This window comes from Streptomyces inhibens (genome assembly GCF_022221585.1).
In the GTDB taxonomy this organism is placed as follows: Bacteria; Actinomycetota; Actinomycetes; order Streptomycetales; family Streptomycetaceae; genus Streptomyces; species Streptomyces inhibens.
The window spans coordinates 7,633,591-7,691,261 of sequence record NZ_CP084681.1 but is presented as its reverse complement, the minus strand read 5'-3'; the positions used below and the strand labels follow the sequence as shown (position 1 = coordinate 7,691,261).

At 70.8% G+C, this 57,671-nt stretch carries 46 protein-coding genes (2 of these 46 only partly in view); 30 read left to right on the top strand and 16 right to left on the bottom strand.

The annotated features are described in order from the left end of the window. Positions 1-136 carry the 5' portion of a hypothetical protein gene (locus tag KI385_RS34495; RefSeq protein ID WP_238575970.1) on the bottom strand. The gene continues 296 nt to the left of window position 1, outside the view, so only the first 136 of its 432 coding nucleotides appear in the window; it begins with the start codon at positions 134-136; its stop codon lies off the left edge, out of view. A gap of 274 nt (positions 137-410) precedes the next feature. Between KI385_RS34495 and KI385_RS34490 the strand changes: the two genes are divergently transcribed. From KI385_RS34490 to KI385_RS34410, 17 genes are all read left to right on the top strand, one after another. Beyond that, on the top strand, positions 411-1,700 hold the full coding sequence (locus KI385_RS34490) for a GAF domain-containing protein (protein WP_238575969.1): 1,290 nt from the start codon (positions 411-413) through the stop codon (positions 1,698-1,700). Between the two features lie 206 nt (positions 1,701-1,906). Then, positions 1,907-2,767: an LLM class flavin-dependent oxidoreductase gene (locus KI385_RS34485; protein ID WP_238575968.1), complete on the top strand. Its 861-nt coding sequence runs from the start codon at positions 1,907-1,909 to the stop codon at positions 2,765-2,767. A gap of 192 nt (positions 2,768-2,959) precedes the next feature. Next, complete coding sequence (locus KI385_RS34480) at positions 2,960-3,661, top strand: class F sortase (RefSeq protein ID WP_238575967.1); 702 nt, start codon at positions 2,960-2,962, stop codon at positions 3,659-3,661. An 83-nt stretch (positions 3,662-3,744) separates the two neighbouring features. Next, positions 3,745-4,326, top strand: coding sequence for an RNA polymerase sigma factor (locus KI385_RS34475; RefSeq protein ID WP_238575966.1), 582 nt, complete (start codon positions 3,745-3,747; stop codon positions 4,324-4,326). After that, positions 4,323-4,934, top strand: a complete 612-nt coding sequence (locus KI385_RS34470; RefSeq protein WP_238575965.1) for a hypothetical protein — start codon at positions 4,323-4,325, stop codon at positions 4,932-4,934. The genes KI385_RS34475 and KI385_RS34470 overlap by 4 nt, the downstream gene beginning before the upstream one ends. A 201-nt stretch (positions 4,935-5,135) precedes the next feature. Then, a complete protein-coding gene (locus KI385_RS34465; RefSeq protein WP_238575964.1) occupies positions 5,136-5,735 on the top strand; it encodes a GNAT family N-acetyltransferase in 600 nt (199 codons plus the stop codon). A gap of 92 nt (positions 5,736-5,827) precedes the next feature. Next, on the top strand, positions 5,828-5,911 hold the full coding sequence (locus tag KI385_RS44715) for a putative leader peptide (protein WP_350257049.1): 84 nt from the start codon (positions 5,828-5,830) through the stop codon (positions 5,909-5,911). Positions 5,912-6,127: 216 nt separating this feature from the next. Further along, on the top strand, positions 6,128-7,825 hold the full coding sequence (locus KI385_RS34460; RefSeq protein WP_238575963.1) for a nitrite/sulfite reductase: 1,698 nt from the start codon (positions 6,128-6,130) through the stop codon (positions 7,823-7,825). Continuing rightward, positions 7,822-8,013 (top strand): hypothetical protein, encoded by a 192-nt coding sequence (locus tag KI385_RS34455; protein ID WP_238575962.1) that lies wholly within the window; start codon positions 7,822-7,824, stop codon positions 8,011-8,013. Before KI385_RS34460 ends, KI385_RS34455 begins: the two co-directional genes overlap by 4 nt. Further along, positions 8,010-8,711, top strand: coding sequence for a phosphoadenylyl-sulfate reductase (locus KI385_RS34450; protein WP_238575961.1), 702 nt, complete (start codon positions 8,010-8,012; stop codon positions 8,709-8,711). The genes KI385_RS34455 and KI385_RS34450 overlap by 4 nt, the downstream gene beginning before the upstream one ends. A 20-nt stretch (positions 8,712-8,731) precedes the next feature. After that, the gene (cysC, locus tag KI385_RS34445) at positions 8,732-9,265 is read left to right on the top strand and encodes an adenylyl-sulfate kinase (RefSeq protein WP_238575960.1); all 534 of its coding nucleotides are present in this window, start codon (positions 8,732-8,734) and stop codon (positions 9,263-9,265) included. Then, on the top strand, positions 9,262-10,212 hold the full coding sequence (gene cysD / locus KI385_RS34440; protein WP_238575959.1) for a sulfate adenylyltransferase subunit CysD: 951 nt from the start codon (positions 9,262-9,264) through the stop codon (positions 10,210-10,212). Before cysC ends, cysD begins: the two co-directional genes overlap by 4 nt. A gap of 2 nt (positions 10,213-10,214) precedes the next feature. After that, a complete protein-coding gene (locus KI385_RS34435) occupies positions 10,215-11,558 on the top strand; it encodes a sulfate adenylyltransferase subunit 1 (RefSeq protein ID WP_238575958.1) in 1,344 nt (447 codons plus the stop codon). Positions 11,559-11,772: 214 nt separating this feature from the next. Further along, positions 11,773-12,882, top strand: coding sequence for an aliphatic sulfonate ABC transporter substrate-binding protein (locus KI385_RS34425; RefSeq protein ID WP_128507407.1), 1,110 nt, complete (start codon positions 11,773-11,775; stop codon positions 12,880-12,882). Positions 12,883-12,919: 37 nt separating this feature from the next. Then, a complete protein-coding gene (locus KI385_RS34420; protein WP_238575957.1) occupies positions 12,920-13,750 on the top strand; it encodes an ABC transporter ATP-binding protein in 831 nt (276 codons plus the stop codon). After that, complete coding sequence (locus KI385_RS34415) at positions 13,737-14,687, top strand: ABC transporter permease (protein WP_238575956.1); 951 nt, start codon at positions 13,737-13,739, stop codon at positions 14,685-14,687. The genes KI385_RS34420 and KI385_RS34415 overlap by 14 nt, the downstream gene beginning before the upstream one ends. Before the next feature lie 3 nt (positions 14,688-14,690). Then, positions 14,691-15,461: a sirohydrochlorin chelatase gene (locus tag KI385_RS34410; protein WP_238575955.1), complete on the top strand. Its 771-nt coding sequence runs from the start codon at positions 14,691-14,693 to the stop codon at positions 15,459-15,461. A gap of 27 nt (positions 15,462-15,488) precedes the next feature. On the opposite strand, the gene KI385_RS34405 is transcribed toward KI385_RS34410, so the two are convergent. Together KI385_RS34405 and KI385_RS34400 are read right to left on the bottom strand one after the other, a co-directional pair. Further along, positions 15,489-15,722: a DUF3459 domain-containing protein gene (locus KI385_RS34405; RefSeq protein ID WP_342593489.1), complete on the bottom strand. Its 234-nt coding sequence runs from the start codon at positions 15,720-15,722 to the stop codon at positions 15,489-15,491. A 61-nt stretch (positions 15,723-15,783) separates the two neighbouring features. After that, on the bottom strand, positions 15,784-16,554 hold the full coding sequence (locus KI385_RS34400) for an NAD(P)H-dependent oxidoreductase (protein WP_238575954.1): 771 nt from the start codon (positions 16,552-16,554) through the stop codon (positions 15,784-15,786). Between the two features lie 98 nt (positions 16,555-16,652). Here KI385_RS34400 and KI385_RS34395 point away from each other — a divergent pair, with 98 nt between their 5' ends. Beyond that, a complete protein-coding gene (locus KI385_RS34395) occupies positions 16,653-17,663 on the top strand; it encodes an MmyB family transcriptional regulator (protein ID WP_238575953.1) in 1,011 nt (336 codons plus the stop codon). Here KI385_RS34395 and KI385_RS34390 read toward each other — a convergent pair. Then, a complete protein-coding gene (locus KI385_RS34390; RefSeq protein ID WP_238577975.1) occupies positions 17,651-19,249 on the bottom strand; it encodes a CocE/NonD family hydrolase in 1,599 nt (532 codons plus the stop codon). The genes KI385_RS34395 and KI385_RS34390 overlap by 13 nt on opposite strands. A 132-nt stretch (positions 19,250-19,381) precedes the next feature. Between KI385_RS34390 and KI385_RS34385 the strand changes: the two genes are divergently transcribed. Beyond that, on the top strand, positions 19,382-20,143 hold the full coding sequence (locus KI385_RS34385) for a TetR/AcrR family transcriptional regulator C-terminal domain-containing protein (RefSeq protein ID WP_425357009.1): 762 nt from the start codon (positions 19,382-19,384) through the stop codon (positions 20,141-20,143). Here the strand turns inward: KI385_RS34385 and KI385_RS34380 are convergent. Next, positions 20,097-20,543, bottom strand: coding sequence for a hypothetical protein (locus KI385_RS34380; protein ID WP_238575951.1), 447 nt, complete (start codon positions 20,541-20,543; stop codon positions 20,097-20,099). The two genes, KI385_RS34385 and KI385_RS34380, sit on opposite strands and share 47 nt — an antisense overlap. Before the next feature lie 277 nt (positions 20,544-20,820). Further along, the gene (locus tag KI385_RS34375) at positions 20,821-21,099 is read right to left on the bottom strand and encodes a type II toxin-antitoxin system Phd/YefM family antitoxin (protein WP_128507429.1); all 279 of its coding nucleotides are present in this window, start codon (positions 21,097-21,099) and stop codon (positions 20,821-20,823) included. A 97-nt stretch (positions 21,100-21,196) separates the two neighbouring features. Here KI385_RS34375 and KI385_RS34370 point away from each other — a divergent pair, with 97 nt between their 5' ends. The 9 genes from KI385_RS34370 to KI385_RS34330 all read left to right on the top strand — a co-directional run bounded on the left by KI385_RS34370 (position 21,197) and on the right by KI385_RS34330 (position 41,799). Next, positions 21,197-22,063, top strand: coding sequence for a thioesterase domain-containing protein (locus KI385_RS34370; RefSeq protein ID WP_238575950.1), 867 nt, complete (start codon positions 21,197-21,199; stop codon positions 22,061-22,063). A gap of 151 nt (positions 22,064-22,214) precedes the next feature. Next, on the top strand, positions 22,215-22,868 hold the full coding sequence (locus KI385_RS34365) for an ATP-dependent Clp protease proteolytic subunit (protein WP_238575949.1): 654 nt from the start codon (positions 22,215-22,217) through the stop codon (positions 22,866-22,868). Positions 22,869-22,956: 88 nt separating this feature from the next. Then, positions 22,957-23,313: a hypothetical protein gene (locus KI385_RS34360; RefSeq protein WP_342593488.1), complete on the top strand. Its 357-nt coding sequence runs from the start codon at positions 22,957-22,959 to the stop codon at positions 23,311-23,313. Between the two features lie 1,313 nt (positions 23,314-24,626). Beyond that, positions 24,627-30,893 carry a type I polyketide synthase gene (locus tag KI385_RS34355; RefSeq protein ID WP_238575948.1) on the top strand — a complete coding sequence of 2,089 codons (6,267 nt, stop codon included), beginning with the start codon at positions 24,627-24,629 and terminating at the stop codon, positions 30,891-30,893. Continuing rightward, entirely contained in the window at positions 30,886-36,450 is a 5,565-nt protein-coding gene (locus tag KI385_RS34350; RefSeq protein WP_238575947.1) for a type I polyketide synthase, read from the top strand. The genes KI385_RS34355 and KI385_RS34350 overlap by 8 nt, the downstream gene beginning before the upstream one ends. Then, positions 36,447-39,653 carry an amino acid adenylation domain-containing protein gene (locus KI385_RS34345; protein ID WP_238575946.1) on the top strand — a complete coding sequence of 1,069 codons (3,207 nt, stop codon included), beginning with the start codon at positions 36,447-36,449 and terminating at the stop codon, positions 39,651-39,653. The genes KI385_RS34350 and KI385_RS34345 overlap by 4 nt, the downstream gene beginning before the upstream one ends. A gap of 88 nt (positions 39,654-39,741) precedes the next feature. Then, positions 39,742-40,506 carry a thioesterase II family protein gene (locus tag KI385_RS34340; protein WP_238575945.1) on the top strand — a complete coding sequence of 255 codons (765 nt, stop codon included), beginning with the start codon at positions 39,742-39,744 and terminating at the stop codon, positions 40,504-40,506. A gap of 91 nt (positions 40,507-40,597) precedes the next feature. After that, the gene (locus tag KI385_RS34335; protein ID WP_128507445.1) at positions 40,598-40,813 is read left to right on the top strand and encodes an MbtH family protein; all 216 of its coding nucleotides are present in this window, start codon (positions 40,598-40,600) and stop codon (positions 40,811-40,813) included. Next, complete coding sequence (locus tag KI385_RS34330; protein WP_238575944.1) at positions 40,810-41,799, top strand: class I SAM-dependent methyltransferase; 990 nt, start codon at positions 40,810-40,812, stop codon at positions 41,797-41,799. The genes KI385_RS34335 and KI385_RS34330 overlap by 4 nt, the downstream gene beginning before the upstream one ends. A gap of 117 nt (positions 41,800-41,916) precedes the next feature. Here KI385_RS34330 and KI385_RS34325 read toward each other — a convergent pair whose 3' ends face one another. From KI385_RS34325 to KI385_RS34290, 8 genes are all read right to left on the bottom strand, one after another. Beyond that, positions 41,917-43,008: a glycosyltransferase family 2 protein gene (locus KI385_RS34325; RefSeq protein ID WP_238575943.1), complete on the bottom strand. Its 1,092-nt coding sequence runs from the start codon at positions 43,006-43,008 to the stop codon at positions 41,917-41,919. Between the two features lie 107 nt (positions 43,009-43,115). After that, a complete protein-coding gene (locus tag KI385_RS34320; protein WP_238575942.1) occupies positions 43,116-44,708 on the bottom strand; it encodes an MFS transporter in 1,593 nt (530 codons plus the stop codon). After that, entirely contained in the window at positions 44,705-45,289 is a 585-nt protein-coding gene (locus tag KI385_RS34315; RefSeq protein ID WP_238575941.1) for a TetR/AcrR family transcriptional regulator, read from the bottom strand. Before KI385_RS34315 ends, KI385_RS34320 begins: the two co-directional genes overlap by 4 nt. Before the next feature lie 171 nt (positions 45,290-45,460). Then, the gene (locus KI385_RS34310; RefSeq protein WP_238575940.1) at positions 45,461-46,666 is read right to left on the bottom strand and encodes a S8 family peptidase; all 1,206 of its coding nucleotides are present in this window, start codon (positions 46,664-46,666) and stop codon (positions 45,461-45,463) included. A gap of 374 nt (positions 46,667-47,040) precedes the next feature. Next, positions 47,041-48,255 carry a macrolide-inactivating glycosyltransferase gene (mgt, locus tag KI385_RS34305; protein ID WP_238575939.1) on the bottom strand — a complete coding sequence of 405 codons (1,215 nt, stop codon included), beginning with the start codon at positions 48,253-48,255 and terminating at the stop codon, positions 47,041-47,043. Positions 48,256-48,451: 196 nt separating this feature from the next. Next, positions 48,452-49,780 carry an ABC transporter substrate-binding protein gene (locus KI385_RS34300; RefSeq protein ID WP_238575938.1) on the bottom strand — a complete coding sequence of 443 codons (1,329 nt, stop codon included), beginning with the start codon at positions 49,778-49,780 and terminating at the stop codon, positions 48,452-48,454. Then, positions 49,780-50,664, bottom strand: coding sequence for a carbohydrate ABC transporter permease (locus KI385_RS34295; protein WP_238575937.1), 885 nt, complete (start codon positions 50,662-50,664; stop codon positions 49,780-49,782). The genes KI385_RS34300 and KI385_RS34295 overlap by 1 nt, the downstream gene beginning before the upstream one ends. Then, entirely contained in the window at positions 50,661-51,599 is a 939-nt protein-coding gene (locus KI385_RS34290; protein WP_238575936.1) for a carbohydrate ABC transporter permease, read from the bottom strand. Before KI385_RS34290 ends, KI385_RS34295 begins: the two co-directional genes overlap by 4 nt. 474 nt (positions 51,600-52,073) lie before the next feature. Here KI385_RS34290 and KI385_RS34285 point away from each other — a divergent pair, with 474 nt between their 5' ends. Then, positions 52,074-52,964, top strand: coding sequence for an aminoglycoside phosphotransferase family protein (locus tag KI385_RS34285; protein ID WP_238575935.1), 891 nt, complete (start codon positions 52,074-52,076; stop codon positions 52,962-52,964). 203 nt (positions 52,965-53,167) lie between these two features. Here the strand turns inward: KI385_RS34285 and KI385_RS34280 are convergent, their stop codons facing one another. Next, positions 53,168-53,887: an exonuclease domain-containing protein gene (locus KI385_RS34280; RefSeq protein WP_238575934.1), complete on the bottom strand. Its 720-nt coding sequence runs from the start codon at positions 53,885-53,887 to the stop codon at positions 53,168-53,170. Positions 53,888-54,140: 253 nt separating this feature from the next. On the opposite strand from KI385_RS34280, the gene KI385_RS34275 reads away from it, so the two are divergent. After that, positions 54,141-54,977, top strand: a complete 837-nt coding sequence (locus tag KI385_RS34275) for an SDR family NAD(P)-dependent oxidoreductase (RefSeq protein ID WP_238575933.1) — start codon at positions 54,141-54,143, stop codon at positions 54,975-54,977. Here KI385_RS34275 and KI385_RS34270 read toward each other — a convergent pair. Next, positions 54,923-57,671, bottom strand: partial view of an AfsR/SARP family transcriptional regulator gene (locus KI385_RS34270; RefSeq protein ID WP_238575932.1) — the 3' portion only. Its footprint extends 776 nt past the window's final position; 2,749 of the gene's 3,525 nt are visible here — the last part of the coding sequence; its start codon lies beyond the right edge, outside the window; its stop codon occupies positions 54,923-54,925. The two genes, KI385_RS34275 and KI385_RS34270, sit on opposite strands and share 55 nt — an antisense overlap.

Genomic DNA, 57,671 nt, shown 5'->3' with positions numbered 1-57,671 from the left:
GCGGCTGACGCCTGATCAGGACGTCGACCGCGGGCAGCCGGGGCACCCCGTAGTGGTCCGCGAGCCGTGCGGCACGCGCGATTCGTACCCCCTCGCTCGCTCCGATCAGCACCACACGCGGAGCAGCGGCCACCATGGTGAGCCCCCTCCCACACCGTGCCGATGTCGCGCGCGGCGGCCGATGGAATCCCCGGCGACAACCGGCGGGTTCTCCGACGGGTGACCGGCGAGCCCGCGGTGGCGAGACGCCATCGGCCGCACGCACCAGATTCCCCGTACGCGTCATAGGCCACAACGGTTGCAGTCCGTTGCAGTTCATCGCGGTCGATCTGGACAATGGCGCCTCCAGGACGGCCTGGTGACGGCACGATGGGCAGCGACCGGGCGACAGTGGCACAACGGAGAGCAGCGTGAGCGACAGACCGATCGACAGCGCCATCTGGTCGGCCCAGGACATCCGCGCGACCACCCGCCGCCTCGCCACGGCCCACGAGGCCGCGCTGTCGGGCGAGGCGCCGCCCGACCCGCCGCTGGACGCACCGCGCGCGGTCATCGGCGAATCCTGGCGCCGGGTACTGATCTCCGGCGTGGACCCGGACCGCGATCAGCCGCAACACCTGCTGTCCGTGGCGGAGTTGGAGCATCGTCGGCAGAAATCCCAGCTGACGGCGGTGCTGCCGGTGCTCAACGAGGGACTGCTGGCAGCCGCCGACGCCGCACAGCAGATCATGGTCGTCACCGACGCCGAGGGCCGGGTGCTGTGGCGGGAGGGCAGCGCGCCGGTCCGGCGGATGGCCGACCGGCTCGGCTTCGACAAGGGCGCCGACTGGACGGAGGAGGTCGTCGGCACCAACGCCATCGGCACCGCCCTGGTGGCCCGGCGCCCCGTGCTGGTGCACTCCGCCGAGCATTTCGTCCGCAGCCACCACCAGTGGACCTGTGCGGCGGCACCGCTCCACGACCCGCGCGACGGGCGCCTGTTGGGCACCGTGGACGTCAGCGGTCCGGCGCACACCTTCCACCCCACGACGCTCTCGCTGGTGTCCGCGGTCGCCCGGCTCGCGGAGGGCGAGCTGCGTACCCGCCATCACGCATCCCTGGAGCGGCTGCGGTCGAGCGCAGCGCCGGTGCTGGCGCGGATCGGCGGACGGGCGCTGGCCGTCGACCCGAGCGGCTGGACCGTGGGCGTGACGGGGATGACCCCGCCGGATCGGGTGGCGCTGCCCAAGGCGCCCGCGGCCGGGCCGCTGTGGCTGCCGCGGTACGGCATGTGCACCCTGGAGCCGCTGCCCGGCGGCTGGCTGATCCGCGTCGGCCGGCCGGAGCGGGACGTGGGGCCGGGCCGGGTCGTGCTGGATGTCAGCGGGCGCGACGGCTCGACGGTCACCGTCAGCGGGCCGGCCGGCAGCTGGTCGCACGAGCTGACCCCGCGCCATGCCGAGCTGCTGTTCGTGCTCGCCGCGCATCCGCAGGGCCGCACCGCCACCGAACTCGCCCAGGACCTGTTCGGGGACGGCAGCCGTACGGTCACGGTGCGCGCCGAGCTGTCCCGGCTGCGCCGCCATCTCGCGGGCGTACTGGCGCACCGGCCGTACCGCTTCGCCGACGGGGTGGAGGTGGAGCTTCGGCTGCCGTCGCGGCCCGCGCTGCTGCTGCCGCAGTCGTCGGCGCCGGCGGTGGCGGCGGCGCGGCGGGGGTGAGCGCCCTTCGGGGTGCGGGGCGGAAATAAATGCGGTGCGGGCGCCCATCCCGTTCTCGTAGGGTGGCCGCACTCTGAGGACAGCTCTCCAGAAGGACGTCGCAGAACGGGAGCAGCCCGCGCGTACGGCACGCGCGTGGTCAAACGAGTGGGCGACACGACAATCCGCGTTCACGCATGCCCACATGCCCTTCTGGAGGACCCTCCATGTCCGTAGGCCTTGGCCTTCCCATCGGCGACCCCGCACAGCTGCTGAGCTGGGCCCGGCGCGCCGAAGCCGCCCCGTTCACCACCGTCGCCCTGCTAGACCGGCTGGTGTTCGGCAACCCCGAGCCGCTGATCACCCTGGCCACCCTGGCCGGCGCCACCTCCCGGATCCGGCTGCAGACCGAGGTGCTGCTCGCCCCGCTGCACCGCACCACGCTCCTCGCCAAGCAGGCCGCCACGCTCGATCTGCTCTCCGGCTCCCGTTTCACCCTCGGCATCGGCATCGGCGGACGCGTCGACGACTACCTGGCCACCGGTGTCGATGTCCGCACCCGCGGCCGCCGGCTCGATGAGCAGATGGCCACCCTGCGGCACATCTGGTCCGGTGAGCCGCTCTCCGAGGACGTCGGCCCGATCGGCCCCGCCCCCGCCCGGCCCGGTGGGCCCGAGGTGCTGTTCGGCGGCTTCGTGCCCGCCGTGGTGGAGCGCGTCGCCCGCTGGGGCGACGGCTTTCTGGGCGCCGCGCTGCCGCCCCGGCAGATGGACGGGATGTTCCGCCAGGTGGAGACGGCCTGGTCCCGGGTCGGCCGTACGGGCCGGCCGCGGCTGCTGGCCCAGGTCAATGTGGCCCTCGGTCCGGAGGCGACCCTCGACCGCGCCCGCCAGGAGCTGCGCGCGTACTACCAGCCGGCCGACCACACCGAACACGTCGTGAAGGGGCTGCTCACCACCCGGGCGCAGATCCGCGAGGCGGTGGCCGCTTACCGGGCGATCGGCGCGGACGAGGTGATGCTCTACTGCTGGTCCCCGGATCCGGATCAGGTCGAGCGGCTGGCGGATACGGTGTTCACGGCCGAGTAGCCGCCGTTCACGGCCGAATAGCCGCTGTCGGCGGCACCGCGCCCCCGTAAGACCCGTGTGGGGCAGCTGTCCCTGGGGCGGCGGGGCCTGCCACCCGTTCGGGCCTCTGCCGTCGCCGCCGTCCCGGGCCCGGTCTAGCGTGCCCACCGGGGCCCCGTGCACCCCGGGGCGCGCGGCCCCGGGAGGTGAGCGATGAGCCCGACAGGCCAACCGGAGGCGGCGCAGGCATCCGAGGCGTCTCCGGAAGCGCCGGCCCCCGCGCGCCGGCCCCGGTGGGGCGTGCTGGCCCTGGTCGGTCTCGTCGGGTTCGGCATGCTGCGCCAGGGACTGTCCGACGAGGCGGACGGGCCGCCGCAGCCGGGAGCCGCCACCTCGCTCTTCCCCGGTGACCTGCCGCCCGACGGCCCGCCCCCGCCACCGCTGCCCCGCTCCGCCCCCTCCCGGGTGGTGATCCCCTCGCTCGCGGTGTCCGCCCCCGTGCTGCCGCTGGGCCTGGACAAGGACGGCTGGATCGAGGCCCCGCCGGCCGACGACCCCCGTCTCACGGGCTGGTACGAGGACGCGCCGTCCCCGGGCGAGCGCGGCACCGCCGTCCTCGTCGGGCATGTCGACGGTCTCAACGGGCCCGCCGTCTTCTACGGACTGGGCGCCCTGGAGAAGGGCCGGACGATCCGGGTGACCCGCGAGGACGGGCGGACCGCGGTCTTCGAGGTCTACGGCGTCCAGGTCTTCGACAAGCGGAACTTCCCCGCCCGGAAGGTCTACGCCGACACCGGCCGCCCCGAACTGCGCGTCCTGACCTGCGGTGGCACCTACTCTCCAGGCTCCGGCTACACAGGCAACGTGGTGGTCTTCGCCAGGATGACCACCAGTCCGGCGGAATCCGGTCAGTGACCGTTGTGAATGCGTGGTCTGCGTCACATCCGCGGTCATGAAAGGAATCGACCGGCACCGGACACGTACGGGACGTGGAATCCATGCTGAGGCAGGAGCTTGCCCGGGCCCGAGAGGCCCGCTACGAGGCGCTGATGCGCGTGGTGATGGAGCCGCTGCACCGATACCTGTTGCGCCGGGCGGACGCCGGCGCGGTCGACGACATCCTCGCGGAGACGATGCTTGTGCTGTGGCGCCGTCTAGAGGACGTGCCAGGGCTGGGGGCGGATCCGAAGATCGACCCTGACGACGTGCTGCCCTGGTGTTACGGCGTCGCCCGCGGTTGTCTGACCAACGCACACCGGGCGGAGCGGCGTCGGCTCCGGCTGGTGGAACGGCTGACGCGTACGGCACCGCCGCCGATGCCGGTGCCGGGGCCGGGGGAAGCCGACCACGCCGAACTGCACGCCACACTCGGCACGCTCGGCGCCCTGGACCGTGAGGTGGTGCTGCTCTGGGCATGGGAGGGGCTGCCGCCGCGCGCGATCGCCGAGGCGACCGGGCTGACCCCCAACGCCGTCAGCATCCGGTTGCACCGGACGAAGAAGAAACTCGCCTCGCTGCTCGACCGAAAGAACGGCGCCCACGCCGGACATGGCACAGGTGAAGGAAGGAGCAACCGGTGAACGACGACGAACTGCTCGCCCGGCTGAGGGCCATCGACCCGGCTCGGACCTCTCACGCTCCCCCACCCCACCTCGACCGCCTCCTGGAGGCCACCATGACCGCAGACACCAAGGCCCGCTCCACCGAAAACGGCTCGGGCGGACGCCGCCGGCACCTGGTGCTTGCCGCGGCAGCAGCCGCAGTGCTCGCCGTGGGAGGCGGCATCGCCTGGGGAATGGCGCCGACCAGCAATCCGTCGCCCTCGGCATCCTCGCCGTCCCCGGCCGGCCCGCTGACCCTGACCGTCCCGGAGGCGACCACCGCCAAGTGCGCCGCGGTCACGGTCGACACGCTGCGCAGCATGCAGACCGCATTCGAGGGCACGGCGACCTCCGTCAAGGGCAACCAGGTCGAACTCCGCGTGGACCACTGGTATCACGGCGGAGACGCCTCCATCGTCCGGCTCCGGAACGACACGGAGATGGTCCCGCTGCTCAGCGGGGTGGAGTTCAAGGTCGGCCGGCGCTACCTCGTCACCGCCGACGACGGCCGTGTCAGCCTGTGCGGCTACAGCGCCGAGGCCAACCCGCAGCTGCGCGCCCTCTACAACAAGGCGTATCCGCGGTAAGCACACCGGGGCGGGCGGCCGTGCGAGCTCTGGCGGGCCCGCTGAGGGGCGGGCCCGGAGAGGGGCATTCCACACGGTGAGCCGATGTCTCACAATTCGGATGTTCTCCGGTCGCGCCACCAGGGGGCAGGCCCCTGCCCCCTCCCTGCCGCCCCCTGGCCCGGATCCACCCCCCGCGCCCGTGTGTGATGTGCTGACCGCATGAGCATCTCGGTCACCACCTGGTATCTGGAGCAGACCTCTCGTGCCGACCTGTCCGCCGCACAGGAGCCGCCGGCCGAGCAGGGCGTCCGCATCCTCCGGGCCGAGGTGCCTTCGCCGGAATTCAGCCGCTTCCTCTATACGGCGGTCGGCGGGGATGTCACCTGGACCGACCGGCTGACCTGGTCGTACGCGCAGTGGGCGGAGTACCTCGGGCGGCCGGGGGTGGAGACCTGGGTCGCGTACGAGCGCGGCACGCCCGCCGGATTCATCGAGCTGGACGCGTCTCCGGACGGATCCGTGGAGATCGTCTACTTCGGGCTCGTCCCGGGCTTCCGGGGGCGCCGGATCGGCGGGCATCTGCTCGCGTACGGGATCGAGCGCGCCTGGGACCTGGCCGAGCACCGACCGGGACAGGCGCAGACCAAGCGGGTGTGGCTGCACACCTGCACCCAGGACGGTCCGCATGCGATGGCCAACTACCAGCGGCGCGGCTTCCGGCTCTACGACACCACGGTGACCGAGGAGCCCGATGTACCGGCTCCGGGACCCTGGCCCGGCGCGGGTCCGCTGACGCCCCACACACCCGCCGGAAAGTGACCCACGACACATCGTCTCGTCATACGAGACGATGGTGTCCGAATCCTGGATAACGGTGGACTGGCCGGAGAGCGTCGTGCCAGGCTTCCGTCATGTCTCGAGCTGGAATTGCCTTGGTGAGTCGGCGGCACGTCGACCTCGGCCGCATGTCCAGCGCCATTTGTCGGGCGGGCTGAGGCTGTATTCACCAGGGGCCTTCGGCCCCGGGCAGCGCCCAGCACCACCGCACTTCCCGCCGTCCCCATCGTCGTGGACGCGCTGAGACCCCACGACCCGCAGACCTCCTCCGACGCGTCGCCACGCGCCGTCTTTCGGTATGTCCGCGCAGGTCATCGTGGGTGCCCGGCGCCCAGGTCCGCATCCCTTGAGCCCGCCCAGAAGGACGTACACCCATGGCCGCCACCCCGGAAAGCCCCGCAGCCGCCACGACCCGCCGCAAGGCCGGACGCCACCGCGGCGAGGGCCAGTGGGCCGTTGGTCACTTCACGCCGCTCAACGGCAATGAGCAGTTCAAGAAGGACGACGACGGTCTCAATGTGCGGACACGCATTGAGACGATCTACTCCAAGGCCGGTTTCGACTCGATCGACCCCAACGACCTTCGCGGGCGGATGCGTTGGTGGGGCCTGTACACCCAGCGCAAGCCCGGGATCGACGGCGGCAAGACCGCGATCCTGGAGCCGGAGGAGCTCGACGACAAGTACTTCATGCTGCGGGTCCGCATCGACGGCGGGCGGCTGACCACCGAGCAGTTGCGCGTCATCGGCGAGATCTCGCAGGAGTTCGCGCGCGGCACCGCGGACCTCACCGACCGGCAGAACGTCCAGTACCACTGGATCCGGATCGAGGACGTACCGGAGATCTGGCAGCGGCTGGAGGCCGTCGGCCTGTCCACCACCGAGGCATGCGGTGACACACCCCGTGTCATCCTCGGCTCGCCGGTCGCCGGGATCGCCGAGGACGAGATCATCGACGGCACCCCGGTCATCGAGGAGATCCAGCGCCGGATCATCGGCAACCCCGCGTTCTCCAACCTGCCGCGCAAGTTCAAGTCCGCGGTCTCCGGCTCGCCGCTGCTGGACGTCGCGCACGAGATCAACGACATCTCGTTCGTCGGCGTCGAGCATCCCGAGCACGGTCCGGGCTTCGATGTGTGGGTCGGCGGCGGACTGTCGACCAACCCCAAGCTCGGTGTCCGGCTGGGCGCATGGGTCTCGCGCGAGGAGGCCGCCGATGTCTACGAAGGCGTCATCTCGATCTTCCGCGACTACGGCTACCGCCGGCTGCGCACCCGCGCCCGGCTGAAGTTCCTGGTCGCCGACTGGGGCACGGAGAAGTTCCGCCAGGTGCTGGAGGACGAGTACCTCAAGCGGAAGCTGACCGACGGGCCCGCTCCGGCGCAGCCCGGGCAGCAGTGGCGCGACCACGTCGGTGTGCACAAGCAGAAGGACGGCCGCTACTACGTGGGCTTCGCCCCGCGCGTCGGCCGGGTGGACGGCACCACCCTCACCAAGATCGCCGAACTCGCCGCGCAGCACGGCTCGGGCCGGCTGCGGACCACCGCCGAGCAGAAGATGATCGTGCTGGACATCGACGAGTCGCAGGTCGACTCGCTGGTCTCCGGTCTGGAGTCGCTCGACCTGCGGGTCAAGCCGTCCCCGTTCCGGCGCGGCACGATGGCCTGCACCGGCATCGAGTTCTGCAAGCTGGCGATCGTCGAGACCAAGGGCCGTGGCGCCTCGCTGATCGACGAACTGGAGCGCCGGCTCCCTGAGTTCGACGAGCCGATCACCATCAACATCAACGGCTGCCCCAACGCCTGCGCCCGTATCCAGGTCGCGGACATCGGCCTCAAGGGTCAGCTGGTCCTGGACGACAACGGCAACCAGGTCGAGGGCTACCAGGTGCACCTGGGCGGTGCGCTCGGGCTGGAGGCCGGGTTCGGCCGCAAGGTCCGCGGTCTGAAGGTCACCGCCGACGAACTGCCCGACTACGTCGAGCGGGTGGTGCGCAACTTCCAGGAGCAGCGCACCGAGGGCGAGCGGTTCGCCCAGTGGGCGGCCCGTGCGGAAGAGGGTGCGCTGAAGTGAGCGAACGCGCCGCACCCTTCTACTGCCCGTACTGCGGGGACGAGGACCTGCGGCCTTCGGAGGACGAAGGCCACGGTGCTTGGGAATGCCGGTCCTGCAGCCGCGCGTTCCGGCTGAAGTTCCTGGGCCTGCTGGCCCCGGGACGGACCGGACATTCCCCCGCCGCTTCCCCCGGAGGTGAGTCGTGACCACCCCTACCACCGCTGCCGACCTTCAGCAGCTCGCCGAGCAGGCGGGCCGTGACCTGGAGGACGCGCCGGCCCTGGAAATCCTCAAGTGGGCCGCCGAGACGTTCGGTCCGCGCTTCTGCGTCACCTCGTCCATGGAGGACGCGGTCGTCGCGCACCTGGCGTCGCGGGCGTTCCCCGGCGTGGACGTGGTCTTCCTGGACACCGGCTACCACTTCCCGGAAACCATCGGGACGCGGGACGCGGTGGCCGAGGTGATGGACGTCAACGTCATCACCCTGACTCCCCGTCAGACGGTGGCCGAGCAGGACGCCGAGTACGGACCGAAGCTGCACGACCGCGACCCCGACCTGTGCTGCGCACTGCGCAAGGTCAAGCCCCTCGAAGAGGGTCTGACCGGCTACGACGCATGGGCCACGGGCCTGCGCCGGGACGAGTCGCCCACCCGGGCGAACACCCCGGTCGTCGGCTGGGACCCCAAGCGCCGAAAGGTCAAGGTCTCGCCGATCGCCCGCTGGACGCAGGCCGACGTGGACGCGTATGTGACCGAGCACGGTGTACTCACCAACCCGCTGCTGATGGACGGCTATGCCTCCGTCGGCTGCGCACCCTGCACCCGCCGGGTGCAGGCGGGCGAGGACATACGGGCCGGCCGCTGGGCCGGCAGCAACAAGACCGAGTGCGGGCTGCACGGATGACAGAGCATCAGGAGAGAGCAATGACGGGCGCCACGATCTGGCTGACCGGTCTGCCGAGCGCGGGCAAGACGACCATCGCGCACGAGCTGGCCGGCCGGCTGCGCGGCGAGGGCCACGCCGTCGAGGTGCTCGACGGCGACGAGATCCGCGAGTTCCTCTCCGCGGGCCTCGGTTTCACCCGCGAGGACCGGCACACCAACGTCCAGCGCATCGGCTTCGTGGCCGAGCTGCTGGCGAGCAACGGCGTCAAGGCGCTGGTGCCGGTGATCGCGCCGTACGAGGACAGCCGCGAGGCGGTCCGGGGGCGCCACCAGACCGAGGGCACCGCGTACGTGGAGGTGCATGTGGCCACCCCGGTCGAGGTCTGCTCCGAGCGTGATGTGAAGGGTCTGTACGCCAAGCAGGCGGCCGGCGAGATCTCCGGTCTGACCGGCGTGGACGACCCCTACGAGCAGCCCCGATCGCCCGATCTGCGCATCGAGTCGCACACCCAGACCGTGCAGGAGTCCGCAGCCGCGCTGCACGCGCTGCTCGTCGAAAGGGGACTGGCGTGACCACCGCGACCGTTCTGACCGAGACCGGCGGCGACTCGGGGGGCGACAACCTCTACGCACTGTCGCACCTGGACGCCCTGGAGTCCGAGGCGGTGCACATCTTCCGCGAGGTGGCGGGCGAGTTCGAGCGGCCGGTGATCCTGTTCTCCGGTGGCAAGGACTCCATCGTCATGCTGCACCTGGCGCTGAAGGCGTTCGCGCCGGCCGCGGTGCCGTTCTCGCTGCTGCACGTCGACACCGGGCACAACTTCCCCGAGGTCCTCGACTACCGCGACCGCACCGTCGAGCGGCACGGCCTGCGGCTGCATGTCGCCTCCGTGCAGGAGTTCATCGACCGCGGTGAGCTGCGCGAGCGGCCCGACGGCACCCGTAATCCGCTGCAGACCGTGCCACTGCTGGACGCCATCGAGAAGAACCGCTTCGACGCGGTCTTCGGCGGCGGCCGGCGCGACGAGGAGAAGGCACGCGCCAAGGAGCGGGTCTTCTCGCTGCGCGACGAGTTCGGCGGCTGGGACCCGCGCCGCCAGCGCCCCGAGCTGTGGCAGCTCTACAACGGCAAGCACTCCCCCGGCGAACACGTCCGCGTCTTCCCGCTCTCCAACTGGACCGAGCTGGACGTATGGCAGTACATCGCCCGCGAGAAGATCGAACTGCCCGCCATCTACTACGCCCACGAGCGTGAGGTCTTCGCCCGCAACGGGATGTGGCTGGCGCCCGGTGAGTGGGGCGGCCCCAAGGACAGCGAGCGCCTGGAGACCCGGCAGGTGCGCTACCGCACGGTCGGCGACATGTCCTGCACCGGCGCGGTCGACTCCGACGCCGAGACCATCGAGGCCGTCATCGCGGAGATCGCCGCGTCCCGGCTGACCGAACGGGGCGCCACCCGGGCCGACGACAAGATGTCCGAGGCCGCTATGGAGGACCGCAAGCGCGAGGGGTACTTCTAACCATGAGCACGATCAATACCGTGGACGCGGGTGCCACCTCACTGCTGCGTTTCGCCACCGCCGGGTCCGTGGACGACGGCAAGTCGACCCTGGTGGGCCGGCTGCTGCACGACTCCAAGTCGGTGCTCGCCGACCAGCTGGAGGCCGTCGAGCACGCCTCCCGCAACCGCGGACAGGAGGCGCCCGACCTGGCGCTGCTGACCGACGGGCTGCGCGCCGAGCGCGAGCAGGGCATCACCATCGACGTCGCCTACCGCTACTTCGCCACCCCCAGGCGCCGCTTCATCCTCGCCGACACCCCCGGCCATGTGCAGTACACCCGCAACATGGTCACCGGCGCCTCCACCGCCGAGCTGGCCGTGGTGCTGGTCGACGCCCGCAACGGTGTCGTCGAGCAGACCCGCCGGCACGCCGCGGTCGCCGCGCTGCTGCGCGTCCCGCATGTCGTCCTGGCCGTCAACAAGATGGACCTGGTCGACTACGCCGAGCCCGTCTTCGCCACCATCGCCGAGGAGTTCACCACGTACGCCGCCTCGCTCGGCGTCCCGGAGATCACCGCCATCCCGATCTCGGCGCTGGCCGGTGACAACGTCGTGACGGCGTCCGCCCATATGGACTGGTACGGCGGACCGACCGTGCTGGAGCACCTGGAGACCGTGCCCGTCGTCGCCGACCCGTCGGACGACCCCGGCCGTTTCCCGGTCCAGTACGTCATCCGGCCGCAGACCGCCGAGCACCCCGACTACCGCGGCTACGCGGGCCAGATCGCCTCCGGTGTGCTGCGCGTCGGCGACGCCGTCACCGTCCTGCCCTCGGGCCGTACGAGCACCATCGAGGCGATCGACGCACTCGGCCAGGCCGTGGACGTCGCCTGGGCGCCGCAGTCGGTGACCGTCCGGCTCACCGATGACCTGGACATCTCGCGCGGTGACCTGATCGCCCCGACCGCCACGGCGCCGTCGGTGTCCCAGGACATCGAGGCCACCATCTGCCATGTCGCCGACCGGCCGCTGACCGTCGGCCAGCGGGTGCTGCTCAAGCACACCACCCGCACGGTCAAGGCGATCGTCAAGGACATCCCGTCCCGGCTGACGCTGGACGACCTGTCCCAGCACCCGGCGCCCGGTGAGCTGGTCGCCAACGACATCGGACGGATCGTGGTCCGTACGGCCGAACCGCTGGCTCTGGACGCCTACGCCGACTCCCGGCGCACCGGTTCGTTCCTGCTGATCGACCCGGCGGACGGTACGACGCTGACCGCGGGAATGGCGGGCACCGCCTTCGCGGAGGCGGTGGCCGACGCCGCGCCGGCCGACGCGGCGGACGACGAGGGATGGGACTTCTGATCATGCTCAAGGACATGTTCTCGACCTTCGCGAAGGAGGGCGGCCGCATCGGCAGCGGCGCCCTGGGGAGCGGCCAGGGCGGAGTCGGCCGATGTGTGTGCTGACGATGCTCGACTCCGTGCCCCCCACACCACCCTTCCGAAGATCCATAGCTCCGCCGGGCGCGCCTTAACAGGGCGCGTACTGCCCCGGCCCTCCGAGAGGAACTCCTCCCGTGTCTGCCGTTCGACACCGCCTGCTGGCGGCCGCCGCCACCGTCCCGCTCCTGATCGGCGCGCTGGGCGCCTGCGGCTACGGCTCCGAGGCCAAGAAGGACACTTCGTCCGGCGTCGCGCCCAAGGGCGCGAAGACCGACGGACTTGATCAGGTGAAGATCGGGTTCTTCGGCAACACCACCCACGCCACTCCCCTGATCGGCCTCCAGAAGGGCCTGTTCCAGAAGGAACTGGGCGGCACCGCGGTGAAGTCCTCCGTGTTCAACGCGGGCCCCGCGGAGATCGAGGCGCTCAACTCGGACGCCATCGACATCGGCTGGATCGGCCCCTCCCCCTCGATCAACGGCTACGCCAAGTCGCACGGCAAGAGCCTGAAGATCATCTCCGGCTCGGCCTCCGGCGGTGTCTCGCTCGTGGTCAACCCCAAGAAGATCAAGAGCCTGAACGATCTCAAGGGCAAGACGATCGCGACCCCGCAGCTGGGCAACACCCAGGACGTCGCGCTGCTGAACTACCTTGCCGAGAAGGGCTACAAGGTCGACGCCACCACCGGCAAGGGTGATGTCACCGTTCAGCGCACCGACAACAAGGTGACGCCGACCGCCTTCGAGCAGGGCTCCATCGACGGTGCGTGGGTGCCCGAGCCCACCGCTTCCAAGCTCGTCGCCCAGGGCGGCAAGACGATCCTGGACGAGAAGAAGCTGTGGAAGGACGGGAAGTTCGTCATCACGAACGTGATCGTCTCGCAGAAGTTCCTCAAGGAGCACCCGAAGGCCGTCGAGGCGGTGCTGCGTGCCTCGGTGAAGACCAACGCCTGGATCCGTACGCACCCGGCCGAGGCGAAGAAGGCGCTCAACGCCAAGCTCGCCGATCCGCAGATCGCCGGCAAGGCGCTGCCGGAGAACGTGATCGACCCGGCGTTCCGGAACATCGACGTCACCGATGACCCGCTGGCCGCCACCCTCCAGCAGGAGGCGGACCACGCCGTCAAGGCGGGCCTGCTGAAGGCTCCCGACCTCAAGGGCATCTACGACCTCACGCTGCTGAACAAGGTGCTCAAGTCCGAGGGCAAGCAGCCGGTCGACGACGCCGGTCTCGGCAGCAAGTAGCCCTCGCAGCTCCGCACTCCCCCAGGAGGTGACACCGATGACGACCACCACGCTCACCAAGCAGCAGCCCGCCACGGCGGACACGGGCACCACCGTGCCGTACGCGGCTCGCATCGACCATGTCTCGAAGTCGTTCGGCCGCCCCGGCGCGCAGCAGCAGGTGCTGGACGACATCAGCATCGATGTGGCACCCGGCGAATTCGTCTGCCTCCTGGGGGCCTCGGGCTGCGGAAAGTCCACCCTGCTCAACCTCGTGGCCGGCCTCGACGCGCCGTCCGCCGGCGCCATCGAAACGCCCGGCGGGCGGCCGGCCCTGATGTTCCAGGAGCACGCGCTGTTCCCGTGGCTGACCGCGGGCCGCAACATCGAACTGGCGCTGCGGCTGCGCGGGGTGCCGCGCGCGGAGCGCCGCGACGAGGCCGAGCGGCTGCTCGAACTCGTCCGTCTCAAGGGCGCGTACGGCAAGCGGGTGCACGAGCTGTCGGGCGGTATGCGCCAGCGCGTCGCGATGGCCCGTGCGCTCGCCCAGGACAGCCAACTGCTGCTGATGGACGAGCCGTTCGCCGCGCTCGACGCGATCACCCGTGACGTCCTGCACGACGAGCTGACCCGCATCTGGGCTGCATCCAAAAGCGACTCCGCCGCGGGAACGAACCTCTCGGTCCTCTTCGTCACCCACAACGTCCGCGAGGCCGTGCGGCTGGCCCAGCGGGTGGTGCTGCTGTCCTCCCGGCCCGGCCGGATCGCCCGCGAGTGGCAGGTGGACATCCCGCAGCCGCGCCGTATCGAGGACTCCGCGGTCGCCGACCTTTCCATCGAGATCACCGAACAGCTCCGTGGGGAGATCCGCCGCCATGGCCAGCACTGAAACCGAGGCCCAGTCCACCGCCGCACCGGCCGGTGACGACACCACGGCAGGCACCACCGTCACCAAGGCCGGTGTCGCCTCCGGTGACCTCGCCGGCCTGGAGGCCGGGCTCGATGCCCTCGAATCCACGGTCGTCGCCCGGCAGCCGTGGCTGCGTACCACCGCGTCGAAGGCGCTCCCTCCCGTCGTCGCCCTCGCGATCGTGCTCGCGCTGTGGCAGCTCGCGTACCACTTCGAGCTGAAGCCGCACTATCTGCTGCCGAGCCCGGTGGACGTCGGCCGCTCGCTCCAGCAGAAGTGGCTCGAAGGCACGCTGCTGAACTTCGTGTGGACCAGCGTCTCGCGCGGCGCCCTCGGCTTCCTGGCCTCGGTCGCCATCGGTACGGTGCTCGGGCTGATCGTTGCCCAGGTCAAGGCCGTACGGGCGGCGATCGGGCCGATCCTGAGTGGTCTGCAGTCCCTGCCCTCCGTGGCCTGGGTCCCGGCAGCGATCATCTGGTTCGGGCTGAGCGACGCCACGATCTACGCGGTGGTGCTGCTCGGCGCCGTCCCCTCCATCGCCAACGGCCTGGTGGCGGGCGTCGACCAGATCTCTCCGCTCTATCTGCGTGCCGGCCGCACCATCGGCGCGACGGGGCCGGCCGGGGTACGGCATGTGCTGCTGCCGGCCGCGTTGCCCGGCTATATCGCCGGCCTCAAGCAGGGCTGGGCGTTCTCCTGGCGTTCCCTGATGGCCGCCGAACTCATCGTCAACGCGCCCGATCTGGGCACCGGCCTGGGCCAGCTCCTGGAGCAGGGCCGCGAACTGCAGGACATGTCCTGGGTGCTGGCCGCGATTCTGCTGATCCTGATCGTCGGTATCGGCATCGAGCTGCTGATCTTCGCGCCGATCGAGCGGCGGGTGCTGCGCAGCCGCGGCCTCCTCGTGAAGAGCTGAGCCATGGACGCACGCCCCACTCTTCTCGTCATCGCCCACGGCAGCCGCGACCCGCGGCACGCGGCGACCGTCTCCGCGCTGTGCGCGCGGGTCCGGGCGCTGCGGCCGGGGCTGCGGGTCGAGGTCGGTTATCTCGACTTCAACGCGCCCCGGGTGCCCCGGGTGCTGGAGCGCCTGTCCGGCGAGGGCGTGCGGGATGTGGTGGCGCTGCCGCTCCTCCTCACGCGTGCTTTCCACGCGAAGTCCGACATCCCGGCGGTACTGCGGGAGGCCGCTGCGCGGCTGCCGCTGCTGACGGTCCGTCAGGCCGAGGTGCTCGGCCCTTCCACCCTCCTGACCGCCGCCCTGGAGCGGCGGCTGGAGGAGGCCGGGCTGCGGCCCGGCGACCGCCGCTCGACCGGGGTCGTGCTGGCCTCGGCGGGCTCCTCAGACCCGGAGGCGATCGCAGTGATCGCTGAAATCGCGCGGGAGTGGCGGCGCACCGCTGGTTGGTGTGCCGTGCGACCTGCGTTCGCCTCCGCATCCCTTCCCCGCACGGCCGACGCCGTGCGGGCCCTGCGGGCCGAAGGCGCCCACCGGGTGGCCGTCGCCCCGTACGTCATCGCCCCCGGCTTCCTCCCCGACCGCATCGCCGCCGGGGCCCGCGAGGCCCGCGCCGACATCCTCGCCCCCGTCCTCGGCCCCGCTCCCGAGCTGGCCCGGCTGCTGCTCCGGCGCTACGACCGGTCGGTCATGGCCGTCGCCCGCGGTCAAGCGGCGGCGCTGACCGCCTGAGGGCGATTGCCCGGCGGGCGCCGCGGTTCAGCTTCCCGTGGTGCGTATCCAGACGGTGGTCCACGGCGGCAGCCGGTCGCCGGTGACCGGTGCGGAGGACAGCAGCGCCTCGCCGTCCGGCAGCGAACAGGGCTCGGCCGACAGGTTCGCCACACACTCCCGGCCGCCCGAGCGGCGGAAGTGCAACAGCCCGGTGACCGCCGCTCGTCCGCCGCTGATCCACTCCAGCTCCTCGTCGGCCGTCAGCCGGCGGCGGGGCATGGTCAACAGAACGGCGACGAGCGGGAGTTGGCGGCGGGGGGCGTAGAGATCGCCCGGCCGCTCAGCCGCGCGGACGGACGTGGAGATCCAGTCCGCCCGTCCCCGGCGCCTCCACGCCCGGCAGCAGCCGCATATCGCGGCCGTAGTCGCCGCCGACGAGCGACCGGAAGGCGACCGGCTCGTCCGTGAAGAGCCCGTCGAGCCGTCGCCCGTACTCCCGCTTCGCCGCCGCGAACCGCTCCTCGGGCAGGTCGTTCGAGCCGTACACCGCGAAGGGTTCGAGCGGGGTCATGCCGGTGAACCAGAACAGTCCGTGCTGGATCGGGTGGAGGACGTCCGCCAGGCGGCCGTGGATGCCCCGGTCGGAGAAGGACGACTCGCGGGCGCCGGCCGTCACCGAGACCAGCGCGCGCCGCCCCGCCAGGGCGCCTTCGCTGTACGGAGGCGGGACCTCGGGTCCGTAACCGAACCCGGCGGTGAACACCCGGTCGATCCAGCCCTTCAGGATCGCTGGCGCCGAGAACCACCACAGCGGGAACTGCAACACCACCGCATCCGACCAGCGCACCTTCTCCTGCTCGGCCGCGATGTCCGCCGAGAGCTTCCCCGCCAGCGTGGCCCGCTCCGAGGCGTCCATCACGTACAGGCGACGGTCGGGGGCGTCATCCGGGAAGTCGTCGGCGTCGACCGAGGCCTTCCACTTCATCGCGTACAGGTCGGACACGCGCACCTCGTGTCCCGCCGCCCGCAGGTGGTCGACCGCGAAGCCGGTCAACGCGGCGTTGAGGGAACGGGGTTCGGGGTGGGCGCTGACGACAAGGATCTTCTTCATGCCGCCACCGTCTCCCGGGCGGCGACCGGTAGCCAGATCCCTGTGCGACCGGCGGACCCGTGATCCTGGTACCGCGAGGGCCACCCATACTTGAGCCCATGGACGGCGTGGACCGCATCGAGCGCACAGACGGCGTGGACAACCGCATCGGGAACGGCGTCGAGAACGGCGGCGGGATCGACCGCATCGACGGGATCGACGGGGTCGGCGACACCCGGCGGGCGCTCGGCGGCTTTCTGCGCGCCCGCCGGGGGCGCGTCGCACCGGAGCACGTCGGGCTCGCCGGCGGCCGTCGCCGGCGGGTGCGCGGGCTGCGCCGCGAGGAGCTGGCCCAGCTCGCCGGGATCAGCGTGGACTACTACGTACGCCTCGAACAGGGCCGGGCCACCCAGCCCTCCCCCGAGGTGCTCGACGCGCTCGCCGCGGCACTCGGGCTCGACACGGCGGAGCGCAGTCACCTCGCCACCCTGGCCGGCGCCAGGCGCGACCCCGCGCCCACGGCCCGGGTCAGCCCCCTGCTGCAACGGGTCCTGGACGCCATGGCCCTTCCCCGAGCTCTCGACTCCGCTCGCACAGGGGAGACCCCGATGCCGGCCTTCGCGACCGACCACCGCCTCGACGTGGTGGCCTGGAACAGCCTGGGCGCCGAACTCATCGGCGGTCTGGCCGACCCGGCCCGCCGCGATCGGAACAACGCCAGATACCTCTTCCTCGACCCGGGCTCCCGGGTCGTCCACCCCGAGTGGGAGGACAGGGCGAGCGAGGCCGTGGGCCAGCTACGGGTCGCCGCGGGGCGCTACCCCGACGACGCGGAGCTGGCCGCACTCATCACCGAACTGTCCACGCACAGCGCCGAGTTCCGGCGGATCTGGGCCACCGGCGAGATCGTGATGTGCGCGGCGGGCCGCAAACGGCTGCGGCACCCGGTGGCCGGGCTGCTCACCCTGGACTTCGAGACGCTGCACGTGCCGGCCGCGCCCGGCGAGACGGGCCTGGTGGTGCATGTGTTCAGCGCCGAGGAGGGCAGCCAGGAGGCCGTCGCCCTCGCCCGGCTGGCCACGGCACCACCGACCGCTGCGCCCGGCCACGACCGAGCTCAACTCGGATGAATCGAATGAAGGCTCAACGCTGAGCCGGTGTGCAGCGTGATGCGTACCGGCACGAGGCCGGTGGCATCGACCGACGGCTCCCCGGTGCCGGGATTACGGGCGTAGCGCGGATGGGCGCCTCCGCTGACCTGGAGGCGAATACGGTGCCCGGCAGCGAAGCGGTGGGCGGTGGAGCTCATCGGTACGGTGACCTCCGAGGGGGTCTGCCCGGCGGTCTGCAGCCGAACCAGCCCATCGCAGACATTGGTGGATCGGCTCTGCGCGTCCACATCGCACAGGCGGGCGAAGACATCGGCGTATCCGGTGTCCGTGGAGATCCGCAGTCGCGCGGAGACCGGGCCCAGGACGTCGACGGGCTCGGTCAGCGGCGGGGTGGTGAACGTCAGGACGTCCTCCCGCGCCTCCAGGGCGCTGTTGTCGCGGGGGCCGGCGCCGCGGGAGAGCAGGGGCCCGCCCAGGGAAGGGGTGGGGTCGGCGGGGTCGTAGCGGAAGGACGTCAGCGGCGCGGATCCCGTAGGGGTCTGTTGGGTGAGAGTCCCGTTCACGGCGGGGAACCAGGCAGTCGTGTCGGGGGCCGACGGCCAGTCGTCGAGGTCCCGCCACGCGCCTTCGCCGCCGACGTGCACGCGTACGGGGTGGGGACGCAGGCCGGCGGGGTCGTCGCACAGGTGCGCCCGCAGCCAGGCGAGGCTCTCGGAGAACACCTCCGGCCAGCCCTGTTGAAGTGCGGAGGTGTGTGTCCAGGGGCCGACGAGCAGGGCGGTCTCACAGCCGGCCCGGCGCAGCCGGCCGTACTGCTCGAAGGTCTGGTCGGCCAGCGCGTCGTGCCACCCGGTGATCAAACTGGTGGGCACGCTCAGCCGTTCCGCCACCTCCCCCAGGGACGTGCCGAGCCAGTACGGGTCGTCGGCGTCGGGATGGGTCATCACGTCGTCCAGCCAGGGCACTTCTCCAAAGGCGGACTCGTACGCCCGGCGCAGCGGCCGCGCGGTGGTGATCTCGCGCAGACGGCGATGCAGGCGCAGCGTCGCCTTCAGCATGGGTGCCAGCCCCTGGTGCTGGAACGTGATGCCGGCGCCGGAGACGAGGGCGTTCTCCAGGTTGAGCGCACCGCCCGCATGGAAGAAGGAGCGGGGATCGTGCATGCCGACCTGCACCACCATCGCCTTCAGCTCCGGTGGCGGGTCCAGCGCGAGCGCCCACTGCACATAGCCCAGGTAGCTGGGGCCGATCGTGCCCAGTGTTCCGGTGAACCAGGGCTGCTCCCGCAGCCAGGACACGGTGGCCCGGCCGTCGGCGGGCTCGTCGCGCCACAGGTCGAACCGGCCCCCTGAGCCGCTGGTGCCGCGGCAGCTCTGCAGGACCACGTGGAAGCCTTGTTCGGCGAAGAGCAAGCCGTACAGCGGCGACCACGGCAGGCCCCTGCCGTAAGGCGAGCGCACGAGAAGGGTCGGGAAGTCGCCCTCGGTGCGGGGGAAGTAGTGGTCGGTGAGCAAGGGGCTGCCGTCCGCGGCCGGTACCACGAGCCCTCGTTCCCAGCCGACTTCGTGCTGTTTGGCCGGGAGGCCGCGCCATGTCGCCCTCATCATCCGCGAGGACAACGGCGGCTTCCCGGGCGGCGCGGTCCAGTTGGGCCTTGGCACGACGTCGTGCGTGTGCGGTGTCATCGTTCCCCTCCACTTATTTACGTACAGTGTACGAGAATAGTGGGTGCTTGGATGGCCTTGGCAAGTCCCAACGGTCAGGAGAGGAACAGAAAGATCGTGACCCGTGGTGACGGGGCCGGCGCCACAGGCGTCGACCCCCAGCAGCTCTGGCTGAGTTCCGGTCGGCCCGCCAGAGGGCGCAAGCCCTCCTTCAGCCGCGAGGCGATCACGGCCGCGGCCGTCGCCCTGGCGGACGCCGAGGGGCTGGAAGCGGTCACCATGCGGCGAGTCGCCTCCCAGGTCGGGGCCGGCGTCATGTCGCTCTACAGCTACGCCCCCGACAAGGACACACTGCTGGAGCTGATGGTCGACCACGTCAGTGGCGAACTCCCGACGACAGATCCCCTTACGGGCGACTGGCGTACCGATCTGAAGGCCATCGGCCACCTCCAGCGCGCCCTCATGCTCCGTCACCCCTGGCTCCCCGCCGCGCTGTCCGCCCGCCGGACACTCGGCCCGCACACGCTGGCATTCCTGGAGCGCGCACTCGCCGCCCTGCGGCCCACCCGGCTGGACGGCGCCGCGAAGCTGGAGGTCTTCAGCCTGCTCACCGGCTTCGTCGCCGGACACGTCGGCTACGAGATCACACAGGCCGCAGCCGCGGACTCGCCCGACCGGGCCGCCGCCGAAGCCCGCTACCTCGCCACCGTCGCCGCCGACGGCCACCACCCCGAACTCGCCGAAGCCCTCGCCGCACCTGGCCGCCCCCTGACCCCCGACGCCACGTTCACCCGCTTCCTCGACCGCCTGATCGACGGCCTTGACACGGACTGATGCCACCCCCGCCACGCACGCGCGTCGAGCGCGCAAGGTCGACTTCCGCCACCCCTGCGACCGGTGACCGAGCTGTTCGCCATGGCTCGTGGTTCAGGTGGGCGAGTCCCTCGATGGAGCCCAGGCGGGCTTGCAGAGCGGCGTCCGGGGCCGGGGGGGTGGTCAGCAGGAGCACCCGGATCGCGGGGTGCACGGGGTCGTAGAGGTCGTCTTCGCCGTCGTCGCCGGGTGCGAGGTTGGGCTGGACCTCGATGCGACCGTCGGGGCCGTCGGCGCGGTAGTAGACGCCCCGGTAGTCGCTCTCGCGCTCGGTCAAGAGCAGCCCGAGGCGGTCGGCGACGAGCCGAGCCAGCGCGTTCGCAGAGTGCGCGCTGGTGCCGTAGGTGTGGTGGTCGGTCATGGTGCACGGACCTTGTGCGGCGAGGGGCTCGGGGCGTTGGCTGATTCGACCGCGCTCGAAGCGAGCACCGCTCGGACGAGGGCGACGAGATGAGGTGCGTTCACCTCCCGCCGGCGCGCCCGCGCGGAGAGCAACCGGCTACGCCCGGCCCAGGCCCGCGTGTTCGTCCAGGGCCGGGTGAAGAACCTCGCACGAGGGCGGAGCGTGCTGGACACACGCCGCCCGGCCCGGCCCTCGCCGCCGGCGCGGGCATCGTCCCCACCGTGGCGGTCGGCCCTTAAGGCCCGTACGGGGAGTTGTACTTGGCGACGAGGCCGAACTGGCTCTGTTCGCTGCTGGAGGACGGGACCTCCGACATGAAGGACACGGTGCCGATCACCCGCTCCGACGCTTCCTGCGCGGCGGTGTCCAGGCGCTCCAACTCCGCGGCCGACACAAGGGCGATGAGCGGCTTGCCGTGGCGGGTCACGACCACCCGCTCCCCGCCGTAGACGACACGGTTGATCAGTTCTGCGAGTTCGGCCCGGGCTTGCGTCACCGGAATCTCATAAGCCATGCTGACCATCTTAGATTCTGTACGTCCTGTACAGTTGGTGCGAACGCTCGCGCTGGGGGGAGAGCCGCGTCATGGTCCCCGTCGGCCGACTGTGAACATGATCGACAAGGAGCGGTGCGAAGTGGGCGGTAGCCTGGTCTGCTTGAAGGCGTCCGGTGGGCGGCACGCCGTGGTTTTCATCCATCCCGCAAGCGGGTCAGCCGCCTCGTTCCGCGCCCTGCAGCCGCACTTGAGGTCGGACTGTTCCGTCTACGCCTTCCAGTCGCCGGGCATCAGCCCTGACCGCCCCCGGTCCATCGAAGGCATCGCAGAGGCCTATCTGACGGAGTTTCTGAGCGCCGACTCCCGCTCAACGCCCGTTTTCGTCGGCTGGTCCTTCAGCGGGCCGGTGGCCGTGGAGATGGCGCGCCTCTGCGAGGAACGAGGAGTCGAGCCGGCGGGCGTCATCCTGCTGGACAGCGCGACCCATGAGGTTCTGGGAACCCGGACGACCGATCTCGCCACGGAGGTGGGCGGGCTCTTCGGGATCGACATGTCCCAGTCCCAGGCCTCCTCGGTCGACGGACTGCTGGACCATGCGGCGGCCGTGATCGCCGTGTCGAGCGATACGCCGGGGCTGACGGGCCAAGACCTGCGCCCCTTCTGGGACATATACAGCTGGCATCAGGGGATATTCGACGAAAGCTGGCAGGCCAAGCCTTGTGCGGCGCCGCTTTTGGTGATCCGGGCGCGTGACGAAACCGGCTGGAATGCGGCGCCGGACTGTCTCGGCTGGTCCGAGGTGGTCAACCGCCCCGCATCCATTGCCTGGGCCGGAGGTACGCACTACACGATGATGGACGACAGCAGGCTGGGAGATGTCGCGCGCATCATCGAGCAAGCCATCGACAGCTGGGCGGGCGATCCGGGGGATCCGGGCGACCTGGCGCCCCACGATGGAGTCGCTCCTGTTGCGAAGACGTGAGCTCCACCCCTCCAACTGACCGCCGATTCGGACGACGTACTGGAGCCCGAATCACCCCGGTTTCCGGTTCTTTATTTGACTGCCAGGCAGATCAGACAGCTCAAACAGCCAGATAGATCAGACAGATCATTCTCTTTGACAGGACGGTATTGTGAATCCCAGGAATTTTTCCGACTCTTATGCGCGACTGCCCCAGGCCGAGGCGCGCTACGTGGTTCCGCGCTTCGTGGAGCGCACCTCGCAGGGCGTCCGTGAGTACGACCCTTATGCGAAGCTCTTCGAGGAGCGCATCATCTTCCTCGGCGTGCAGATTGATGACGCTTCGGCCAACGACATCATGGCCCAGTTGATTTGCCTGGAGTCGATGGACCCGGACAGGGACATCTCCCTCTACATCAACAGCCCGGGCGGCTCCTTCACCGCGTTGACCGCGATTTACGACACCATGCAGTACATCAAGCCCGACATCCAGACGGTCTGCCTGGGACAGGCGGCCTCCGGCGCTGCCGTTCTGCTGGCGGCAGGTGCGCCCGGCAAGCGGATGGCGCTGCCCAACGCCCGGGTGCTGATCCATCAGCCGTACACCGAGACCGGCCGGGGCCAGGTCTCCGACCTGGAGATCCAGGCGAACGAGATCCTGCGCATGCGCTCCCAGATGGAAGAGATGTTCGCCAAGCACTCCAGCACGCCGATCGAGAAGATCCGCGACGACATCGAGCGCGACAAGATCCTCACGGCTGACATGGCACTGGAGTACGGGATTGTCGACCAGGTTGTCGTGCCGCGTAACAGCCAAATGCGCTGAATCGCGCACTGGTTAATCGCACACTGGTTAATCGGCCAGCCTGACGGCGTCGGTGGCAGCCCGGCGCCGGAAGGGTGGCAAAGCGGCATTGTCAGAAGACGAGTGCAGGCAGGCGGTCGCGTCCGTGATGTACCCCGAGGGTCCCAAGATTCCGGCTCTCACCGAAGCCGAGAGCAAGGTCGTAGATTCCTATCTGGCGGTTCTGAAACGCCTGAGCGGCGTCAACCCCACACAGACGACGGGGACATACACGGCGCTCAGAGCCGCGCAGGCACTCGTGACCGAGACACGAGAACTGCGGGACGCCCTGTCCTTGATGTTCGAGCGTCAAGAAAAAGAGATCCATGTGCGCACCATGGAGCATGCCTTGCGCTCTCTCGACGGTGACCGCTTTCTTCCGCGGCTGGGGCCGCCCGAGGGAGGGGCGCCGTCTGACGGGTCGTGACCTGGGCGGCGGGGGGGCCACGACCACTCCCGCTTGAGCATGCCCCTGTCCGGACGACGCACGGCCCACCACACGACATGACATGTCCGTGCCTGCCGGCGCTGATGGCCTCCGACGCCATTGGGGTCGGCCTCGCCCTGCGGCTCAGCTCTGCCCTGCCCTGACGCCGGCGGCTGCGACTGCGGCCGCCGGGCGTGGTCCGCGCATGGGTTGATGCGGAATTTACTGTTCCGGAAGTGGACGGGATTCATGGATTCCCGTGCACTGTATGGACCGTCCGGAGTGGGCCGGATGAACTATGAGGAGTTCGGTTCCCACCAGGGTTGACTATTTTTCACTCCTCGGGTTAGAACTAAGTTGATCTTCGTTGGCGGCACTCGGAGAGTACGCCGGCATGCAGGGTGACCTGTTTTCGGTGCGGGGTTTTTCCGTGCCCGCACCGAAGCTTTGAGATAGGGCGACCGGATTTATCTCGGGTCGCATTCGGCGATGGCTGGTACCTGTCGCCACGAAACGGGGGATGCGGAAGTGAAGACCGCCGGCGGCATTGCGGACTGTCTGAAGCGTAAAAACGGGGAAGCCCTTCGGACGGCTGTCCGTGATGTCGACCTCGACACGCGCTTCCGGGACCTGGGTGGAGAGATTTTCCTCCGCACCATGGCGACAGCCTTGCGGTCCCTCGATGAGGACCGTTTTCCCCCTCGGCCGGGACCGCCCAGGACAGGGACCCCGCCTGACGGGTCGTGACCCGGGCGGGGCGAGGTCCACGACCACTCCCGCCTGAGCACGCCCGTGCCGGGCGCAATCGATGACGACATCGAGGGCCAGGCCCACCATGTCGTCATGTCATCACGGTGGTTGAACGCTGAGCGCTCCTACCGTCGGCCCTGCCTCTCCCTCGGCAGCGGACTTTCCATCGGCCGTGCAGAAACCTTTCCCTCGACAGCGGCGACCGCCGGTGGCGCATGGTCTGCCGCATACGTGGACACCAATCTTTGCTGTTCCCGTTCAATCGACGGGATTCATAGGATTCCGCACGCCGCATGGACCGCCTGTAGCGATCCACCAGGGCGTACAGGAATTGGGGCCAGGTAACTTTCTCGCCAGGGTTGACTAGTTTTCACTCCTCGGGTTAGAACTAAGTTGATCTTCGTTGGCAGCCTCGAAAAGTGCGCCGGCGTGCAGGTGATCCGTTTTCGGTGCGGGGGTTTTGTCGTGCCCGCACAAGTGCTTTGAGATAGGGCGACCGGTTTCATCCCGGGGCGCAATCATCGATAGCTGCTTTCTATTGTCATGAAATTGGGGATGCGGAAATGAAGACCGCCGACGACATTGCGGGCTGGCTTAGGCAAAAAATCGGGGACGACCTTGGGGTGGCGGTCGGCGATGTCGACATGGACACCCAGTTCCGGGACCTGGGCATTGATTCCGCCGGGATGACCGCCCTTACCGCGCAGCTGGCAACGCAGCTCGGGGCGCCCCTCTCCCCCACTGTCGCCTGGCACTTTCCGACCATCTCGACCCTGGCCGAAGCCCTCACCGGCGGTACCGGCTCTCCGGCGCCTTCCGCGGCGTCGGCGGGTGCGGGCAGCGCGGTGCGGTCCGACGAGCCCATCGCTGTCGTGGGGTTGGCGTGCCGGTTCCCGGGTGCGTCGAACGCCGAGGCGTACTGGAACCTGCTGCGGTCCGGAATCGATGCGGTCACCGACATTCCCGCGGAGCGTTGGGACACCGAAGCGCTGTACGACCCGGATCCGTCCATGCCGGGGAAAATGAGCACCCGCCGTGGTGGCTTCCTGTCCGATGTGGACACATTCGACCCGCAGTTCTTCGGCATCTCGCCGCGAGAAGCCGCCCAGATGGACCCCCAGCAGCGACTCGCCCTCGAACTCGCCTGGACTTCCCTTCAGGACGCCGGGATACCGCCCGCGTCACTGCGCGCCGGTAGTACGGGGGTTTTCCTGGGGACCTTGTGGAGCGACTACGCACGGCTTGCCGGGCGTGACCTGGACGAGATCCAGCAGCACACCGCCACGGGCCAGGAGCCGAGCATCGTGCCGGCCCGTGTGTCGTACACCCTGGGCCTCCAGGGTCCCAGCATCGGTATCAACACCGCCTGTTCGTCATCGCTCGTCGCCGTACACCTGGCATGCCAGAGCCTGCGTTCCGGTGAGAGCACCCTGGCTCTCGCCGGCGGCGTGAACCTGGTGCTCGCGCCGGAGAGCAGCACCGCGATGTCGAAGCTCGGGGCCATGAGTCCGGCCGGGCGGTCCGCCGCGTTCGCCGCGTCCGCCGACGGTTACGTCCGGGGCGAGGGCGGCGGAATCGTGGTGCTGAAGCCGCTGTCGGTGGCGCTGGCCGACGGGGACCGGATCCACTGTCTGATCCGTGGCAGCGCGGTCAACAATGACGGCGCGAGCAACGGCCTCACCGCGCCGAACCCCTCTGCGCAGGAAGCCATGCTCCGTGCGGCCTACTCGCGGGCCGGTGTCGACGTTCACGACATCCAGTACGTGGAGGCGCACGGGACCGGAACGCGGCTGGGCGACCCGATAGAGGCCCATGCGCTCGGCAAGGTGCTGGGCGCGGGGCGGACGACCGAGTCGCCGCTGCTGATCGGTTCGGTGAAGGCCAACATCGGTCACCTGGAGGCAGCGGCCGGAATCGCCGGGCTCATCAAGGTGACCCTGGCGATGCGCCACCGGGTCATTCCCCCGACGCTCCACCACGACAAGCCCAACCCCGACATTCCCTTCGACGAGCTGCGTCTCGCCGTCCCGACCGCTCTCACCGACTGGCCGGCCGACGGCGACAAGGCCCTGGCGGGGGTCAGCTCCTTCGGGTTCGGTGGCACCAACTGCCATGTGGTCGTGGAGGGTCCGCCCGCCGACCCCGCACAGCTTCTGCCGCTGTCCGCCCCCACCCCCGAGGAACTGCGGGAGGCCGCGGACGCGATGCTGGACGCGGTGGCGAAGGCACCGTCGGGCTCGGTCCCCGACTGGTGCGGCACCGCCGCCATGCGCCTGAGCACACACCCGTACCGGGCGGCGGTGACCGTCCGGAACAGGGACGAACTGCGCAGTGCGCTGAAGGGCATTGCCTCCGGCGACGCCCCCTCCGCCGTCACAACCCCGCCTCGCCTCGCTTTCGTCTTCTCCGGCCAGGGCTCGCAGTGGTGCGGCATGGGACTCGACCTGCTGCACACCGAGCCGGTCTTCCGCGAGGCGCTGCTGGAGTGCGACCGCCTGATACACACCCACTCCGGAATCTCTGTCGTCGAGGAACTGGGCCGGGACACCGGCGATTCCCGGCTGGACACCACGACCGTGATGCAGCCGGCCGTCTTCGCCGTCCAGGTCGCTCTCGCGGCGCTGTGGCGCTCGTGGGGCATCGAGCCGGACGGCGTGGTGGGGCACAGCCTCGGTGAGGTGGCGGCGGCCCATGTGGCGGGCGCGCTTCGTCTGGAGGACGCGGTACGGGTCGTCTGTGAGCGCAGCCGTCTCATGGACCGGATCGACGGCATGGGGGCCGTGGCGGTGGTGGACCTCCCCTTCGCCGAGGTCCGGAGCCTGCTCGCCGACTACCCCGGCCTCTACCCCGCCGGCACGAACAGCACACGAAGCTCTGTCCTTTCGGGAGACGCCGCGGCACTCGACCGGTGCCTGGCGGATCTGAGCACGCGCGGTGTCCGGTGCCGACGGGTGAACATGGGCGTCGCCTCGCACAGCGGACAGTGCGACCCGCTGCTGCCCGAACTGCGCGCGGCGCTGTCCGACATACGGGCGTCGCAGGCCGGGGTTCCGGTCATGTCCTCGGTGACCGCGGACTTCGTCGACGGCAGTGCGCTCGACGCCTCGTACTGGGTGCGCAATCTGCGGGAACCGGTTCTGTTCGCTCCGGCGGTCGAGCGGCTCCTCGATGCGGGGTACGACCACTTCCTGGAGGTCAGCCCGCACGCCGTGCTCACCGGCTCGGTGGCGGAGGTCGCCGGGGACCGCGGTGCGCAGGCCCGTTCCCTGCCGTCCCAGCGTCGTGGACCGGACGCGCGCGAGGTCATGCTGAACACCCTCGGCGAGCTGTACCGCTCGGGGCGGGACATCGCATGGCGCCCTGTCTACCCGGCGGATCTGCGTCTCGTCGCGCTTCCTCCGGCGGCGGACCGACTCGCCGTCCCCGTGGCGGAGGGCCGGCGCATCCGTACCCTCCCGCTGAGCGCCCATTCCCTTCCGGCGCTGCGTCAACTCGCCGGGGAGACGGAGACCCTGCTCGCCGGGCCGGCGCACATCGGCCTGGACGACCTGAGCCACACCGCGGCACTCGGTCGCGACCACCATGAACACCGCGCGGCGGCGGTGTTCACCTCGTCCGAGGAACTCGGCGCACAGCTCCGGGAATTCGCCGCCGGCCGCTCGGTGGACGGCCTTGTGGCGGGCAAGGCCCTGCGCAGGACGACGGGCCCGGTGTTCCTCTTCTCGGGTCAGGGTGCCCACGCCGCCCGTATGGGCTGTGAGCTGTTCGCCCACGAGCCGGTCTTCCGCGCCGTCCTCGAACGGTGCGACCAGTGGCTGGCCGAGAAGGCGGGCTGGTCGCTGATCGCCGAGCTCCAGGAGCCGGAGGCGTCGTCCCGGATCGACGAGACGGAGATCACTCAGCCTGCCCTGTTCGCTCTCCAGGCCGGGCTGGCCGAACTGCTGCGGTCCTGGGGCATCCGGCCCGCCGCGGTCATCGGACACAGCGCCGGTGAGATCGCGGCCGCCTACTGCGCGGGGGTTCTCACGTTCGAGGACGCGCTCCTCGTCGCACTCCACCGGGGCCGCATACTGCAGCGGGCCACCGGCAGGGGCCGCATGGCCGCGGTGGGCCTGGGGGCGCAGGAGGTGGCGCGCCTGCTGGACGGTCGTGCGGGCGCGGTGTCCATCGCTGCCGTCAACGGCCCTCGTACGACGCTGTTGAGCGGTGAGACCGAGGCCCTGAAGGAGCTGCTCGACGGCCTCGACCCCGCCGTCTTCCGGCGGATGCTCCGCGTCGGCTACCCCTCGCACAGCCCCCAGATGCGCGTGTACCAGGAGGAGTTGGGCAGCCTGCTGGCGGACATCCGGCCGCAGGCGGGCGACGTTCCGGTGTTCTCCACCATCGACGCGGGCTTCCGCCCGGGAGAGCACTTCGACTCCGCCTACTGGATCCGGACGATCGCCGAACCCGTACGGTTCTCGGCGGCCGTCGAGGCGCTCGGCGCCGAAGGTCACCGGTCGTTCGTGGAGCTCGGTCCGCACCCTGTGCTCGTGGCCCCGGCGTCCCAGTGCCTGGAGCAGGCCGGCCACGAGGGCCTCGTCATACCGACCATGCGCCGGGAGGCCGGGGAGCAGCAGGCCCTCCGCGAGACGGCCGGCACCCTGTGGGCACACGGGCATGCCGTCGACTGGAAGGCCGTACGGTCCCGTCCCGGCCGGCTGGTGACCACACCGGACTACCCGTGGCAGCGTGAGCGGTACTGGCTCGACCCGGCGCCGCTGACCAGGCGGGAACCCGTCACCGGAACGATGCTGGAACTGCTGGCCCGCGGTGACGTGGCCCGGGTCACCGACGAGATCGCCCGCCAGGGCGGCCTGTCGGACGAGGAAATCGGTCTGCTGCCGAAGATCCTCCAGCGGCTTGCGCCGGTGGGGGCCGAGCAGACGCACGAGTGGCTGCACCGCGTCGTCTGGCGTGAGAAGCCGCTCGGGGCCCCGGCGAAGACCGCCGGCTCCGGCAGCTGGATCGTTGTGGCCGACGACCCGGAGGGGCCGCTCGCCCGCTCGGTGTCGCAGGCCCTTCGCTCGGCCGGGGAGGAATGCAGCCTCGTCCGGGTACCGGCAGGGCCGAAGGAGGAGCTGTCGGCCGCGCTGCGGCAGGCCGCCCGGGAGCTCCGCGCTCCGTGTCGCGGCGTGCTGCAACTCGCCGGCGAAGGCCCGAAGGCGGGGCCCGAGGAGTCCCTGGAGCGCATCCTTCGTCCGGCCCTTGCCACGGTGCAGGCTCTCGCCTCCTGGGAGGAGCGGTCCGCGCCGCGACTGTGGCTCGTCACCTCGGGCGCACAGCCCGTGGGCGAGCAGCCCGCCACGGGCAACGTGGCCCACGGCGCCCTGTGGGGGTTCGGCCGGGTCGTCGCCCTCGAACACCCCGAGGTGTGGGGCGGCCTCGTGGACCTCGACCCGGCACCGGCCGACCCGGCACGGGCGGCGGGCGCGCTGGTGAAGGAACTCCTCGCCGGAGACGGTGAGGACCAGGTGGCCTTCCGTGCCGGCGGCCGCCATGTGGCACGGGTGGCGCTCGACGAGCAGGACCCCGGGTCCGCGCGGCAGACCTCGGTCCGTCCGGACGGCGGCTACCTGATCACCGGAGGACTCGGCGGACTGGGTCTTGTGGTCGCCCGCCGGCTGATCGCCGCGGGAGCCCGGCACCTGGTGCTGCTGGGCCGTCGCGCGCCGGACGCGGACGCCCTCGCCACACTCGCCGAACTGACCTCGTCCGGTGCCACCGTGGACGTCCTGCAGGCCGACGTCACCCGTGTCGAGGACGTACGGGACGTCGTGAGCGCCTTCGGGCGGCAACGCCCCCCGCTGCGTGGCGTCTTCCACGCCGCCGGCGTCCTCGACGACGGAACGCTGCTCCAGCAGGACTGGGACCGGTACCGGGCCGTCCTGGCTCCCAAGGTGATCGGCGCGCACCACCTGGACCTCTGCACCCGGGACCTGCCGCTCGACTTCTTCGTGCTGTTCTCCTCGTTCGTCGCCGTCCTCGGATCCCCGGGGCAGGGCAACTACGCGGCGGCGAACGCCGCGCTGGACAGCCTGGCTCACCACCGCAGTGCGCTGGGGCTCCCCGCCACGAGCGTGAACTGGGGACCGTGGGAGAACGTCGGCATGACGGACTCGGCGGCCGGTGCGCGGTACCGCTGGAGCGAACGCGGGGCCCGGACGATCGGTCGTGACGAGGGTGCCCGTCTGTTCGACCGGATCCTGGAACGTCCCGCACCCCAAGTGGGCGTGTTCTCGGTCGACTGGGGGGTGTACCGCGACTGGCTGCACCCCACGGCCAACCGTGAACTGCTCGCTCTGGTGCACGCCTCGGCCGGAGCGGAGAGCGCCGAGGACGACACGGACACCGCGTCCTCCCTGGCCGACCAGCTGGCCGCGCTCGATCCCGGGGACCGGATGGAGCACCTGGTCGCGCACCTGGCCGCCAAGGTGGCCGACATCGTGGGCTTCGCCGCGGATCACGTCGTGGACCCCGACATCGGCTTCTTCCAGCTCGGCATGGACTCGCTCATGAAGCTGAAGCTGGTGACCCGCCTGCGGGAGGACCTGGGCGACCGGCTGACCGTGTCCGGGACGCTGCCCTTCGACCATCCGACCTGCGCGTCCCTCGCCGCCCATCTCCTCGACGAGCTGGCGCTCGCCCCGGGCGACGCGGCAGAGCCCGACGAGGACGGCGTGGAGGAGCTGTTGGCCGAAGTGGAACGGCTCTCCGCCGACGAAGCAGCGCTGTATTTGGACCAACTCACCATGGAAAACCAGTCCGGAGGGGACCAGACGCATGAGTAGCATCGCCGATCGGATCGCGGCGCTCCCCGCGTCCCAGCGGGCCCTGCTGGAAGAACGACTGCGGAAGCAACAGCGCGCCGCCGCTCCGGCTCCTGAACCGATCGCCGTGGTCGGCATGGGATGCCGCTTCCCCGGTGGGGTCAGCGATCCCGAGACCTTCTGGAAACTGCTGAAGTCCCGGACGGACGCGACCTCCACCGTGCCCGCCGGCCGTTGGGACGCCGAGCTCCTGCACGACCCGGAGACGGCGCGGCCCGGCACCGTGCGCTCGAAGCGCGGCGGTTTTCTCGACAGCATCGACACGTTCGACGCCGAGTTCTTCGGTATTCCCCCGCGGGAGGCGGAAACCCTCGATCCTCAGCACAGGCTGCTGCTGGAGGTCGCCTGGGAAGCCCTGGAACACATGGGGCAGGCGCCCACGGCGCTGCAGGGGACCCAGACGGGTGTCTTCGTCGGCATCGGGATCGATGACTACAAGCTCCTGCAGACCAGCGACCTGTCACGGATCGACGGGCACATGGGTACCGGCAACCTCTTCTGCGCGGCTGCCGGGCGCCTGTCCTACCTCCTGGGCGTGCGCGGCCCCTCCCTGGCCGTCGACACCGGTTGCTCCTCGTCCCTGGTGACGGTCCACCTGGCGATGCAGAGCCTGCGCTCGGGCGAGTGCGACCTCGCGCTCGCCGGGGGTGTCCACCTCATGGTCGCCCCGGAGATGAACGTCTATCTCTCCCAGGCCGGTGTGCTGTCGCCCCAGGGGCGCAGCCGCGCCTTCGACGCGTCGGCCGACGGGTACTCCCGTGGCGAGGGCGCCGGAATCGTCGTCCTCAAGCGCCTGGCGGACGCCCAGGCCGCCGGTGACACGGTGCTGGCGGTGCTGCGGGGCTCCGCCGTCAACCACGGGGGCCGCGGCAGCGGCCTCACCGTCCCCAACGGCAGCGCCCAGAAGGACCTGATCAGCAGTGCTCTGAAGGCCGGGCGGGCGGAGCCTGCGGACATCGACTACGTCGAAACGCATGGCACCGGCACCCCGATCGGCGATCCCATCGAGGCGAACGCGCTCGGTGCCGTCTACAAGCAGGGCCGGACCTCCGACCGTCCGCTGCTCATGGGCACGGTGAAGACGAACGTCGGGCACCTGGAGGCGGCCGCGGGCATCGCCGGTCTCATGAAGGTGGTGCTGTCCCTGCGCCACGAGGAGATACCGGCCCATCTCCATCTGCGGGACCGCAATCCGCAGATCGCCTGGGACGAGCTCCTGCTCGACGTCCCCACCGAAGCCAGGCCGTGGCTCCGGAGCGACCGGGCCCGTATGGCCGGAGTCAGTTCGTTCGGGATCGGCGGCACCAATGCGCATGTGATCGTCGAGGAGGCGCCGTCCGTCGCCCCGGCGCCGGCCGGTGTCCCGGAGCGGTCACATCACCCCGTCGCGCTGTCCGCCCGGGACGAACCGGCCCTGCGCGGCCTGGTCGAGCGCTACCGGCGCCACCTCGAACGGCACCCGGACGTGGCCTGCGCGGATATGACGTACTCGGCGAACACGGGGCGCGCCCACTTCGCGCACCGCGCCTTCTTCGTCGCGTCGGACACCGAAGACCTGACGGCACAACTGGCGTCCTGGGAGGCGCCCAGGACACCGGCCACCTCCCGTGGCCCCGGCCGCGATTTCCGCACCGCGTTCCTCTTCACCGGGCAGGCGTCGCAGTACTTCGGTATGGGCGCCGGGCTGTACGCCAACCAGCAGGTGTTCCGGCAGGCGATCGACACCTGCGCCGAGCTGCTGCGGGAGCGGTACGGATGGTCCCTGACCGACGTCCTCTACGCGGAGGACGGCGACCGGTCGCTGATCGACCGCACGGAGTACGCGCAGCCGGCTCTCTTCTCGGTGGCCTACGCACTGGTGTCGATGTGGAAGGCGTGGGGCATCACGCCGTCCGTCATCCTCGGCCACAGCGTCGGCGAGCTCGCGGGAGCCTGCACCGCCGGGATCCTGCGGCTGGAGGACGCGCTGACGCTGGTCGCCGAACGCGGCCGGCTGATGTCGCGGCTGCCGGGTGACGGCGGGATGGCCGTCGTCCTCGCGGACGAGCCGACCGTGTCCGCGATGCTCGAACCCTATGCGGGGCGTCTGAGCGTCGCGGCGGTGAACGGCCCGCTCCAGACGGTGGTGTCGGGTCCCGTCGACGTCCTGGACGAACTGCTCGGATCGCTGCGGGACAAGGAGGTCGGCGCCCGCCGGCTCAACACCTCGCACGCCTTCCACTCCGCGCTCATGGACCCGATGCTGGAGCCGTTCGGCGCCCTGGCCGCCGGCGTGGCGCACCGGCAGGGGAACGTCCCGGTCATCTCCACGGTCACGGGTCGGCAGATCCGCGGCGAGGAGATGCTCCGGGAGGACTACTGGAGGCACAACGCCCGCGAGACGGTCCGTTTCCTGCCGGCCGTCCACACGCTGCTGGAGCGGCGGTTCGACGCGGTCCTGGAGATCGGCCCGGAGCCGGTCCTGACCCGTCTGGTCGGCAAGCAGGGCCTGGATCCCCGCGAGGACCGCCGCTGGCTGCCCTCCCTGTCCCGCCACACCGACGACTGGCAGCAGGTCCTCCGGACCGTGGGGAGCCTGTACGCGGCCGGCGCCGACATCAACTGGCACGCCGTGGACGCCGGGTTCGCCCGGAACAGGGTTGTGCTGCCCACCTATCCGTTCCAGCGCAAGCGCTACTGGAGGGACACCCGGGCCACTCGTGGCACCCGCCCGGTGGGCACCCCCGTCTTCCCGGGCACCCGGCTGAGCTCACCCGCGCTGCGCGACACGGTGTACCAAAGCCGGTTCACGGCCGACTCCCCGGCCTTCCTGGCCGATCACGTGCTCTTCGGCGCGGTGGTCGTTCCCGCCGCGTCCCACCTGGCCATGACCGTCTCCGCCGCCGTGCAGGGGCGCGAGGGCGCGGGCGCTCTGCTGGAAGGCGTCTCCTTCCCCCAGGCGTTGACCGTGGACCACGCCGAGCGAGAGATTCAGCTGATCATCGAGGGCGACGACGATGCGGAGCCCCGGGCCTTCCGTGTGGTCAGCGCGCCTGCGGGGACCACGGACCAGCAGGCCTGGACAACCCACGCCACGGGCACGGTGCGCGGATCGTCGGCAGCGGGGACGGCACGTCGGGTGCCCGCGGTGGACGAGCTGCTGGGCCGGCAGGGCCGGCGCCTCGACGGTGCCGACTTCTACGCCGCGATGCGGGAGAGCGGCGCCGACCTCGGCCCCGGCTTCCGCTACCTCAGCGAGATGACGCGCCATCCAGGCGAGGTCCTGATCCGGATGCTCCCGCCGGAGCAGGACGACAGGGACGGCGGCTTCCTCCTGCCTCCGGGACTGGTCGACTCGTGCGTACAGGCCGTGGTGGCCCTGGTCTGGGCCGGCCGGCCGGGTGAGGAGCTGGGCGTACGGGTGCCCATCCGCCTGGACGGTATGCGGTTCCACCAGGCGCCGCCGGTCGCGCCCCTGTGGTGCCACGTTCAGGAGCGCCCGGACCAGAGCCCGGACGACGACACCGTCGTGGCGGACCTGCTGCTGTTCGACGACGACGGCAACACCGTTCTGGAGATGGACGGCCTGTGGCTGCGCCGTGTGTCGGGGGATGCCCTGCTGCGCCGGGACGCCGCCGTCGTCCGGCAGCCCGTCTGGGAGGCCACGGAAGCTCGGCCGGTACCCGCCGACGGCACGCTGCCCACCGCGCAATGGCTGGTCCTGGCCGACCGCCGGGGTGTCGGCGCCGCGCTGGCCGCACGGCTGCGGGCGAACGAGCACCGGGTCACGGTGGTCGAGGCCGGTGCCCACGAAGAGGCGGGCCTCAAGACGCTGGTACGGGAACGGACCGCTGATGGCGGCCCGTTGAACGTGGCCTTCCTGTGGGGGCTCGACGAGCCCGAGGACGAGCCCACCGCGGACGCGCTCGACCAGGCTCAGGGGACGGTGTCCGCGGCCCTGCTGGCCCTCCTCCAGGAGCTGGGCAGCGCCGGGCGTGACGCACGGGTGCTGGTGGCGACCCGTGGCGCGCAGTCGCTCTCCCGGCACCCGGTCGGGGTCGTGCACGCTCCGCTGTGGGGCCTGGCGGCCATCGCGAACGCCGAGAACCCGGACGTACGCTGCGTCCTGGTCGATCTCGACCCGGACGAGCGGGCGGCGGAGAGCGCGGCCGAAGCGCTCTGCGCGGAGGCACTCGGGGCCGTCGGCGACGACCGGATCGCCTTCCGCGGCGGCCGGCGTCATATCGCCGGGACGGCGGTGCCGGCGCTCGCGCACGACACTGCCGCGGCCGAGGAGTTGGTGCGGCCGGACGGCACCTATCTGGTGACCGGCGGGCTCGGTGCGCTGGGCCTGCACACGGCCGACTGGCTGGTGAACGGCGGTGCCCGGCATCTCGTTCTGGTCGGGCGCCGGGCTCCGTCGGAGGACGCCGACCGCAGCATCCGCGAGTGGGAGCGGGCAGGCGTCCAGGTGGTCGTCCGTCAGGCCGATGTCGCGGACTTCCACGCCGTGCAGCGGGTACTCGCGGAGCTGGAAACCTCCATGCCGCCGCTGCGCGGAGTGATCCACGCGGCCGGTGTGCTGGACGACGGCAGTATCCAGCGGCAGAACGCCCATCGTCTGCGCTCGGTGATGGCTCCGAAGACGCGCGGCGCATGGAACCTCCACCTGCTGACCCGAGACGCGAAGCTGGACTTCTTCGTCCTCTACTCCTCCGTGGCCGCCCTCATGGGCTCTCGTGGCCAGAGTGGCTACGCCGCCGGCAACTCCTTCGTCGACGCTCTCGCTCACCACCGGGAGTTCCTCGGGCTGACCGGCACCAGCGTGGCATGGGGCCCGTGGAGCGGCGACGGGATGGTCGCGACCCTTGACGCGCACGCCGGCCGCCGGGTGCGGGAGAGCGGCTTCGGCATGCTGGAGCCCGAGCCCGCGTTCCGCGCGCTGGAGGACGTGCTGCGGGCCGGTATCCCGCATGCGTACGTCTATGCCGGTGAGCCGGCCGGCGTGCGACCGGCCGGGGCGGGCCTGCCGGGAGGAGCGCGTCGGGAAAGCCCGTCCGCGGCCCAGCAGTCCGTGTACGACCGGCCCGCCGCCCTCGGGGCCGCGCTCGCGCCGAGGAATGAGACGGAGACGAAGCTCGTCGCCATCTGGGAGTCGCTGCTCGGCATCCATCCCATCGGGGTGGAGGACGACTACTTCCAGCTGGGCGGCGACTCCATCACCAGCCTGCGGATCATCAGCCGGGCCAAGCAGGCGGGCATCCGGCTCACCGAGGCCGACCTCTTCTCCCACCCGACCGTGGCGGAGCTGGCGGCCGCGGCGAGCACGGTTCCCACGCCGGAGGACAGCGGGCCGGAGAAGAACGGCCCGGCGGCGGACGCACCTCAAGGCGTCGGTGTCCAGAGCACTCATCTGGCCGAGGGCGACCTGCGGCGGCTGCTGTCCCGTATCGGGTCCGCCGCGACCGAGGCCCCTGATGTCACGGCGCGAAACGGCGATGCGGCCAACGACAGCACCACAGAAAGGCGGAGCCGATGACCACGAGCATTGAGGGTGTACATCCCCTCTCTCCCCTCCAGCAGGGCCTCCTCTACCACACCATCCTCGACCCCGGTACGTCCTTCTACGTCGACCAGGTGATCCAGAAGCTCGACGGCGACCTGGACCCCGAAGCGCTGGAGCAGGCGTGGCAGCGGGCGGTCGACCGGCACACCATCTTGCGGTCCTCGTACCACTGGGAAGAGATCGAGGAGCCCGCGCAGGTCGTGTACGCCGCCGGCACCGCGCGGATCGAGCGGCACGACTGGCGGGACACCGGATCCGGTGACGACGTCGAGACCGGTGACGACGTCGAGGAGCGGCTGGAGAACTTCCTGCGCACCGACCGGCGCCGGGGGTTCCAGCTGGACCGCCCGCCGTTGTTCCGGCTGCACCTCATCCGTGTCGCCGAGCGGAGGCACCTCTTCGTCTTCCGCTACCACCACATCCTGCTCGACGCCTGGTCGGCTCTGATGCTGCTGGAGGAGGCGCTGTCCTCCTACGACCATCTGGTGCAGGGCCGGCAGCTGCCCTCCCGGGCCGTCCGGCCGTACCACGACTACGTCGCGTGGATTCGCCGCCAGGACATGAGCCGGGCCGAGGAGTTCTGGCGCGCCGAACTGGCCGGCTTCCGGCCCGCGCCGCTGGCCGTGGCCGCCCCGGAGGGCACCGACGGCGCACCGGCGGAGACCGGCACGGACACCGGCCGGGAGAACCCGGAGGTGTCGCGGGTGCTCACCCGGGAGACCGGGGACGCCCTGCGCCGGCTCGCCCGTGAGCACCGGCTCACCCTCGGCACCGTGCTGCAGACCGCGTGGGGCCTGTTGTTGAGCAGGTACACCGATCAGCAGGACGTCGTGTTCGGGATGACCATGACGCACCGGCCGGCCGAGCTGGACGGGATCGAGGACACCCTCGGGCTGTTCATCAACACGCTGCCGCTGCGGATACGGACGGCCCCGCACCGTCCGTTCGCCGAGTCGTGCGCCCGGGTGCAGGCCGCGCAGACGAGAATGCGGGGCTTCCTGGCCAGTCCCCTGGCGGAAGTGCAGCAGTGGAGCGATGCCGCACCGGGTGAGTCCCTGTTCGACAGCATCATGACGATCCTCAACGTGCCGCGGATCACGAACCTGGGACGCCGGACCGGCGAACTCGACGTCCGAGGGGGCGAATACCGCTACCACACCAACTATCCGCTGGCCGTTCTCGTCATCCCCGACGAGGAGATCAGCCTGCGCATCGGCTACGACCGGAGCCGCTTCGACACGGCCGTCGTCGAGCGCATGCTGGGGCACTTCGCCACGATCCTGGAAACGGTGGCCGCCGACTTCACGCTGCCGGCCGGCCGGATCTCCCTGCTGACCGGTGGGGAGCGGCAGCAGCTCGACGAGTGGAGCGCCGGCGAGACCGTCGCCTCACCCGGCCTGTGCGCGCAGCGCCTGTTCGAGGAGCATGCGGAGCTGTCACCGGACGCACCGGCCGTGACCTTCGGATCCCAGGTTCTGACGTATCGTCAACTCGATGAGCGCGCCAACCAGATGGCGCACCTGCTGCAAGAACACGGCATCGGGCCGGAGTCCCGTGTCGGGCTCTGCCTGGACCGCTCGATCGAGCTCATCGTCGCGATGCTGGGCGTGCTCAAGGCCGGTGGAGCGTTCGTACCGCTCGACCCCGCGTACCCCGCGGACCGTCTTGACTTCATGAGCCGGGACGCCGAGCTGTCCCTGCTGCTGACGAGCACCACGGCGCAGGCGCACCTGCCCGCGCTCGATGTCCGCAGCCTTCTGCTGGACGAGCAGACCGAGGCGCTCGACCGGCACAGCACCGCATCCGTCGCCGGCGGTCCGCAGCCGAGCGACCTCGCGTACGTCATCTACACCTCGGGGTCGACCGGGCGGCCCAAGGGGGCGCTCATCCCCCACGACGGGCTGGTGAACAGCTGCCTCGCGCAGAAGGACGCGTTCGGCATCGGCGCCGAGGACCGGGTGTTGCAGTGGGCGTCCCCGAGCTTCGACGCATCGGTGTTCGAAGTCTTCCTGGCTCTGGGTGCGGGGGCGGTCCTGTGCCTCGCCTCCCAGGAGGACGTCATCCCCGGCCCGGGGCTCGTCGACCTGCTCGACCGCGAGCGCATCACCTGTCTGGTGATGGCTCCTTCCGCGCTCGCCGCCCTCCCGCTGGAGGCGCCGGCGCGGCTGCCCGGGCTGCGCAGCATCGTGCTCGGGGGCGAATCGATCTCCACGGCGCTGCTCGACCGCTGGTGCCCCGGCCGACGGATCTTCAATGTGTACGGGCACACGGAGACCAGCATCTGGGCCACGGTGGAGGAGTGCGTGGCGGACGGGCGTCCCCCGTCGGTCGGCCGGCCGATCCGCGGCATCCAGCTCCATCTGCTCGACGGCAACGGACAGCCGGTCCCGGTCGGCATCCCGGGTGAGCTCTGTCTCGGTGGTGTCGGAGTCGGCCGTGGCTACCTGAACCGGGCCCGCCTCACCGCCGAACGCTTTCAGCCGGACCCCTTCTCCGGCGTCCCCGGCGCCCGTCTCTACCGGAGCGGAGACCTGCTGTGCAGGCGTCCCGACGGACGGCTCGACTTCGTCGGCAGAGTGGACGGACAGGCCAAGATCCGGGGCCTGCGCATCGAGACGGGCGAGGTGGAGAGCGCCTTGCGTGAGCATCCGGAGGTCAAGGACGCCGCCGTCCAGGTGCGCGACGGCATCGGCGGGAACGATGCCGACCAGAGGCTGGTGGCCTACCTGTTGCTGCGGCCGGGTGACGAGCGGCCGGACGAGGACTGGCGCCTCTTCCTGCGCAAGACGCTGCCGGACTACATGGTGCCCAACTCCTTCGTCACGCTGGACGCCCTCCCCCTGACGTCCAACGGCAAGCTGGACTACGCGGCCCTGCCGGAGCCCGAGCGGAGTGTCGCGGCCGACGGGCGGTCGGCGCGGCTCACCCCCTTGGAGAGCAAGGTGGCCGAGGTGTGGGCCCAGACGCTGGGACTGGACGGCGTGGGCGCGCACGAGGACTTCTTCGCGCTGGGCGGTAACTCCATCAAGGCCACGCGTATCGCGTCCCGCATACGTCAGGAATGGCAGGTGGAATTCTCCGTGCGAGCGGTGCTGGAAGGCGGAACCGTCGTCGACTGCGCGGCCGCGCTCACGCAGGCGCTGGCGACCGGAACGAACGAGCCGTCGGCGAACTGAGCTCCGGCCACCTTGTTCCCACCGGTCATTACCGGCCGCTTTTCCCGGCGAGCGCGGAAAGAGCGCCGTTTACTTTCGAAAGGACCACATGAACGCCACGGCTGACGATCCGGGTGTGTTGTTTCCCTTTGGTACCCCTGACCTTGCAGCGCCCGTCCGGGTTTTCTGCCTGCCGTACGCGGGCGGCGGTGCCGGCCTTTACCGTGCATGGAGCCAGCGCACTGTTCCCGGTGTGGCGGTCGTCCCGGTACAGCTGCCGGGGCGTGAGAACAGGCTCCATGAGCCGCCGGAGCACGATTTCGACGCCCTCGCCGCACGGCTGGCGGAGGCGATCGCTCCGTGGACGGGCGAGCGCTACGCCCTCTTCGGGCACAGCATGGGCGGTCTGCTCTCGTACGAACTCGCGCACCGACTGCAGGAGCTGACGGGACGGCCGGCCGAACTGCTCGCCGTGTCCGCCTGCGCGGCGCCCGACGTGGAACGCCCTTCCTGGCGCATTCACGATCTGCCCAGGGAGGAATTCGTCGCGGAGGTGCGACGGCTCAACGGCACCCCGCAGGAGGTGTTCGAGGACGAGGACCTCCTCGACCTGTGCCTGCCGCGCATCCGCGCCGACTTCTCCGTGCTGGCGAGCTACCGGTACCAGCAGCGGACTCCGCTGGCCGTGCCGGTCACGGCGCTGTGCGGCACCCGCGATCCTCAGGTCCCCACCTGGTCGGTGGAGAACTGGCGCAGCCACACGGCCCGCGAATTCAGGCTGCATCTCGTGGACGACGACCACTTCTTCATTCACCGTCACGAGCAGGCCGTCTTCGGGCACCTCACCGATGGGCTTCGCGAGGTACTCGTGTGAGGCGAGGAACCGACCGGCCGGCGGAATTCCGGCCGGCGGTCGCCACGGATCAACACCTCGCCTTGCCGACACAAGAAAACGGAACCCGGATATGAGCAATCCCTTGGACGAGCCGGACAGCTCGTTCGTGGTGCTGACGAATCACGAGGCGCAGTACTCGCTGTGGCCGGTGTTCGCGGAACTTCCCGACGGGTGGACGGTCGCGCATCCAGAAAGCGACCGGCAGACCTGCCTGGATTACATCGAAAAGGAATGGACGGATATGCGTCCGAAGAGCTTGGTGAACATGATGAGGGGTGTCGCATGAGCAAGACGGTTACGACGATAGCCGAGGTCTACAACCACGCCCTGGCAGCTTCGGCGATCAGTGCGGCGTGGGAGGTCGGTATCTTCGACGCGCTCCGGGAGGCAGGGCCCCTGGATGCCGAGGCTTTCGCGGCCGAGCAAGGGCTGGACGCGGGCTCGGTGCAGGAGCTGTTCCGCGCGCTGGCCGCGGCGGACGTGGTCAGCCGGGAGGGCGTCAAGGTCCGTCCCGGCCCGAACTTCGAGGAAGCGGACCGGTCCAAGTCGCTGTTCCACTGGATGACAAAGGGCTGCGGCGAGCTGTTCAGCACTCTCCCGGACCTCATCCGCGAAGAGAACCGGGTGGGCTCCTTCTACCGGCGTGACGCGGCGGCGATCAGCGTCGCGTGCCGTGAGATCAACGCCGAGTGGTGGGACCCGGTGTTCCGGCCGGTGGTGAGCGGGCTGGACTTCAGTTACGTCGCCGACCTGGGATGCGGCAGCGGCGAGCGGCTGATCCGGCTGGCTCAGTCCCGGCCGGGCGTACGGGGCCTCGGCATCGACGCCGCCGACGGAGCCATCGAGGTCTCCACCAAGGCGGTGGCCGATGCGGGCCTGTCGGACCGCATCAGCATCACCCAGGGCGATGCCACGCAGCTCGAACCGCGCGCCGAGTACGCGGGGGTCGACCTGCTGACCTCCTTCATGATGGGACACGACTTCTGGCCCCGCGCCGAGGCGGTCGCCTCGCTGCGGCGCATCCGGGAGGTCTTCCCCGATCTGAAGCACTTCCTGCTCGCGGACGCGACGCGGACGACCACGTACTCGGACACCGAAATGCCGGTCTTCAGCATGGCGTTCGAGTTCGCTCACGCGGTGATGGGCGACTACCTGCCCACGCTGGAGGAGTGGGGCCCGGTCTTCGAAGAGGCCGGCTGGCGTCTCGTGGAAGCGCACCCCATCTCCGTCCCGGCGGACAGCGTGATGTTCCACCTGGTCCCCGCCAACTGACCCACTGCCGCCCCGGTGCCTCGGACCGACGCACCGGGGCGGCAGTGCGCCGGCGAGCCGCGGCGCTCGCCGACGTCACCCGCGAGGCCACCGGCACCGGCACCCGACCGCCGGCCCTCACCCCGCCCCGGCAAGCGCCGTCCGCCCCGCCGGAGTGTCGGCTCGCCCTTTCTCGTAGACGGTGAGCCCCCGCGCCAGTCGGAGAGGCACCAGCAGCAGCTCCACGATGAGCGCCTTCCATGCGTAGACGAGATTGACCGCCTTGGTCGCGTAGACGCAGGGGATGTTCAACAGCACGCCGACAAGCGGGAGTTTGCGGCGGCGGGCGGCGTAGATGAGGGGTGGTGTCGTCAGCAGGAGTTCGGCGCCGGCCCACCAGGCGAAGGCGAGCGCGGGTGGCTGGTCCGTGGTCGCGGCGAGCACGAACGGGGTCGCCCACCAGAGCGGTGCGGTGAGGATCTCGAAGAGAGCGAGCAGCACCCAGACGGCCAGCAGGGGTTTGTGGAGGATCAGCCGGCCCAGATGGAGCCGGACGTTCTGGCAGAAGCCGGCCATCCATCGCCAGACCTGTTTGCGGAGATAGGTGAGGTCTTCGGGGTCGGCGGCGAGGGCTACCGCGTCGGGGACATAGACCGCGCGGCGGCCCGCGATCTGCTGGGACCAGGTGAAGTCCATGTCCTCGACGATGGTGCGTTCGGGGAATCCGCCGAAGGACAGCAGATCGTCGCGGCGGAAGACGGAGCAGCAACCCGAGCAGACCATGGGGCTGTTGGCCAGGGCCTGGATGGGGCGGTGCCAGTGGAAGCCGAAGAGATATTCCGTGGACCGTCCGCGCTCCCAGATCGTGCGGGTATGGCGGGTGCGGACGGTGCCGGCCGCGACCGCGACGCTGGGGTCGTCGAAGACGGGGACGACGGTCTCGATGTAGTCCGGTGCGAGAACGGTGTCCGCGTCGACGGCCAGGACGAGGTCGGTGGTGCAGTGCGGCAGGGCGTGGTTCTGCGCCTTGGCCTTGCTGCCGAGATTGCGCGGCGGGCGCAGCACGGTCACGCCGTGTGACGCCGCCACCTCGCCCGTACGGTCCGTGGAAGCGTCGTCCACGACCAGGACGCGGTCAGGCCGGACCGTTTGACACGCGAGGGACTCCAGTGTGGCCGGTAGCCCCTCCTCCTCGTTGTGAGCAGGCACGATGACGGTAATGGTGTGCATGTCGAGCTCCCCCCGCTGTGCGGATCGCATGGACTACGACAGCGATCAGTCCGATCACGCCGTAGACGATGGTGCTGATGCCGATGAACGGCAGTCCTCCGTGCATGTCACCGACGGTAGCGAGATTCCGTCGCATGCGGTGGGCGAGGCTGCCGCCTGTGGATAACTCCTCGGCGGGGGTTGCGAGTTCGTTCGGCGTCGAGGCGCCGGGGCAGCTTGATTGCCGCCAGGGCACCGACCGCGGCGAGGACCGCGAGGGCGAGCAGCGTGGACCCCATCGCGGAGACAAAGGCGTCGTGGGTCCAGTGCGGTCCGTCGGCGAGTGCTCCGCCACCACGTGATCCGCCGCCGTGTGATGCGCCGCCGTACGGCCGGCCGCCGGCAGCAGTCGGTGCGGTGAGGGTGAGCAGCATGGTGGCCACGGCGACGCCCAGCGTCGGGCCGATGTTCATCGCCGTCTGCTGGAGCCCGCCGGCCACCCCGGCGTTGCCCACGGACGCCTGGTGCACGATGACGGCCGTCGCGGTGACCATCACCGTGCCGAATCCCGCGCCCAGCAGAAGGAAACCGGCGCCGATCTCCACCGGCGTGGCCCTCTGGTCGAGTTGGGAGAGCAGAAGGATGCCGAGGGTCAGGAGCACCATCGCCGCCATGGTCGTCCGGCGGGGGCCGTGTCTGCGCTGCAGGACGGCCGAGGCCGGCGCGCTCAGCACCATCATCACGGCCAGCGGCAGCACGCGCAGACCGCTCTCCAGGGGATCCAGCGCGAGGACGTCCTGCAAGAAGTACGTGCCGACGAACAGCGCACCGAACAGGGCTGCCGAGGCGGACAGCAGGATGGTGAGCGCCGAGAGGACGGTTGCCGATCCGAGCACGCTCAGCGGCACCAGCGGGCTCGCGGTACGCCGTTCGTGCCGGATGAACGCGCCACAGGTGACCGCGGCCGCGACGCCTCCCAGTGTGGTCGCCGCCGTCCAGCCGGTTTCCGGTATCGCGACGAGGGTGTGGACCAGGCACACCAGGGTTATCGCGAGCAGACAGGCGCCGGGCAGGTCGAGCCGGGCGGCGGAGGTGCCGGCTCCGGTCACCGGCGAAGAGTTAGGTGTAGACGTAGGAGCATGTGCAGGCGTAGGAGCAGGCGTCGGCAGGTGGACGGTGAGGGCCAGTACGCCGATCACGAGCGCGGGTGCCACGTTGAGGAAGAAGACCGCCCGCCAGCCCAGATGGGCGGCGAGTGCGCCGCCGACGATCGGGCCGGCGGCGGCCGCCAGACCGATGGCGCTGGTGCGCAGCGCGAGGGGCATACCGAGCTGGTCGCGCGGGTACGTGGCGCGCAGCATTCCCAGGGTGGCCGGTTGCAACAGTGCGCCGAAGACACCTTGGGCGACGCGTAGGCCGATCACCCAGCCGACGTCGGAGGCCAGGCCGATCCCCGCCGAGGTGGCGCCGAAGCCCAGGATCCCGACGGCGAAGATCTGTTGGTGGCCGAACCGGTCGCCGAGGCGGCCGGCGAAGACGAGCAGGCTCGCGACGGCGATGAGATAGCCGGTGCTGGTCCACTGGACCTGCACGAACGAGGCGTGCAGGGCCCGCTGCATGGTGGGCTGGGCCACGGTCAGCACCGTGCCGTCCAGGGCGACGATCACGGCCCCGGTGATGCTGCCGACGAGCGTGAGGCGACGATGGCGTACTGAGCTCATCGGCCCTCCGACCCTAGGTGTGCGTTCAGCGCGGCACGCAACAACGGTTCGACGTCGTCGGTCCCCGTAGCGAGCGGGAGGCTGCCCCACCCCCACAGCTGGGCGATGCCGTGCAGGTTCCCCCACAGCGCGCCCGCGACAACCGCTGGCGCCGCATCAACCGGTGGCTGTGCCCGGGTGACGAGGTCGACGAGGACACCGAAGAGCGGCAGGCTGGTCTCCCGCAGACCGAGCTGATTGCTCTCCAACAGGTCATGGCGGAACATCAGCTCGAACATCCCGCGGTGGGTCAGCGCGAAGTCGAGATAGCAGCGTCCCAGCGCCATGAGCTGGGCGCGGGGGCTCGCCCGGCCGTCGCCGATCGCCTCGGCGGCCCGGTCGCCCAGGTCGGCAAAGCCCTGACGTGCGATGGCGGACAGCAGGTCCAGATGGGTCGGGAAGTAGCGGCGCGGAGCTCCGTGCGAGACCCCGGCCTGGCGGGCGATCTCGCGCAGCGACAGCGCCTGAATTCCTTCTCTGGTCAGCAGATCGACGCCGACCTCGACCAAACGGGCACGCAGGCCCGCCTCTTGATCATTCATAGACACTGTCTACCAAATCGAGTAGACAGTGTCTACACGGCCGCCCGCTCGCCGACCGATCGGCGACGGGGCTCGCCCGCCGACGGTGCCGGAAAACACAACGACGCCGGCCGCCGCGCCCCGTGGGGGCGAGCGCGACGGCCGGCGTGTGGAGCTGAGGCGGTGAGGTTCTTACTCGACGACCTTCAGCAGCTTGTTGGGCGTACCCTCACTCGGGTTCGAGATCTTGTCGGGAGTGGCGCCGTCCGTGAGGGCCTTCTCCACGTCGGCCGGCTTGGCGTCCTGGTGGCCGGCCAGGTAGACCGCGGCGGCACCCACGACATGCGGGGTCGCCATGGACGTACCGGAGATGGTCTTGGTGGCGTCGTCGCCGGTGTTCCAGTCCGAGGTGATGTCGGAGCCGGGGGCGTAAAGGTCCACCACGCTGCCGTAGTTGGAGAAGTCCGACTGCTGGTCGTCCTTGGTGCTGGAGGCCACCGTGATGGCTTCCTTCACCCGCGCCGGGGAGCCCTGGCCCGCGTCGGTGGACTCGTTGCCCGCCGCGACACCGAAGGTGACACCGGAGTCGATGACCTTCTTCACGGCCGCGTCGAGCGCCTCGTCAGCGCCGCCACCGAGCGACATGTTGGCGACCGAGGGGCCCTTGTGGTTCTTGGTGACCCAGTCGATGCCCGCGACGACCTGCTCGGTGGTGCCGGAGCCCTGGGCGTCCAGGACCTTGACGCCCACGATCTTGGCCTTCTTGGCGACACCGTGCGCCTCACCGGCGATGGTGCCCGAGACGTGCGTGCCGTGGCCGTTGTCGTCCTCGGCCTTGTCGCTGTTGTCGATGGCGTTGAAGCCGTACGACGCGCGGCCGCCGAAGTCCTTGTGGCTGATGTGGACACCGGTGTCGATGACGTAGGCGGTGACGCCCTCACCCGCGCTGTCGGGGTAGTTGTACTTGCCGTCGCCCTTGGTGTCCGCCTGGTCGATGCGGTCCAGGCCCCACGACGGCGGGTTGTCCTGGGTGCCGTCGATGTGGAACTTCTTGTTCTGTACGACCTTGTCGACGGCCGGGTCGGCGGCGAGGCGCTTGGCCTCCTCCTCGTTCAGACCGGTCGTCGAGAAGCCGTCGACGGAGGAGTAGCTCCGCTTGACCTTGCCGCCGTACTTGGCGGCCAGGTCGCCGCTCTCCGCGGTACGGACCGACTTCTTCAGCATGACGATGTAGCTGTCGTTCACGGCACCCTTGGCCTCGGCACCGTAGATCTTGCCTTCGACGGGAGCCGTGGACGCGCCCGCGGTGACCGCGGTGACGGCGGCGATACCAGTGGCGGCGACCGCGGCGGATATTGCCGTGATGAGCCGCTTCTTGCTGGAACGCTTGTGAGCCATTGCGAGGGTTCTCCTCGTTCGTGGTGTGGGGGGAAAGCGTTGCGCAACAGCCCGTGGAGACCGGAAGATCTGCGACGGACTGGCTCGAAACCCTGTCTGATTGACGGGTCCAATTCAAGGCCAGCCGAGCCGTGTGAGATAAGCAACAACCCTGCAAAAATGCAAAAAGTCGCAGAACTGGTCATAAAAAGTTTGGTGAGTTGAACCTGGTGGACTCAACTCCGTTTACGTTCGTGTAATAGACGGTGACATCGTGGCGAACGGTCCGTCAGATGGGTTGCGCGGTATGGCAGGCTCGCGCTCCGCAAGATATGTGCGCGGCTCCGTGTAGGTGCGGTCCCGCGTATGTGCGGTCCCGCACGGATCTGTACGGATCAGCGGGGCAGCGCCGCCTCGATGAGATCCGCCGCCTGTCGGGTGCCGCCCTCGCGGGCCATCTGCCGACGCAACCGATCGGCGTGCGCGGTGACTTCGGGATCGTTCACCAACGACAGCACCGCCTCGCGCAGCGCCTGCGCGGTGGCCTCCTCCTTCGGCAGATGCTTGCCGACGCCGAGCGCCTGGAGCATGTCGGCGTTGGAGAACTGGTCCACGGCCTGCGGTACGCACACCATGGGCACCCCGTTCGCCAGCCCCTCCTGACTGCCGCCCATGCCGGCGTGCGTGATGAAGGCGTCCGCCCGGCGGAGGACGGCGAGTTGCGGCACCCACTGGTGCACCTCGAAGTTGTCCGGGATCGCGCCGAGTTCCGACGGGTCGACGAACTTGCCGATCTGCAGCACCACATACCAGTCCGCCAGCCCGCCGAACGCCTCGATGCAGGCCCGGTAGAAGGCGGGTTCCTTGGTGAAGGCGGAGCCCAGGGAGACCAGAAGCACCTTGGTGCCGGGCGTCAGATGCGCGGGCCGCCGCCAGTCGCCCTGGTGGGAGCGGTCGCCCTGGCAGGAGCCGACAAAGGTGTATACGGATTCATCGACCCGGTCGGCGTGCGGCTGCATGGCCTTGGGGATCAGGACCAGGCAGCGGCCGGGCCGGGCCACGAAGCGGTCGGGGTCGGTGCGGGAGGTCATGTCGTGCTCGTCGAGCCAGGCCTGGAAGCGTGCGTAGTACGCCCGGCCGCGTTCGGTGCCGAGCAGCTCGGCCCGCATCGGCTCGGCGACCTCCGCCTCGTAGCCCTCCCAGGCGACCATGTTCGGGGCGAGCTGGATCGCCGGGACCTGCCAGCGGTGGGCGAGCACGGGCGCCGGGTACGAGGTGATGTCGTGCAGCACGAGGTCGGGTTCATCGCCCTCGTACGCCGCGAGGAGCTGCGGGAGCGCCTGGATGCCGTCGTTGAGGAACGGCTCCACGTTGTCGATGAGTTCGGTGCCCCAGTCCTCCGGTTTGTCTTCGGTGGGCAGGCTGGAGTTCCAGAGTCTGGGCTCGGCACCGGTGCCGGCGACGAGGTCGGCGAAGCCGGGCGGAATGGCGTAGGTGACGCGGTGGCCGCGGGCTACGAGCTCCCGTACGACCTCAAGGCTCGGATTGACATGACCGTGGGCCGCGATGCTGAACATCGCGATATGGGCGGGCTTTTGGGTGCGGGACATGGCGAGCACACTCCTTGGCGAGGACGCACGGAGGGAAGGGACGTGGGTGCCCTCGCAGGCTAGACGAGACGATACGTCTCGTGCAACTGGCTTGCGGTCGCCGGAAGTGCCCTGCGCGAATCCCTCTGTGCCTCCCTGTGTGCGTCACCGCGTGGATCCCTGGCCGTGTCCCCGCGTGTCTCCCTGTCTGCGTCCCTCAGCGCTGGTAGCGCGCCAGGACCAGGTTGCCGTCCTTGACGAGCCGCTTGCGCAAGGTGTCCAGATCGATGGCGCCGCTGTAGTACTCCTGCAGTCCGGGAGTTGCGATCTTGTCCTTCCACTCCGGGTAGCCACGGACCGACTGGGCCGGGGCGGAGCGGAGCGAGCCCGCCAGCGCGGTGCCGGTCGCCCACTCGTACTCGGTCACCCGTAGCGCCGGATCCTTCAGCGCTTCCCGACCGGTCGGCAGCAGCCAGTCGCCCAGGGCGAGCCGGACCATGTTCGGCGGCCTGAGGAGGAAGTCGATGAAGGCCATCGCCTCTTCCTTGTACGGGCAGTCCTCGGCGATCGACAGGGTCTGCGGGCTCACCCCCTGGGCCGGTGTGGTGCCCTTGGGGGCGGGCAGCACCGTCCAGTCGAAGCCCTTGGGTGCCTGCTGGGCGATCTGCTGACGGTACGAGAAGCCGAGCGGCACCATCGCATAGCGCCCGGCGAAAAAGCCCGGGAGGGTGTCGGAGCCGCCCATGCCCAGGGTCGTACGGGAGGCGCTGCGGTCGACGTTCACCTGGTCGTGGATGGTGCGCGGCACCACCTGGTCGACGGCGTCGAAGCGGACCTGCACCTTGCCGTCGGGGCGGCGGTGGAAGACCTGGCCGCCCGTGGACAGGGCGAGGTTGAGGGTGGCCGAGACCGGTTCCTTCAACGGCCAGGCGACGCCGTGGTCGGCGCCGCGGGTCAGCCGCTGCGCCACCTCCGCGAACTCGTCCCAGGTCCAAGGGTGTTCGGGGGTGGGAACGCGGACGCCGGAGCCGTGCAGCTTCGCGCGGTTCGCGATCAGCACCCGTGGTTCCTGGAGGAACGGAACGCCGTAGACCCGGCCGTCGAACGTTCCGGTCTCCCAGCTCTGCCGTGGGATGTCGCGCTGGAGGCGCGGCGGCAGCAGGTCGGTGAGATCGGCGAGGTCGCCGCCGTAGGCGAAGTCCGCGAGGTCGTCGGAGGCGTCGTGGATGATGTCCGGCGCCTCGCCGCCCTCGAAGGCGGTCAGCAGCTGGTCGTGGACGGTGGACCAGGCGCCCTGGACGTATCGCACCTGAACGCGGGGGTGTTGGGCGTTCCACTCGGCGACCAGCTGTTTGTTGGCCTTGAGGGAGTCCTGCTGCCAGGCCAGCGACTGGAAGCGCAGGGTGATCCGGCCGCCGGCCGTGCGCCGCCGGCGGCCGGTGGAGCAGCCCGGCAGCAGGGCCGCCGCGGGCAGCGCGGCGGCGGCCGTGAGCAGTCTCCGCCGGTCGAGGCGGGCGGGTGCACCGGATGTGTTGTCGTGGCGCATCAGTTCTTCACCGCCCCGGCGAGCATCCCGCCCGTGATCCGCCGCTGGATGGCGGCGAACAGGAGCAGGCTCGGGAGGGTGGCCAGCAGCGCGGCGGCGGCGAGCGGGCCGAGGTCGGCGACGCCCTCCGTCCCGATGAAGTGGGTCAGCACGACCGGCAGCGTCTGTTTCTCGGGCGACTTGAGCAGGACCAGGGCGAAGAAGAACTCGTTCCAGGCGGTGATGAAGGCGAACAGCGCGGTGGCGACGATGCCCGGCGCGAGCAGCGGCGCGGTGACCGAGACGAGCGTACGGATCCGGCCGGCGCCGTCCACGGCCGCCGCCTCCTCCAACTCGGGTGGCACGGCCCGGACATAGCCCGTCAGCATCCACAGCGCGAACGGCAGCGACCAGACCACATAGACCATGATCAGACCGATCCGGGAGTCCACCAGATGGAGGCCCTTCAGGATCAGGAACAGCGGGATGATCACCAGCACCAGCGGGAAGGCCTGGCTGATCACCACCCAGCCGGTGGCCGCCCGCGAGAGCCGGTTGCGGTAACGGGCCAGTGCGTACGCCATCGGGGTCGCCAGCACGATCGCGATCAGCGCGGAGACCGCGGCGGCCAGCAGGCTGTTGCCCGCGGCCGCCAGCAGCGGCTGCTGCTCGAAGGCCTGCCGGAAGTTCTCCAGGGTGGGCGCCTCGGGTATCCAGGTGGGGTGGATGCTGCCGAGTTCGCGCGGTGGCTTGAAGGCGGTGGAGATCAGCCAGAGGAACGGGAAGGCCAGGAAGATCAGGTAGGCGAGGAGGGCGGCGTACTGGCCGGTGCGGGTGGCGGTGCGCCGCGCGGTGGCGGCGTTCTTCCCCCCGCCCGCGGAGCCCCGGTGCTTGGTGTCGTTCACTGGTCGTCGCCCCCCTTCAGCCGGCCGGCCAGGTAAATGGCCAGCAGGACGGAGATCACCGCGACCATCGCCAGGCCCATCGTGGCGGCGTATCCGAACTGGCCGTAGCGGAAGGCCTCTTCGTACGCGAAGAGCATCGGCAGTCGGGTCCGGCCACCGGGGCCGCCGTCGGTCAGGACGAAGACCAGGGCGAAGGAGTTGAAATTCCAGATGAAGTTGAGCGCGGTGACGGCGAGCGCGATGGGCCTGATGGCGGGCCAGGTGACCGTACGGAAGCGGCGCCAGGCGCCCGCGCCGTCCATGGACGCGGCCTCGTGCAGCTCGCGCGGGACGTTCTGCAGGCCGGCCAGGAGGGTGACGGTGGTCTGTGGCATCCCGGCCCAGACACCGACGACGATGACCGCGGGCAGCGCGGTGGCCAGCCCGCTCAGCCAGTCCCGGCCGTCGGCTCCGGACAGCCCCAGGCTGCGCAGCGTCTCGTTGAGGACTCCGGCGTCCGGGTGGTAGACCAGCCGCCACATGATGCCGACGACGACCTCGGGCATCGCCCACGGGATGATCGCCAGCGCGCGGGCCAGCCAGCGCAGCCGCAGATTCAGGTTGAGCAGCAGGGCGAGGCCGAGGGCGAGTAAGAACTGCGGGACGGTGACGCCGAAGGCCCACACCAGACCGATCCGGAAGGAGTCCCAGAACAGGGAGTCCTGGAACAGATCGGAGAAGTTGAGCAGCCCCACGAACCGGGTGGCCTGGGTCCGGCCCGACTGGGCGTCGGTGAACGCCAGCCCGATGCCGTACAGCAGCGGTCCCACGCTCAGCACCAGGATCGGGATCAGCGCGGGCAGCACCAGGAACCAGGCGCCGTGGTCGGGTCGGGGCCGGGCGGCGCGGCCCGCGTCCGCTGCGGTTGACCGCTGTGGCGCGGTCGCAAGGGTCACGGCAGGGGCTCCTTAGGGCGCGGCCCGGTCCGGCGGGCGCTGTGCGCGGCCCCCGGGTCGGGTATGCGGTCTGCTGGTTCGGGGCTCGGAGCCGCGGCACCCGTTGGCGCTGCGGCATACGGCTGTCCGTTGCTCGCTGCTGCGATCGGGAGCCACCGCGCTACCGCGCCGGCTCGGTCGCCGCATCTCCCGCCGTCGGTTGTGCTGCCATCGCGCCTCCCCCTCTCCCCCGTTGCCCGCTTCCCCGTTGCCCGCCCTCACCGGCACCGTGTCCGTACGGCAGGGTGCGGCGAGGTCGTTCCGGCCCGGGCTCTCCCGTCGGGAGGTGCTCCGGGGCAGCCGGCCGCCGTCATCGTCGTGAGGGCTGCCACCACAGTCAAGGTCCCGGCCGGATTCCTTGAAGGATCTCCCCACCTGGGCGGTCCGCCCAACCTGCGACACTGGTCGCGATCACGCACCGCAGGAGGCATCACCATGACCGAAGCGAGCCCCGCCGCCTTCACGGAAGCGCGCGCCCGGGACGTACTGGCCTCGGCCGGGCGGCCGGACGCGGCGGCCGACGCCAGGCTGCTCTCGCTCGGCGAGAACGCCGTCTTCGCGCTCGGCGACGGCGGTCCGGTCGTACGGGTGGGCCGCAGCGCCGAACTCCTGGAGCGGGCCGAGCGGGAGCTGGGCGTGGCCCAGTGGCTGGCGGCCGAGGGCGTGCCGGCCGTACGGGCCGCGGAGCCCGTGGCCGCGCTGGTCGACGGGCATCCCGTGACGTACTGGCAGCGGCTGCCGGAGGCCGTCCGGCCCGCCGGTCCGGATGATCTCGCCGCGCTGTTGAAGCTGGTCCACAGCCTGCCGAAGCCGCCGTTCGCACTCCCCCGGCGCGAACTGCTCGGCGGCGTCGAGCGCTGGCTGCGGCTGGCGGGCGACGCCGTATCGGCGCCGGACGCGGAGTATCTGCGCGGTCGGCGGGATGCGTTCGTGGCGGCCGCCACGGCGCTGGAGCCGCATCTGCCCCGCGGCCCGATCCATGGCGACGCGCTGCCCCGCAATGTCCATGTCGGCCCCGACGGGCCGGTGCTGGTCGATCTGGAAACCTTCGCCTCCGATCTGCGGGAACACGACCTTGTCGTGATGGCGCTGAGCCGGGACCGCTATGGCCTGTCCCCGGACTCCTACGACACTTTTGTCTCCGTCTACGGCTGGGACGTACGCGACTGGGAGGGCTGCGCCGTGCTGCGCGGGTCCCGGGAGACGGCGAGCTGCGCCTGGGTCTCCCAGCACGCGCCCGGAAACCCGGCGGCGCTCAAGGAATTCCGGCGGCGGATCGCCTCACTGCGCGAGAAGGACGCGACGGTGCGGTGGTATCCGTTCTGAGGCCGGCACGGCCCGGACGACCGGGGCAGGGACCGCCGGGCCGAGGCGGGAACAGCCGAGCCGAGGCAGAGCCGAACTGAGGGACAGCCGGACCGAGGGACAGCCGGACCCAGCGACAACCGGACCGAGCGACAGCCGGACCGGGACAGTGACGGGCAGAGAAGCCGAGCTGTCCCGACCGGACGGCCCGCCACCGCTGCCGGTCAGGCCCTGGCCTGGTACGGGATCAGCGGCCAGGCCGGTTCGACTATCGCCCGTGGGTCTCCCGAGCGCCGCAAATACGCCTGGAACGAGGCGGCTTGTTCGGCGGCCGCCTGCTCCTGGAGGTCGTGCAGGGCACGCGGCGACGGGATGGCGACGGCCGGGAACTTCTCCCCGATGCGCCGGGCGACGCCGGCCGCGGCAGCCGCGTCGGCGCCGGCTTCGTGTGCGCCCTCCAGCCGGACGCCGTAGTGACCGCACAGCGCCTGCAGCGCGCGCTTGCCCTTGCGGTAGCGGTCCACATGCTTGTCCAGGACCAGGGGGTCGATGACCGGTGCGGGGGTGTGTCCGAGCCGCTCGGTCAGGGTCCGCAGGCCGTGGCGCCGGCACTCGCGGTCGAGCAGCGAGAGGTCGTAGCGCGCATTCATCACCACCAGCGGGATCTCCGCGCGCAGGGCGTCGGCCAGCGCCTCGGTGATTTCCTCTATGGCGGTCGCCGGCGGGCGGCCGTGTTCTTGGACATATGCGGTCGAAATGCCGTGAATGGCCGCTGCCTCGTCGGGAATCGGCACCCCCGGATCGAGCAGCCAGGTCCGCTTCCCGGCCGCCCGGCCGTCCCCCTCCAGCCGGATCAGGGCTGCGGTGACGATGCGGTCCTGCTCGACGTCGGTGCCTGTGGTCTCCAGGTCGAAGCCGACCAACAGCTCCTGATGCCAGCTCATGCCGAAACCTCGCTTCGCTCGGCCTCGCACTCACTCGGCGCGCCTTCGCGGTTCCCCCGGCCTTCGGCCGGGGGAACCCCCACGCTGCCCTCGCTCATGCGGCCTCCTTCGGTGGTACTTCCCCCGTTGCCCGCCCACTCTCGCACGCACCACTGACAATCGACCGGCCGCCCGTCGCGGCAGGGCAGCCACACCCGCCCGCCACCTCGCCGGCCCGGCCCCGATCCGCCGGACACGCCCTAGGCTGACCACCATGGACCTACGGCTGGCAGGACACGGCGCGCTGGTGACGGGCAGCAGTTCGGGTATCGGGGCGACGATCGCCGAGACGCTGGCGGACGAGGGGTGTGACGTCCTCGTCCACGGGCGGAACGCGGGGGCCGCCGCGGCCGTGGCCGAGCGGATCGCCGCCCGCGGCGTACGGGCCGAAGTGGTGCTCGGCGATCTGACCGAACCGGGCGTCGCCGAGCAGGTCGCGCTCACCGCACGCGACTTCGGGGCCCACATCCTCGTCAACAACGCAGGTCCGTTCGCCGAACACGACTGGGAGAGCTCCCGGCCGTCCGACTGGCGGGCCGCCTTCGAAGGGAACGTACTGCCGACGATGCGGGTCAGCCAGACGCTGCTGCCGTCGCTGCGCGCGTACGGCTGGGGCCGGGTGATCACCATCGGCAGCCGGGCCGTACGGACACCGCTGCCCAACATGGTGGCGTACTCCGCGGCCAAGGCCGCCGTGGTGAACATGACCACGAGCCTGGCCCGGCACCTCGCCGGAACCGGGGTCACCGCGAACTGTGTGAGCCCGGGGGTGATCGTCAGCCCGTCGATGTACCGGATGTTCGAGCAGCGGGCGGCGAGCGAGGACCACGGGGGCGCCTCGCAGAGCGGTACGGAAGGCGGTCAGGCGGGTGGTCCGGGGGACGGCCCGGACGAGGCGGACCTCGTCTCGGAGTATGCGCCGAACCCGAGCGGCCGGCTGGGGCGCCCGGAGGACATCGCGGTCGCGGTCGCCTACCTTGCGAGCCCGCGCGCCGATTACGTCAACGGGATCGAGCTGCGGGTGGACGGCGGCATCACGGGGACGCCGTAGTCCGGCACCTCCGCCGCCGTCTCCCTCGACGGGAGGTCCGCCACCCGCACCTCCGTCACCAGCGCCTCCGGTGCCACCCCCGCACCGCTCGCATACGCCGTCCCGAAGGCCGCATCGCCCAGGCCCCGGCGTGCCGCGGCCGTGCTGCGTGCCACGTCGCCGCGCTCCGCCGCGGGCTGCGGTGCCCCGGCAGCGGCACGGCTCGCCGCCGCGCCGCCCAACAGCCGGGCCGCGGAGGCGAAGCGGCCGGCCAGCGCCTGAGCACCGGCCAGGCCCTCCAGCGCCAGCGCGACGGCGCGGGGGTCGGCGGTGGCGCGCGCCGCCGCGAAGCCCTCCAGGTGGCGCCGGCGCGCGGCCGCCGCATCGCCCCGCTGCTCGGCGACAAAGCCCAACTCGGCCAGCACGAAAGCGGTACCGGGGTCGCCGTCCCGGCCACGGCACCACTCCAGCCAGGGCAGCAGATGCGCCTCGGCGTCGTCGAGCCGTCCCTCCCTTCTGGCGCCGAGGGCGAGTCCGGTCTCGGCGAACATCTCACCGCGCCGGTGCGACTGTTCCCCGGCCAGCCGCAGGCCGCGCTCGTGGAGGTCGCGGGCGCCCGTCAGATCGCCGGTCAGCAGCGCGATCCGGCCCAGGCCGGAGAGCTTGTACGAGGCCTGGATCCACAGCCCGAGCTCCTCGGCGATCCGCAGCCCGTCCTGGTGGAGCCGGGCGGCGCGGGCGTAGTCGCCGGTGATCTCCGCGATCGTGCCGAGTACCTCGGCGGCCTGCAACTGGCCCCAGCGGTCGCCCAGTTCGCCGAAGAGCGCGGCGCTCTCCTCGGCGTCGCGGCGGCGCGCGAGAAGGTCGCCACCGCCGGTCTGGGCGCGGCTGCTCAGCGCCGCGGCGGTACCCCAGCGGTCACCCAGCGCCCGGAAGGCGGCCAGCGAGCGCCCCAGCCGCTCGGCCGCGGCCACCGGGTCGCCGAGCCCCACTTGGGCGTATCCCAGGAACCACTGGGCCCAGGCCCGGCCGCCGGGGTCGTCGTAGCCCTCGTACTGCCGGAGAACGGCGGCGGCCCGTGCCACCGGGTCGGCGTCGCCGCCGGCCAGCGACGCCATGCCGACCTGCCAGGCCGCGGCCCGCAGCCGGCGGCCCTCGAAGGCCACCTCGCCCGCGCCCCCGGGGGTGAGGTCGCCGGCCCCCTCGGCCTCTGTGCCGCGCGATGCGGCGGCCGTGAGCGCCGCCTCCAGCGAGCGGCCCGCCTCCGCGAGCCGGCCGCGCAGAAACCAGTACCAGGCCAGCGCGTCGACCAGCCGCAGCGCACGGTCCGCGGCGCCCTCGCGGACCGAACCGTCCAGCGCGGCCCGCAGATTCGCGGCCTCCTGGTCGAGCCGCTCCAGCCACTCCCGTTGGGCCGGTCCGTACAGCAACGGGGCGGCGCCTTCGGCGAGTTCGGTGTAATAGCGGTGATGGCGCCGGCGGACCGCGTCCAGTTCGCCGGCCTCCCGAAGGCGTTCGAGGCAGTAGGCGGCGACCGTCTCCAGAAGGCGGTAGCGCAGCCCGTCCGGCGTCCGGGACACCGTCACCAGTGAGCGGTCCACGAGGCGCGCCAGCAGCTCGGGCACCTCGTCCCGCCCCACCTCGCCGCCCGCGCAGACCGTTTCGGCGGCCTCCAGTGTGCAGCCGTCCGCCTGTACGGCCAGTCGGCGCAGCACGGTGCGTTCGGGGCCGGGCAGCAGCTCCCAGCTCCAGTCGATCATTGCGCGCAGAGTCTGCTGACGGGGTGGTGCACCACGCCGACCGGCTGCCAGCAGCCGGAACCGGTCGTCCAGCCGGACGCTCAACTCCCGTACACCCAGCGCGCGCACCCGGGTGGCGGCCAGCTCCAGGGCGAGCGGGATGCCGTCCAGCCGGCGGCAGATCTCCGCCACGGCGGGTGTGGTGTCCGCGTCCAGGACGAAGGCGTGATCGGCGGCGGTCGCCCGGGCCGCGAACAGCGCGACGGCGCCGGCACCTTCCAGCGGCGGTACGGCCCACAGCGCCTCGCCGGCCAGGCCCAGCGGTTCCTGGCTGGTCACCAGCACACGCAGCTCCGGGGCCGCGGCCAGCAGCTCGGCGGTGACCTCGGCGGCCGCCTCCACGATGTGCTCGCAGTTGTCCAGGACGAGCAGCAGGCGTTTACCGCGCACCGCGCCGACGAGCCGCTCGGCCACCGGGCCGGCCGCGGCGCCCTCCCGGATGCCGAGCACGGCCAGCACCGCCTCGGCCAGCTCGGCGGCGGTGCACTTGGCCTCCCGGCCGCGTGCGGGGTCGTCCGGGCGGCTCAGCGCGGCCAGTTCCACGAACCAGACGCCGTCCGGGAAGGTGCCGGTGAGCCGGCTCGCGGTCTCCAGGGCGAGGCGGGTCTTGCCCACGCCGCCGGGGCCGGTGAGCGTCACCAGGCGGGTGGCTGCGAGGAGCGCCTCCACCTGGCGTACGGCGTCCTGGCGGCCGAGGAGTTCGGTGAGGGGGGTGGGGAGGTTGGTGCGGGGGCGTGGCTGGGGGGCGGTGGGTGGTGCGGCAGGGGCTGGTGCGACGGAGGGTGGTGCGGAGCCGATGGCCGTCGTTACGGGGGGTGCGGCGTCGCCGGTGCGGTCATCGGCCCCCGTGCTCCCGATGGCGCCGGTACCACCAGTACTCCCGGCGCTCCCGGTGCCACTGGTGCCACTGGTGCCA

Bases quoted from the DNA above. Each gene is read 5' to 3' on its own strand.
- KI385_RS34485 (WP_238575968.1), top strand. From the start codon at position 1,907: ATGTCCGTAGGCCTTGGCCTTCCCATCGGCGACCCCGCACAGCTGCTG.
- KI385_RS34480 (WP_238575967.1), top strand. From the start codon at position 2,960: ATGAGCCCGACAGGCCAACCGGAGGCGGCGCAGGCATCCGAGGCGTCT.
- KI385_RS34475 (WP_238575966.1), top strand. From the start codon at position 3,745: ATGCTGAGGCAGGAGCTTGCCCGGGCCCGAGAGGCCCGCTACGAGGCG.
- KI385_RS34465 (WP_238575964.1), top strand. From the start codon at position 5,136: ATGAGCATCTCGGTCACCACCTGGTATCTGGAGCAGACCTCTCGTGCC.
- KI385_RS44715 (WP_350257049.1), top strand. From the start codon at position 5,828: ATGTCTCGAGCTGGAATTGCCTTGGTGAGTCGGCGGCACGTCGACCTC.
- KI385_RS34460 (WP_238575963.1), top strand. From the start codon at position 6,128: ATGGCCGCCACCCCGGAAAGCCCCGCAGCCGCCACGACCCGCCGCAAG.
- cysC (WP_238575960.1), top strand. From the start codon at position 8,732: ATGACGGGCGCCACGATCTGGCTGACCGGTCTGCCGAGCGCGGGCAAG.
- KI385_RS34435 (WP_238575958.1), top strand. From the start codon at position 10,215: ATGAGCACGATCAATACCGTGGACGCGGGTGCCACCTCACTGCTGCGT.
- KI385_RS34420 (WP_238575957.1), top strand. From the start codon at position 12,920: ATGACGACCACCACGCTCACCAAGCAGCAGCCCGCCACGGCGGACACG.
- KI385_RS34415 (WP_238575956.1), top strand. From the start codon at position 13,737: ATGGCCAGCACTGAAACCGAGGCCCAGTCCACCGCCGCACCGGCCGGT.
- KI385_RS34410 (WP_238575955.1), top strand. From the start codon at position 14,691: ATGGACGCACGCCCCACTCTTCTCGTCATCGCCCACGGCAGCCGCGAC.
- KI385_RS34405 (WP_342593489.1), bottom strand. From the start codon at position 15,722: ATGCCCCGCCGCCGGCTGACGGCCGACGAGGAGCTGGAGTGGATCAGC.
- KI385_RS34400 (WP_238575954.1), bottom strand. From the start codon at position 16,554: ATGAAGAAGATCCTTGTCGTCAGCGCCCACCCCGAACCCCGTTCCCTC.
- KI385_RS34395 (WP_238575953.1), top strand. From the start codon at position 16,653: ATGGACGGCGTGGACCGCATCGAGCGCACAGACGGCGTGGACAACCGC.
- KI385_RS34390 (WP_238577975.1), bottom strand. From the start codon at position 19,249: ATGAGGGCGACATGGCGCGGCCTCCCGGCCAAACAGCACGAAGTCGGC.
- KI385_RS34385 (WP_425357009.1), top strand. From the start codon at position 19,382: ATGGCCTTGGCAAGTCCCAACGGTCAGGAGAGGAACAGAAAGATCGTG.
- KI385_RS34380 (WP_238575951.1), bottom strand. From the start codon at position 20,543: ATGACCGACCACCACACCTACGGCACCAGCGCGCACTCTGCGAACGCG.
- KI385_RS34375 (WP_128507429.1), bottom strand. From the start codon at position 21,099: ATGGCTTATGAGATTCCGGTGACGCAAGCCCGGGCCGAACTCGCAGAA.
- KI385_RS34370 (WP_238575950.1), top strand. From the start codon at position 21,197: ATGATCGACAAGGAGCGGTGCGAAGTGGGCGGTAGCCTGGTCTGCTTG.
- KI385_RS34355 (WP_238575948.1), top strand. From the start codon at position 24,627: ATGAAGACCGCCGACGACATTGCGGGCTGGCTTAGGCAAAAAATCGGG.
- KI385_RS34350 (WP_238575947.1), top strand. From the start codon at position 30,886: ATGAGTAGCATCGCCGATCGGATCGCGGCGCTCCCCGCGTCCCAGCGG.
- KI385_RS34345 (WP_238575946.1), top strand. From the start codon at position 36,447: ATGACCACGAGCATTGAGGGTGTACATCCCCTCTCTCCCCTCCAGCAG.
- KI385_RS34340 (WP_238575945.1), top strand. From the start codon at position 39,742: ATGAACGCCACGGCTGACGATCCGGGTGTGTTGTTTCCCTTTGGTACC.
- KI385_RS34335 (WP_128507445.1), top strand. From the start codon at position 40,598: ATGAGCAATCCCTTGGACGAGCCGGACAGCTCGTTCGTGGTGCTGACG.
- KI385_RS34330 (WP_238575944.1), top strand. From the start codon at position 40,810: ATGAGCAAGACGGTTACGACGATAGCCGAGGTCTACAACCACGCCCTG.
- KI385_RS34325 (WP_238575943.1), bottom strand. From the start codon at position 43,008: ATGCACACCATTACCGTCATCGTGCCTGCTCACAACGAGGAGGAGGGG.
- KI385_RS34320 (WP_238575942.1), bottom strand. From the start codon at position 44,708: ATGAGCTCAGTACGCCATCGTCGCCTCACGCTCGTCGGCAGCATCACC.
- KI385_RS34315 (WP_238575941.1), bottom strand. From the start codon at position 45,289: ATGAATGATCAAGAGGCGGGCCTGCGTGCCCGTTTGGTCGAGGTCGGC.
- KI385_RS34310 (WP_238575940.1), bottom strand. From the start codon at position 46,666: ATGGCTCACAAGCGTTCCAGCAAGAAGCGGCTCATCACGGCAATATCC.
- mgt (WP_238575939.1), bottom strand. From the start codon at position 48,255: ATGTCCCGCACCCAAAAGCCCGCCCATATCGCGATGTTCAGCATCGCG.
- KI385_RS34300 (WP_238575938.1), bottom strand. From the start codon at position 49,780: ATGCGCCACGACAACACATCCGGTGCACCCGCCCGCCTCGACCGGCGG.
- KI385_RS34285 (WP_238575935.1), top strand. From the start codon at position 52,074: ATGACCGAAGCGAGCCCCGCCGCCTTCACGGAAGCGCGCGCCCGGGAC.
- KI385_RS34280 (WP_238575934.1), bottom strand. From the start codon at position 53,887: ATGAGCTGGCATCAGGAGCTGTTGGTCGGCTTCGACCTGGAGACCACA.
- KI385_RS34275 (WP_238575933.1), top strand. From the start codon at position 54,141: ATGGACCTACGGCTGGCAGGACACGGCGCGCTGGTGACGGGCAGCAGT.